The 57671-nt window shown below is 64.8% G+C and carries 41 protein-coding genes and 5 pseudogenes (2 of these 46 cut by a window edge); 20 read left to right on the top strand and 26 right to left on the bottom strand.

All coding sequences use genetic code 11. The features are described from left to right. A protein-coding gene (locus tag JX552_RS19200; protein ID WP_205873538.1) for a Na+/H+ antiporter crosses the window boundary here: on the bottom strand, positions 1-258 show its start. 1338 nt of this gene lie to the left of the window's left edge; only the first 258 of its 1596 coding nucleotides appear in the window; it begins with the start codon at positions 256-258; its stop codon lies beyond the left edge, outside the window. Between the two features lie 49 nt (positions 259-307). Beyond that, positions 308-1408, bottom strand: a complete 1101-nt coding sequence (locus JX552_RS19195; RefSeq protein WP_205873537.1) for a DUF5685 family protein — start codon at positions 1406-1408, stop codon at positions 308-310. Positions 1409-1561: 153 nt separating this feature from the next. Between JX552_RS19195 and JX552_RS19190 the strand changes: the two genes are divergently transcribed. From JX552_RS19190 to JX552_RS19180, 3 genes are read left to right on the top strand one after another with little or no spacing between them, the layout of a single operon-like run. After that, on the top strand, positions 1562-1981 hold the full coding sequence (locus tag JX552_RS19190; RefSeq protein WP_205873536.1) for a protease inhibitor I42 family protein: 420 nt from the start codon (positions 1562-1564) through the stop codon (positions 1979-1981). After that, positions 1981-2448 carry a hypothetical protein gene (locus JX552_RS19185; RefSeq protein WP_205873535.1) on the top strand — a complete coding sequence of 156 codons (468 nt, stop codon included), beginning with the start codon at positions 1981-1983 and terminating at the stop codon, positions 2446-2448. The genes JX552_RS19190 and JX552_RS19185 overlap by 1 nt, the downstream gene beginning before the upstream one ends. Before the next feature lie 22 nt (positions 2449-2470). Beyond that, positions 2471-3163: a mycothiol-dependent nitroreductase Rv2466c family protein gene (locus JX552_RS19180; protein WP_205873534.1), complete on the top strand. Its 693-nt coding sequence runs from the start codon at positions 2471-2473 to the stop codon at positions 3161-3163. 141 nt (positions 3164-3304) lie between these two features. Here JX552_RS19180 and JX552_RS19175 read toward each other — a convergent pair whose 3' ends face one another. Continuing rightward, entirely contained in the window at positions 3305-4450 is a 1146-nt protein-coding gene (locus JX552_RS19175) for an acyl-CoA dehydrogenase family protein (RefSeq protein WP_205873533.1), read from the bottom strand. Positions 4451-4475: 25 nt separating this feature from the next. Further along, positions 4476-5018: a TetR/AcrR family transcriptional regulator gene (locus JX552_RS19170; RefSeq protein ID WP_205873532.1), complete on the bottom strand. Its 543-nt coding sequence runs from the start codon at positions 5016-5018 to the stop codon at positions 4476-4478. 32 nt (positions 5019-5050) lie between these two features. On the opposite strand from JX552_RS19170, the gene JX552_RS19165 reads away from it, so the two are divergent. Continuing rightward, the gene (locus JX552_RS19165; protein WP_205873531.1) at positions 5051-6469 is read left to right on the top strand and encodes a serine/threonine-protein kinase; all 1419 of its coding nucleotides are present in this window, start codon (positions 5051-5053) and stop codon (positions 6467-6469) included. A 361-nt stretch (positions 6470-6830) separates the two neighbouring features. Here the strand turns inward: JX552_RS19165 and JX552_RS19160 are convergent, their stop codons facing one another. Beyond that, on the bottom strand, positions 6831-8207 hold the full coding sequence (locus JX552_RS19160) for an FAD-binding oxidoreductase (RefSeq protein WP_205873530.1): 1377 nt from the start codon (positions 8205-8207) through the stop codon (positions 6831-6833). Positions 8208-8294: 87 nt separating this feature from the next. On the opposite strand from JX552_RS19160, the gene JX552_RS19155 reads away from it, so the two are divergent. Beyond that, entirely contained in the window at positions 8295-9698 is a 1404-nt protein-coding gene (locus JX552_RS19155; protein ID WP_205873529.1) for a WS/DGAT/MGAT family O-acyltransferase, read from the top strand. Here the strand turns inward: JX552_RS19155 and JX552_RS19150 are convergent. Beyond that, entirely contained in the window at positions 9695-10942 is a 1248-nt protein-coding gene (locus JX552_RS19150; protein WP_205873528.1) for a cytochrome P450, read from the bottom strand. The two genes, JX552_RS19155 and JX552_RS19150, sit on opposite strands and share 4 nt — an antisense overlap. 68 nt (positions 10943-11010) lie before the next feature. Between JX552_RS19150 and JX552_RS19145 the strand changes: the two genes are divergently transcribed. From JX552_RS19145 to JX552_RS19125, 5 genes are all read left to right on the top strand, one after another. Then, a complete protein-coding gene (locus tag JX552_RS19145; RefSeq protein ID WP_346779283.1) occupies positions 11011-12255 on the top strand; it encodes a M24 family metallopeptidase in 1245 nt (414 codons plus the stop codon). Continuing rightward, positions 12252-13400 (top strand): M24 family metallopeptidase, encoded by a 1149-nt coding sequence (locus JX552_RS19140; RefSeq protein WP_205873527.1) that lies wholly within the window; start codon positions 12252-12254, stop codon positions 13398-13400. The genes JX552_RS19145 and JX552_RS19140 overlap by 4 nt, the downstream gene beginning before the upstream one ends. Next, the gene (locus JX552_RS19135) at positions 13400-13855 is read left to right on the top strand and encodes a VOC family protein (RefSeq protein ID WP_205873526.1); all 456 of its coding nucleotides are present in this window, start codon (positions 13400-13402) and stop codon (positions 13853-13855) included. Before JX552_RS19140 ends, JX552_RS19135 begins: the two co-directional genes overlap by 1 nt. 241 nt (positions 13856-14096) lie before the next feature. After that, positions 14097-14429, top strand: coding sequence for a hypothetical protein (locus JX552_RS19130; protein ID WP_241010624.1), 333 nt, complete (start codon positions 14097-14099; stop codon positions 14427-14429). Next, a complete protein-coding gene (locus JX552_RS19125) occupies positions 14426-14782 on the top strand; it encodes a hypothetical protein (protein ID WP_205873525.1) in 357 nt (118 codons plus the stop codon). The genes JX552_RS19130 and JX552_RS19125 overlap by 4 nt, the downstream gene beginning before the upstream one ends. A gap of 33 nt (positions 14783-14815) precedes the next feature. On the opposite strand, the gene JX552_RS19120 is transcribed toward JX552_RS19125, so the two are convergent. Both JX552_RS19120 and JX552_RS19115 read right to left on the bottom strand, forming a co-directional pair. Further along, on the bottom strand, positions 14816-15289 hold the full coding sequence (locus tag JX552_RS19120; RefSeq protein WP_205873524.1) for an ATP-binding domain-containing protein: 474 nt from the start codon (positions 15287-15289) through the stop codon (positions 14816-14818). 764 nt (positions 15290-16053) lie between these two features. Further along, entirely contained in the window at positions 16054-16494 is a 441-nt protein-coding gene (locus tag JX552_RS19115) for a hypothetical protein (RefSeq protein WP_205873523.1), read from the bottom strand. A gap of 652 nt (positions 16495-17146) precedes the next feature. Here JX552_RS19115 and JX552_RS19110 point away from each other — a divergent pair. After that, positions 17147-17890 carry an 8-oxoguanine DNA glycosylase OGG fold protein gene (locus JX552_RS19110; protein ID WP_205873522.1) on the top strand — a complete coding sequence of 248 codons (744 nt, stop codon included), beginning with the start codon at positions 17147-17149 and terminating at the stop codon, positions 17888-17890. Positions 17891-17986: 96 nt separating this feature from the next. Here the strand turns inward: JX552_RS19110 and proA are convergent, their stop codons facing one another. Continuing rightward, positions 17987-24391 carry an anti-phage protein ProA gene (proA, locus tag JX552_RS19105; protein WP_205873521.1) on the bottom strand — a complete coding sequence of 2135 codons (6405 nt, stop codon included), beginning with the start codon at positions 24389-24391 and terminating at the stop codon, positions 17987-17989. 204 nt (positions 24392-24595) lie between these two features. On the opposite strand from proA, the gene JX552_RS19100 reads away from it, so the two are divergent. Then, positions 24596-27037, top strand: coding sequence for an AAA family ATPase (locus JX552_RS19100; protein ID WP_205873520.1), 2442 nt, complete (start codon positions 24596-24598; stop codon positions 27035-27037). Further along, positions 27034-27405, top strand: a complete 372-nt coding sequence (locus tag JX552_RS19095) for a hypothetical protein (protein WP_205873519.1) — start codon at positions 27034-27036, stop codon at positions 27403-27405. The genes JX552_RS19100 and JX552_RS19095 overlap by 4 nt, the downstream gene beginning before the upstream one ends. 74 nt (positions 27406-27479) lie before the next feature. On the opposite strand, the gene JX552_RS19090 is transcribed toward JX552_RS19095, so the two are convergent. From JX552_RS19090 to JX552_RS19075, 4 genes are all read right to left on the bottom strand, one after another. Beyond that, a complete protein-coding gene (locus tag JX552_RS19090; protein WP_205873518.1) occupies positions 27480-28724 on the bottom strand; it encodes a hypothetical protein in 1245 nt (414 codons plus the stop codon). Positions 28725-28842: 118 nt separating this feature from the next. Next, entirely contained in the window at positions 28843-29502 is a 660-nt protein-coding gene (locus JX552_RS19085; RefSeq protein WP_205873517.1) for a DUF7002 family protein, read from the bottom strand. An 865-nt stretch (positions 29503-30367) separates the two neighbouring features. After that, the gene (locus tag JX552_RS19080) at positions 30368-30709 is read right to left on the bottom strand and encodes a DUF732 domain-containing protein (RefSeq protein WP_205873516.1); all 342 of its coding nucleotides are present in this window, start codon (positions 30707-30709) and stop codon (positions 30368-30370) included. Positions 30710-30838: 129 nt separating this feature from the next. Further along, on the bottom strand, positions 30839-31513 hold the full coding sequence (locus JX552_RS19075; RefSeq protein ID WP_241010623.1) for an ankyrin repeat domain-containing protein: 675 nt from the start codon (positions 31511-31513) through the stop codon (positions 30839-30841). A 549-nt stretch (positions 31514-32062) separates the two neighbouring features. On the opposite strand from JX552_RS19075, the gene JX552_RS19070 reads away from it, so the two are divergent. Beyond that, positions 32063-33736 (top strand): DEAD/DEAH box helicase, encoded by a 1674-nt coding sequence (locus tag JX552_RS19070; RefSeq protein ID WP_205873514.1) that lies wholly within the window; start codon positions 32063-32065, stop codon positions 33734-33736. A gap of 16 nt (positions 33737-33752) precedes the next feature. On the opposite strand, the gene JX552_RS19065 is transcribed toward JX552_RS19070, so the two are convergent. From JX552_RS19065 to JX552_RS19055, 3 genes are all read right to left on the bottom strand, one after another. Further along, a complete protein-coding gene (locus JX552_RS19065) occupies positions 33753-34250 on the bottom strand; it encodes a protein-tyrosine phosphatase family protein (protein ID WP_241010622.1) in 498 nt (165 codons plus the stop codon). A 38-nt stretch (positions 34251-34288) separates the two neighbouring features. Next, complete coding sequence (locus JX552_RS19060) at positions 34289-35311, bottom strand: hypothetical protein (protein WP_205873512.1); 1023 nt, start codon at positions 35309-35311, stop codon at positions 34289-34291. A gap of 65 nt (positions 35312-35376) precedes the next feature. Further along, on the bottom strand, positions 35377-36231 hold the full coding sequence (locus JX552_RS19055) for an ARPP-1 family domain-containing protein (protein ID WP_205873511.1): 855 nt from the start codon (positions 36229-36231) through the stop codon (positions 35377-35379). Between the two features lie 323 nt (positions 36232-36554). Between JX552_RS19055 and JX552_RS19050 the strand changes: the two genes are divergently transcribed. The 4 genes from JX552_RS19050 (at position 36555) to JX552_RS19035 (ending at position 42666) form a co-directional block, all read left to right on the top strand. Further along, positions 36555-37367 (top strand): NUDIX hydrolase, encoded by an 813-nt coding sequence (locus JX552_RS19050; RefSeq protein ID WP_205873510.1) that lies wholly within the window; start codon positions 36555-36557, stop codon positions 37365-37367. A 374-nt stretch (positions 37368-37741) separates the two neighbouring features. Beyond that, the gene (locus JX552_RS19045; protein WP_205873509.1) at positions 37742-39592 is read left to right on the top strand and encodes an AMP-dependent synthetase/ligase; all 1851 of its coding nucleotides are present in this window, start codon (positions 37742-37744) and stop codon (positions 39590-39592) included. After that, positions 39589-40974, top strand: coding sequence for a WS/DGAT/MGAT family O-acyltransferase (locus tag JX552_RS19040; RefSeq protein WP_205873508.1), 1386 nt, complete (start codon positions 39589-39591; stop codon positions 40972-40974). The genes JX552_RS19045 and JX552_RS19040 overlap by 4 nt, the downstream gene beginning before the upstream one ends. A gap of 9 nt (positions 40975-40983) precedes the next feature. Beyond that, positions 40984-42666 carry an amino acid permease gene (locus JX552_RS19035; protein ID WP_205873507.1) on the top strand — a complete coding sequence of 561 codons (1683 nt, stop codon included), beginning with the start codon at positions 40984-40986 and terminating at the stop codon, positions 42664-42666. On the opposite strand, the gene JX552_RS19030 is transcribed toward JX552_RS19035, so the two are convergent. The 10 genes and pseudogenes from JX552_RS19030 to JX552_RS19000 all read right to left on the bottom strand — a co-directional run bounded on the left by JX552_RS19030 (position 42599) and on the right by JX552_RS19000 (position 55293). Beyond that, positions 42599-43786, bottom strand: a complete 1188-nt coding sequence (locus JX552_RS19030) for an MFS transporter (protein ID WP_205878547.1) — start codon at positions 43784-43786, stop codon at positions 42599-42601. The two genes, JX552_RS19035 and JX552_RS19030, sit on opposite strands and share 68 nt — an antisense overlap. Positions 43787-43922: 136 nt before the next feature. After that, positions 43923-44696: an alpha/beta fold hydrolase gene (locus JX552_RS19025; protein WP_205873506.1), complete on the bottom strand. Its 774-nt coding sequence runs from the start codon at positions 44694-44696 to the stop codon at positions 43923-43925. Between the two features lie 937 nt (positions 44697-45633). Beyond that, entirely contained in the window at positions 45634-46098 is a 465-nt protein-coding gene (locus tag JX552_RS19020) for a hypothetical protein (RefSeq protein ID WP_241010621.1), read from the bottom strand. Then, positions 46082-46912 (bottom strand): annotated as a pseudogene (locus tag JX552_RS32500) (alkaline phosphatase family protein); the annotation flags it as partial. The gene JX552_RS19020 and the pseudogene JX552_RS32500, both read right to left, overlap by 17 nt. Before the next feature lie 1704 nt (positions 46913-48616). Then, positions 48617-48841 (bottom strand): annotated as a pseudogene (locus JX552_RS34165) (PGRS repeat-containing protein); the annotation flags it as partial. Positions 48842-49729: 888 nt separating this feature from the next. Next, a pseudogene (locus tag JX552_RS34160) lies at positions 49730-49831 on the bottom strand (hypothetical protein); the annotation flags it as partial. After that, positions 49828-50277: a PE family protein gene (locus JX552_RS34155; protein ID WP_431195869.1), complete on the bottom strand. Its 450-nt coding sequence runs from the start codon at positions 50275-50277 to the stop codon at positions 49828-49830. The pseudogene JX552_RS34160 and the gene JX552_RS34155, both read right to left, overlap by 4 nt. Before the next feature lie 303 nt (positions 50278-50580). Then, positions 50581-51411: pseudogene (locus JX552_RS33410) on the bottom strand (alkaline phosphatase family protein); the annotation flags it as partial. 951 nt (positions 51412-52362) lie between these two features. Continuing rightward, positions 52363-54738, bottom strand: a pseudogene (locus JX552_RS33405) (PE family protein); the annotation flags it as partial. Positions 54739-54981: 243 nt separating this feature from the next. After that, positions 54982-55293: a hypothetical protein gene (locus JX552_RS19000; RefSeq protein ID WP_205873504.1), complete on the bottom strand. Its 312-nt coding sequence runs from the start codon at positions 55291-55293 to the stop codon at positions 54982-54984. Positions 55294-55978: 685 nt separating this feature from the next. Between JX552_RS19000 and JX552_RS18995 the strand changes: the two genes are divergently transcribed. Then, on the top strand, positions 55979-57040 hold the full coding sequence (locus JX552_RS18995; protein WP_205873503.1) for a DUF429 domain-containing protein: 1062 nt from the start codon (positions 55979-55981) through the stop codon (positions 57038-57040). 540 nt (positions 57041-57580) lie between these two features. Then, positions 57581-57671, top strand: partial view of a hypothetical protein gene (locus JX552_RS18990; RefSeq protein WP_205873502.1) — the 5' end (the start) only. 470 nt of this gene lie beyond the right edge of the window; 91 of the gene's 561 nt are visible here — the first part of the coding sequence; its start codon is at positions 57581-57583; its stop codon lies beyond the right edge, outside the window.

The raw sequence follows: 57671 nt of genomic DNA, 5'->3' as shown, positions 1-57671 counted from the left end.
GGTCATCACGATGACCCGAATGTTGGCTTTGATCTCGCGGAAGCTGGTGTTCAGGCTCTCCCAGTACAGGATCGCCGGTAGGAACAGCAGCAGCACCAGCTCGCCCTCGATGTGCACATGGGCGAAGCGAGGAATCAGCCCGAGCAGGCCGCCGAGGAAGATGAGCAGGACCGGGGGGCCCACGCGGAACCGCCGACCCAGGAGCGTGCCCAGGACCACGGTGGTGACGAGCGCAACAATGAGAACAAGCGCAAACACCTGTCCCATCCTTGCGCATGGCTAGGCGGCGGGCATGCCTAGCGGTGTATCAGCTGCAGTCGCAGCAGTCTCCGCAGTCGCAGCAGCAGCTGTCGCCTTCGCAGCAGGTATCGCAGCAGCAGTCGCATTCGCACTCGCAGCAGCAGGCGTCGGTGCAGCTGTCCCAGCAGCTGCGTTTCGGCTGCGGCTGGGGTGGAATCTGGCCCGGCGGAATCTCGCCGGGAATGTTGGTGAAGGGCTGATCGCCGAAGTTGATGCCCTGTTGCTCGCCGTGCGGGCTGCCGCCGGGGTAGTTGGCCCTGGGGTCGAAAGTGCGCGAGACGGAGCGCCGCAGCTCTTTGGTCAGCAGTCGCTTGGGCAGCCGACCGTCGGTGAAGTCCACGTCAGCTAGGGCCAGTTGGATGCCGAGCACCGCGTCGTCGCACAGGGTGCGTGCCTCGGCGAGGGTTGTTTCGGTGGCGGCTAACGGATTCCACTTACCGTGTGCCACGTCGTCGTGGTAGTCCTCGACGGCGTCGAGCAGATGTGCCACCCGTCCGAACAGCTGCCCGATCTCGCGCAGCGGTGCTTCGTTGGCCGGGCGGCCGGCCAACACCGCGGTATGTGCGAAGGCGGCGGCGACGGCGGTCTCGGTGGGTTCGGTGACCGCGAGCAACGAGCTGCCCGGGCCGGCCGAGGCCTCCAGTTCGGTCTGGCGGTCCATTGCGGCCACCAGGACGCCGGCGTCGAAGCCCAGCTCGTGTCCCGTGTCGGTGCCGCGGCGCACCCAGCGCTCGGCGATGCGTCGCGCGGTGGGACGCACCGCGGCCACCCCGACCAGACCGTCGCGGTCGTCGACGTGGTCGCGGACCTTCGCCGCGGCCAGGGCCAACGACACCACTGCGGCCAGTCGCACGCATTCGCCGGTCGCCACATCCGCGCGCTTCATGCCGCGCAACGGGCACGGTCCGGCCGTGCGCCGCGTGGGCTGCGCCGCCGACTGCGCTTCGACCAACAGCGAGACGATCAGTCCGTCATAGTTGGTCGCAATCCGCGCGGCCTGGCCGTAGTCGTCGCGCAATGCCAGACAGAGGCCGCAGAGCTGGGCGCGCCACGCGGCGGTGAGTTCGCTGCCGAGGCGATGGCGGCAAGGCCGAATGATGCCAAACACGCATCGAAAGTACCGGAATGTTTGCTGGTACGTGGGTATATGGGGGTTGTTTCGAGAGTGCGTGTATGGCGGGGTTTCGATGAACTATTCGCCGCAGGCGCACACTCGAAGCTGTCAGCGCACACTCGATCCGCGGGGGACTATGGTGCATGGATGAAGGTCAAGCAGCTGGCCGTCCTCGCACTGTTTCTGATGCTCCTGGGCTGTTCGAGCCCGAGTAAGGCGGCGACCAAAACCATTGATGTCTCCATGGACGATGTGCTCAACCAGAGCGCGATCACCCGCGATGTCACGCTTGCCGTCGGTGACTCGCTGAAGGTTTCGCTGGGCTCCAACAAGAGCACCCCGTACCGCTGGACGTCCGATCCGAAAATCGGTGACGCCGCGCTGCTTAAGCAGGCCGGTCACGAGTATCTGCGCAGCACCACCGACCGGATGGGCGCCCCCGGCACCGAGGTGTGGACGTTCACGGCGTTGAAGTCCGGGACGACGACGATCGTCGCCAAGTACGGCAGCGTCGTCGGCGACGCCGCGCCTACCTGCACGTTCACCGCGAATGTCACGGTGCAGTAGTGCCGCGCTGGCCGGGGTTCTTTCGTGTGCCCAAGGAATTGCTGGCGGAACTCGACGCCGAGGGCACTATCTTTCTCGCTTCGCGGGTAGGGGTTCGACGCAGCTTCAGCGGCGATGTGCCGGGCGTCTACTCGGCTGCGGGCGTGTCGCGCAGCCGCGGCATGTTCGCGTTCAGCAAGCGGCGGATCGTCGCGACATTTCCCACCGGCGCCGATTCCCATCTGCGCGCCGTCGACTGCTCGTGGGACGCCGCGCCCGGTCCGGCTGTCGCGACGATCTCGGACCGTGGGCTGTCGATCGAAATCGATCTGGGCGAAGTGGACCACACCTTCAACGGAACCATGAAACTGGATTACCGACGGGAGGTTCCCGACGAGGTGCTGCAGCGGCTGCCGGCCGCGGCGGTGAAGTACCGACTCGAGCCGATGTTCGTGTACCGCGCGGCCGGGGTGCGTCCCCGCCACTAGAGGCACTAGAAAGGAGCCGGCGATGAGCGCCATTGATTTCCACTTCGATCCGATGTGTCCGTTCGCGTACCAGACCTCGGTGTGGATCCGCCATGTTCGCGAACAGCTGGGCATCACCATCGACTGGCGGTTCTTCAGTCTGGAGGAGATCAACCGCGTCGAGGGAAAGAAGCACCCCTGGGAGCGCGACTGGTCCTACGGCTGGTCGTTGATGAGGATCGGGGCCCTGTTGCGCCGGACCGACATGGCGTTGCTGGACCGTTGGTACGCCGCGATCGGTCACGAGCTGCACGATCTGGGCGGCAAGCCGCACGACCCCGCCGTCGCGCGGCGGCTGCTCGGTGAAATCGGTTGTGAAGCAGCGATTCTCGATGCCGCGCTGGCCGACCCTTCGACCCACGACGACGTCCGGGCCGAGCATCAGCGCGTGGTCGACGCCGGCGGGTACGGGGTGCCGACGTTGTTCCTGGACGGCCAGTGCCTGTTCGGGCCGGTGCTGGTTGACCCGCCCAGTGGCGCCGACGCGGTGAAGCTGTGGGATGTGGTCACCGGGATGGCCTCGCTCCCGCACGTGTACGAGCTGCAGCGACCCAAGTCGGCTGCCGACGCCGAGCTGATCGGCCGCAGCCTGCGCCCGTATCTGGACGGGCGGGACTGGGTGAGTATCAACCGGGGTGAAGTGGTGGATGTCGACAAGTTGGCGGGGCGGGCGTAGTCCGACACCATCGCGGCTGGCGGGACCTCGGTCGACTCGCCGATCACCAGCTACGACAAGGCAATTCGTCTCTTCCATCCTATGTGCATCCCTGCCGGTGGATTTTTCAACTCCGGCGACGGCAACGTCGGCATCAGCCTGTCACACCATGGCGATCGGCGAGATCTTCAAGCCAATTGCCAAGGCGCCGGCTAACTCTCGGCTGGTGTCGTAATCGAAGATCACGTGGCCGCTGATCACGTCGACGTCGCGCTTGGCCCGCTGCAGCGGGTTGTCCAGGAAATGCGCGCTGGCACCGGATGATTCGAGTAGGTCGGCGATCACATCGCGGGATTCCTTGACGATGTGCGCGGCGGCTAGGCGGGCGTCGGCGCGAACCGCTCTGGGCACCTTATTGCCGGTGGCCAGGATCTCGTCGATGCGTTCGGCGGCGTCGTGCAGCAGCCCGTGCAACGCGCGGAGCCTGACGCGGGCCTGACCCAAGCGGGCCTGGGCCGCGGGCTTGTCCTTCTGGCTGGTGCCTTCGTAGGCGATGACCCGCTCGCTGAGGCGCTGCGTGTAGATCTCTGCAACGCGTTCGGCGGCGCCGAGGGCCGGCATGGCGGCGGTCAGCGCGAGTGCGGGCACCAGGGGCCAGCGGTAGACGTCCGCGTCGTGCAGCCGGGCGCCCGGTGTGGTGCCGGCGTAGATGTCGGTGACCTTGACCAGGCGGTGCGCGGGGACGAAGACGTCGTCGGCGACGATGTCGTTGGAGCCGGTGGCGCACATGCCGTCGGTGTGCCAGACGTCGACGATGCTGAAGTCGTCGGCCGGGACGAGCGCGAGCGCCGGGTAGATCGCTTCGTCCGGCCCGCAGAGCGCGCCGACGATCGCCCAGTTGCCGTCCATCACGCCGGTGGCCCAGGACCAGCGTCCGCTCAGGGCTACTCCGCCGTCGGCCGGTGTGCCGCGACCGGTGGGGGCCAGCGGGGCGGAGGCGAGGAACGGCTGGGTCGCGAAGCCTTCGGCCTGGGCCTGCTCGTCGAACAGGGACAGCATCCACGTGTGCAGGGTGTAGAACGCCGCGGTCCAGGCCGTGGCGGCGCAGCCGTGGGCCATCCGGCGTACCGGGTCGAAAATTGCTGCGAAATCGGCTTGTTGGCCGCCATAGCCGCTGGGTTTGAGGAGCTCCGTGAAGCCGGATTGTTCGAGCTCCTTGACGGTGGCTTCGGGTAGCCGCCGGAGCTGTTCGGCTTCAATGGCGCGCCGGTGTAAGCGGTCGACGAAGTCGTCGGTGATGGCCGTCATGCCACCACCATACCTTTTGGTATGTTCAGGGGCGAAGCAAGAAGCTCAGGAACTTCTCGCGCTGCTGCCTTTTCGGTGTGCCAACGGACAGGTGCAGCAGACCGACGCCGGCGGCGAAGGTGGTGCTGGCGCGCAGATCGGCTTCTTCGGCGTCAAAGCCATAGTCGCGAAAGGCTTGTCGTACCTGCTTGAGGAGCCGGCGGTCGGCGGCGCGGAGGGCGGTGGCGATCTTCTCGTCGGATCGTGCCCATTCCCGCATGGCGCGTTCCAGGGTCCAGTGTCGCGGCTTGACGAGCAGCCCGATCATCTGGGACAGCCGCTCGCGTGGTTCGGTGTCGCCGAGTTGCTCGATCTCGCGAAGTTCGTCGTCTTTGAGCCGAGTCCAGGATTCGATCAACGCCTGGCGGTAGGCCGCCATGTCGGCGAAATGCCAGTAGAAACTGCCTTTGGTGACGTTTAGGCGGGAGCAGAGTCGGTCGAGCTTGAGGGCGTTGAGGCCTTCGTCGGCTACGGTCGTATAGCCGGCCTGCAGCCAATCGTCGACCGTGAGACGGCTGCTGGTCGCCATAAACCGCAGCCTACGTGTGCAAGGATCGAGTGATGACTTCGCCGCGTGGCGGGTCGCGTGTGGGGACCCGGTTCGGACCGTATGAACTGCGGTCCCTGCTGGGTACGGGCGGTATGGGGGAGGTGTACCGGGCCTTCGATACGAGTCGGGGGCGAATGGTGGCGCTGAAGCTGTTGCGGCCGGATCTGGCGGCCGACCCGCAGTATCAGGAACGCTTTCGCCGGGAGTCCCAGATCGCGGCCCGGTTGCAGGAACCGCACGTCATCCCGGTGCACGACTTCGGCGCCATCGGTGGTGTGCTGTTCATCGACATGCGCCTGGTGGACGGCGGCAGCCTTCGGGATCTGCTGCAGGCGCGCGGTCCGCTGGATCCGTCGGATGCGGTGGCGGTGGTCGCTCAGGTGGCGTCAGCGCTGGACGCCGCCCACGCCGGGGGCCTGGTGCATCGCGACGTCAAACCGGAGAACGTGTTGGTCACCGCGGACGGCTTCGCCTATCTCGTCGACTTCGGCATCGCCCGCAGTGGGGGCGATCCCAGTTTGACCGGCGCGGGTTTGCCCATCGGGTCGTATCTGTATATGGCTCCGGAACGGTTCAGGGGGGACCGGGTCAGCGCGGCGACCGATGTCTATTCGTTGGCCTGCCTGCATTACGAGTGTCTCACGGGCAGGCCGCCGTTCGACTTTCCGGAGCCGGCGGCAGTGATGAGCGCACATGTCTTCTCCGCTGCGCCGCGGCCAAGCATCATGCGCCGCGGGATTTCTCGGGCCTTCGACGGGGTGATCGCCAGAGGGATGGCCAAACAGCCTGCGGCACGGTTTGTTTCGGCCGGTGAGTTGGCGCGCTCGGCTGCGGCCGTGGTGCGTCCGCCGTCGGGGACCCGGCCGTTCACGACGTCGTACCCGAACCCGGAAGACACGGGTTACAGTCCGTATGCTCCGCCGGGTCCGCTTGCGGCGCCGGTCGGGGGTCGGCGCCGGATGCCGGTTGTCGTGGGCGGATTCGCGGCGTTGATGCTGGTGATCGCGGCTGTGCTGGCGGTGGTGTTGGCGTTCGGTGGCCGGTCGGGCCCGTCGAGGCCGACGGCGTTGCCTACGACTTCTGCGGCCCCGTCGTTGTCCAGGCAGGTGGATGGCGCGGACGCCTTGGGCTTCGTCGGGCATACGGCGCGATGTGACCCGGGCAGCCCGCCCGCGGCGATTCTGGCCACGGCGAAGTCTCTAGTGGTGGTGTGTAGGGCTGGGCCGCAAGACTTCTACTACCGAGGCGAACGGATCAGCGACGGCGCGCACATCGAATTGGGTGGTGCCGTGCCGACTTCCGGCGGATTCGACGTCGTGAATCCAGCCAACGGGGTGCGCTACCAGATTCGTCCGCAGATGCTGACCATTTTCAGTGGCAGCCATGTCGATTCAGCGGAACCGGCGTTAGGGTATGCGGCGAGTGGTTGATTGGTCGGCTGCCGTCACTTCCGTCACTTGCGTCTCTGGAAAAGTCGACTAGTTGAAAGCCCGCCTCCTAGCGACAAACGGCAGGGAAGCCCCCAGTGCAGCGGCAGTCCCTGCTGTTGTCGCTATGAGGTGGGCACACGCGCCGTCGTTCGGTCGAGAGACGCATGTGGCTGATGTGGGTATTTCTTCGGCAGGGCAAGGTGCAGTGGGGCGCTAATGGCGCCATGCCAAGCGGGCAGATCTCCTAGATACCGTTGTAGCACCGGCTGCTGTGCGGGGGTGGGTCCGCCCGATCATGGTCCGCCCGCCCGCCTCGAGTCTCGGGCGTCCGTTGTGAGACCGAGGCGCTCGCCGGCGGACCTTACTCCCCGAACACCACTCCGGGATTGAGAATGCCTGCTGGGTCGAAGCTTTCCTTGATGCGCCGCATCAGCGCCACCTTGGCGGGGTCTTCGAGCTTCAGGTAGTACGGCGTCTTGGCGCGCCCCAACCCGTGCTCACCGGAGATTGCCCCACCCAATTCCATTGCTAGCGCGAAGATGTCGGTCATTAGCTGTTTACGGGCCACCGGATCCTTCAGCAGGATCGCCAGGTGCACGTTGCCGTCGCCGGCATGCCCGCAGCCCGCCACAGCGCCACCGGCCGCCGAGGCCAAACCCCTTACCGTGCTGAGGAATTTCGGCATCGCCGAGCGCGGCACCACGGTGTCGATGATGTCGTCGGCGCCGATCGCCTTGGCCGTCCAGAACGCCTTCTCCCGCGCCTCGATCAACCGCCGTGCCGACCCGCCCTCCAGCACATAGGCGTCCACCGCACCCAATTCGGCCAGCAACTCGCCGGTCCGCTCGACGTCTTCGTCCAACCGGTCCGGCGTCCGATTCTCAAGTCCCACAACGAGATACGCCGCACAGCTGTCACGCACCCGGTCCGGGATGCCCAGCTCGAGGTTCTGGGTGTGGATGATCGCGGCCATCGTCAGGTTGTCGATGTATTCGAGGATGTAGGGGGCCAGCCCGGCCGCCAGCACGGCGGGCACCGCCGTCATCACCTGGTCGAAGTCGGCGAACGGCGCCACCACCGTGGCGCTGTGGTCCAGGCGCGGATACAGCTTGACGATCACCTCGGTGGCCAGCGCGAGGGTGCCTTCGGAGCCGACGATCAGTTGGGTCAGGTCATAGCCCGTCGACACCTTGGCGATCTTGCCGCCGGTGCGGATGATCTCGCCCGTCGGCAGCACGGCCTGCAGTCCGAGCACGTTGTGGCGGGACACCCCGTACTTGACCGCGCGCATCCCGCCGGCGTTGGTGCCGACGTTGCCGCCGACGCTGGCGGACAGCTCGCCCGGATACACCATGTAGCGCAGACCGTATGGGTCGGTGACGGCGTCGAGTTCGGTCAGCGTGATCCCGGGCTGGACGACGGCGACCTGGTTGGTGGTGTCGACCTCCAGCACCTTGTTCATCCGCTCGAACGAGATCAGCAGCCCGCCGGGCGCGGGGCGCGCCGCGCCGGACAGGCCGGACCCGGAGCCGCGGGCCGTCACCGGCACGCCCTGCGCGGAGGCGGCCTTGAGCAAGGCCGCCACCTCCTCGGCGGAGGCCGGCTTGGCGACGTAGGCCGGCTGCACCGGCGACTGTGTCAGCTCCTCGTCGTGGGCATAGTCCTCGGGGATCGCGTCACCGGATTGCAGATTCTCTCTGCCGACGATCTCGGCGAACTGCGCTGTCATGTCGCTCATCGGCATCAATCTATCCTTCGTTCGGCCCTGAAAGGTGAGGACTTCTGACCCTCACCAGCGCTCCCGTTGGGGCGGATAGTAACGGCCATGGAGCACCTGTCTGCCCTCGACGCGGCATTCCTGGAAGTCGAAGACTCCGACCCACATGTGAGTCTGGCGATCGGCGGGGTGTCCATCATCGAAGGGCCCCCGCCGACTCATGAGGAGTTCGTCGAAGCGTTCGCCGAACGCGTGCAATCGATTCCACGCTGCACGCAGGTGCTGAAGACCTACCCGCTCGACATCGGTCCGCCCGAATGGGTGGACGATCCGCACTTCGACATCTCGCGGCACCTGCACCGGCTGGCGGTGCCACAGCCGGGCGGCGACGCCGAACTGTTCGACATCGTGGCCGACGTGATGGAGCGCCGCCTGGACCGGGAGCGCCCGCTGTGGGAGTGCTTCATTATCGAGGGCCTGGACGATAATCGTTGGGCGGTGCTGACCAAACTGCATCACTGCATAGCCGACGGCATCGCGACGACACAGATGATGGCGAAGTTCAGCGACGAGGGCGGCGGCGAGTCCTTCGCCACGGAGATCCACGGATCCAAGGAGCCGGATCGGCGCTGGTGGGATGCGAAGTTGAGCATGAACCCGGTCAGCTGGGCCAGGGCTATCGCTCGAACGGCGTTTGGCGCTGCGTCCGCCGTCGAACACGCCGCGCTGGGGGCGGCCGAGCTGACGGCGAGCATGCTCACCGCGGCGCCGGACACGTCGTTGAGCGGGTCGGTCACCACCCGGCGGCGCTACCGGGCGGCCCGGGTGCGGTTGGCCGACCTGCACGAGGTCGGCGACGCGTTCGACGTGACGGTCAACGACGTGGCGCTGGCCGCGATCACCGCCAGCTACCGGCAGCTGCTGCTGGACCGCGGGGAGAAGCCCGGGCGCAACTCGCTGCGCACGCTGGTGCCGGTGTCGGTACGCGGGACCAACCACTTCAACATGACCGACAACGAGGTGTCGGCGATGCTGCCGCTGCTGCCCGTCGACGAGGACGATCCGGTGACCCAGCTGGAGTTGGTGCACAAGCGTCTGCAGCATGCCAAGGACAGCGGGCAGAGCGAGGGCGGCAGTGCGATGCTCTCGGCGGTCGGGAGTGCGCCATTCATGTTCTCGGCGTGGGCGGTTCGACTGCTCAGTCATCTGCCGCAGAAGGCCGTGGTGGCGTTGGCGACCAACGTCCCGGGCCCGCGTGCCGAACAACGGCTGCTGGGCCGGCGGGTGTTGGAGATCCTGCCGGTTCCACCGATCGCCTTGCAGCTGCGCACCGGTATCGCAATGGTCAGCTACGCCGAGCATTTCGTCTTCGGCATCACCGGCGACTACGACTCCGCACCCGACCTGGAGGCGCTCGCCTCCGGGATCGAGGACGGGGTGGCGCGACTGCTCGAACTCAGCCGCGCCCTGCGGGTCAAGCGTGGTCATAAGGCCCACAAGGCGTTGGCTTAGGCGACTTTCGGGGCGAAGGTGACCGGCAGGGTGCCCAGGCCGGTCATGGCGGGGTTGCCCAGGTAGACGTCGACGCCGGCTTCGTCGACGACGTAGTCGGGGATGCGGTCCAGGACGGCCTTGACCATCACCTCGGCCATGGTCCTGGCCAGGTGTGAGCCGATACAGCGGTGGGGTCCGAGGCCGAAGGCCAAATGGCGGTTGGGGTTACGGTCCAGCACGATCTCGTCGGGTCGGTCGAATTCGGTTTCGTCGTGGTTGGCGGCCAGCCAGCTGATGATGAGTTTGTCGTTGCGCTTGAGGTGTTGGCCATCGAGGGTGACGTCTCTGGTGACGGTGCGGCTGAGTTGCTGGTTGACCGAGAAGTAGCGCAGGAATTCGTCGGTGGCGGTGCGGTAGAGCTCCGGGGTTTGTCGTAGTTGGTCCCGCAGTTCCGGGTGGGTGCCCAGGTGCAGCAGGGTCAGGGCGGTCTGTGAGGTGGTGGTGTCGACGCCGCCGCCGATGAGGTTCCAGATGATGTTGAGCAGTTGTTCGTCGGTGAGTCTGTTTCCGTCGTACTCGAATTGGAGCAGGAAGCTGGTCAGGTCCTCCTTCGGGTCGCCTCTTCGCAGGGCGGCGTACTCGAGGACGCCCTGCATCATCTCCGGCACCGCGGCGATGGCTTTGAGGTATTCGGGGCTGTCCTGGGGCACGGCCATGACGGCGTGGAAGAGGTTCGCGTAGAGGTGCCAGTTGTCGTAGGGCAGGCCCATCAGCTTCATGGTGAGGATGGCCGGGACGGGGCTGGCGTAGTCGAGCACCAGATCCATGTGTCCTTCGGTGATGCGCCGGTTGAGGAACTCGTGGGCCTTCTCTTCCATGAACGGCCGCAGTTTGTCGACGGCGCCGGGGGAGAAGAACGGCGCGAGGGCGTGTCGTAGGGCCTGGTGGTAGGGGCCGTCGATCTCGCCGATGCCCAGGGCGGGCTGGCCTTCGGGACGCGGAACGCCCATCTCGCCCTGATAGTCGATGCCGTCTTCGGCGTTCGGCTCGTACTTGTGTGCGAAAGTGTCGCCGTCGCGGGCGGTTTCGCGAACGGCGTCGTAGCTGGTGAGAAACCAGAAGCCGCCGTAATTGGTGTTCCAGGCGACCGGGCATGTGCGTCTCAGCTCGGCGTTGATGGCGAGTTCGTTGAGGTTGAACTCGTCGGAGTGGTGGTCGAAATTCGTCTTTACTTCGGCGGGGATGTCGGGCCGTGCTGTCACTTGTTATGTGCCTCTCGGAGTGCGCAGCGGAGGGCGCGGCGCAGCGCCCGGCGCTTTTTACGCTATCTTTGCATTATTACGCCATAGGGAGGTGCGGGGCCATCGAGGACTGGGCTGGCGGGGCGACCATCGGCGGGCGGGTGATCCCGGCGCTGCCAGATCTGGCCCGCATGCGGCGGGAGCGTTTCGATCGGTTGCAGGCTGGTTTGGCTTCCGGCGGTTTGGACGGGTTGGTGTTGCTCGGGTCCAGTGCGGTGTCGTACGCGACGGGTGCGTTGACGCCGTCGATGGACGGTGACACAGCGGCGTTGTTCCGTGCGGTGGCGGTGGTGGTGGCGGGGGAGTCGGCGCCGCATCTGTTCACAATGTTCGCCGACGGGGCGCCTTCGGACGTCGTGGTTCATGGGCCGTTGTTTCCGGATCTTGACGACGGGGTGTTTGCGTCGGAGTTGGCTTCTCTGTTCGGTGCTGGGGCTCGGCTGGGGATTGACCACTTGTCGCACGCCATGTTTCGCGGTCTTCGCGGTTACGAGTGGGTGGACGCGTCGGGGGTGTTGGGTTCGGCGCGGGTGTTGAAGACGGTCGACGAGGTGGCGTGTATTCGGCACGCACAGTGGCTGAATGAGTTGGCGATGGAGGACGCATTGGCTGTGCTTCGGCCCGGTGTGCGCCAGGTCGACCTGAGTGCGGCGTTTCTGCGGCGGGTTTTCGAGCTGGGGGCGTCGGCGGGTGGGATCGACCCGATCTGGCAGGTGATGGCTCCATATCGTTCGGCGGGCCCGTGGACTGTGCATGGTGATCTGGCGTATCCGACGGTGACCTCGGACCGGTTTCTCCGGTACGGCGATGTGATCTGGGTGGACGCCGGGATCATGTACGAGGGTTATGCCTCGGACTACGGCCGGACGTGGGTGGTGGGGTCTGCGTTGAATGGGATGCAGCTTTCGCAATTTAGGCGGTGGCGGGGGGTGGTCGACGCGTGCCTGGACGTGTTGCGTCCTGGGGTTTCCGGTTTGGAGTTGTGCAAGGTGGCGGTGGCGGCCAATGACGGGGCGCGGCCGTGGATCGAGCACTTTTACCTGGCGCACGGGGTGGGGACCGACAGCGCGGAGATGCCGCTGATCGGGACGGACCTTGGTGAGGATTTCGACTCTCGTCTGGTGGTCGAGCCTGGGATGGTGATGGTGTTCGAGCCGGTGATCTGGGACGAGGGTTCCGCGGGGTATCGGGCGGAAGACATTGTGGCCGTGACGGATAACGGGTGGGTGAAGTTGAGCTGCTCGGACTATGCGCCGTATGGAGTTGTCGCATGAGCCCAGTGGCGCGTGATTCCGGTGTGCGCGTTGGGGTCATGGCTTTGGAGGACTCGTGTCGGGTTGACTTCGCTGCGTTGCGGGCTGAGCGCCGGGCGAAGGTGTTCTCCGGCATGGAATCTGCCGGCATTGACGCTTTGATTCTTGGCGGCGCCGGCAATGTGCACTACGTGTGTGGGGCGCGGTTGTTGGGCCGCGCCGGGGTTTTGCCGTTCGCGCCGGTGTGTGGGGTGGTGCGGTCGACCGGGCGGGTGCACCTGCTGTCGACGTGGGATGAGGGAGTGCCGCCGGAGATCGAGCGGGAGGATCTGTATCCGCTGAGCTGGAACCCGGTGAATCTGATGGCGTCGGTGGCGGCGATTCCGGGGTTGCGTGAGTCGCGAAGGATCGGGACCGATGGGTTGACTGCTACGTCCGGGGCGATGATCGCATTGTTGGCCTCCGGGGCGGAGGTGGTGGACGGTGGTGCCGTGCTTGAGGGGTGCCGGCGGGTGAAGACGGACGCGGAGATCACGTGTCTCGAAGTGGCGGCGGCGATTTCGGAATCGGCGTTGAGTGCTCTGGCTGCGGCATTGCGACCTGGGATTTCGGAGCGGGAGTTGCTCGGGGTGTACTCCGAGCATGTGGCGCGATTGGGGGCGCCGGTGCCGCCGTCGGAGAGTGTGTGCTTTGTTACCTCTGGGGCGGGGGCGCTTCGGCATGTGGCGTCGGATCGGGTGGTGGGGGACGGGGAGTTGGTGGTGTTGGCGCCGGGGGCGCTGTATGCGGGGTATGAGGCGGGGTTGGCGCGGACGGTGGTGGCTGGCTCGAGTGGCTCGGGATCGTTGGGGGAGCGTTGCGCTGCTGGGATGGACGCGTTGGTGGGGGCTTGCCGTGCAGGCGCGGTCGGCGCCGATCTCTACCAGGCGTGGGAAGGCGTTGGCTTAGGCCCGGCTTCGGTGGTGCTCGCCCACGGATTGGGGTTGGGGGCTGAGCCGCCGGTGATCGGGTTGGGGCGTGGGCGTGATGCGGTGTTGGAGGAGGGGATGGTCTTGAGCGTGCAGTCGTGGGTCGTTGAGGAAGGCGTCGGCGGGTGTCTTCAGCGTGAGACGGTGGTGATTGGCGCCGGTGGCCCTGTGGTTCTGACGCGGTATAGGCGATCGTAATGAGTTCGCAGCCGGTCGTTTTCAACCATGTCGGGTTGTGCGTGCGGGATCGCGTGGCGTCGCGACGGTTTTACGAAGGGATACTGGGGTTTCAGTTCTGGTGGGAGTTGGATGCTCCGGAGGAGGGGACGGCTGCGCTCTTGCAGCTTTCGGGGCCGGTGGGGTTGCATGCGACGTACCTGGTGCGAGATGGGTTGGTGCTGGAGTTACTCGATTACTCAGGGCGTGAAGTCTCGGCTGGCGACGGGCGGGTGATGGATCAGGCTGGGCTGACGCACATTTCGTTTTCTGTGTCGGATCTTCGTTCGGTGTTGGCGCGGGTAGGGGAGTTTGGGGGGACTGTTGTGGAGGGGACGGTTTCGGAGGGGGCGGCGATGGTGCGGGATCCGGATGGGCAGTTGTTGGAATTGCTTTCGGATGGCTGGCTAAGCGTCTTGCCGAAGCTGACGAAGTAGTTCTTGAGTGCGCATTGCGACCGACGCCAATCGTTCGGCCGGGTCACCTGAATTCGAGAACACTCCCGTCGGTGCGACTGAATATCATCAGAATGGCGACATGATCCTTAACCTTTACTCGGCCGAAACGACGTGGATTTTTGTATGAATTTCCTATGGGTTGCCAGGCCAACCTCGCTCGAACTTCGAGGTGAACATTAGGTTAATCACCACTTCGGGACCCCTGGGGAGGTGGTTTCGGGTGAATTTTGCATCGGGCGTATCGACGGTCCTCTGCGCCGCTTTGATGGTGAGCATGCTGAGCGCGGCGCCTCCCGCCTCCGCCGACCCGTCGTGGACGATGCCAAATCTCATCGGCAAAGATCTCCAGGGCGCTCAGGACGCAATACAGTCGTTGACCAACGGTCAGGTGTGGTATTCGGGCTCAAAGGACCTGACGGGCAAAGGCCGCAGCCAGATTGTGGATCGGAACTGGCAGGTATGCACCTCGACGCCTCCGCCAGGGGCAACGATCACGACAAGCACAAGCATCACTTTTGGCGTCGTACGCATCGATACTGAGAAGTGCCCGTGACGGGGTTTGCCGGCGCGAGGCGGCACGCTCAGACGTCGCTGATGCAAGTATTCACTGACGTGCCGCACCCGGATGCGGGCAACGGCGTGCTCACCATACTGAGGCTGCCAATCAGTCCTGAGCCCGACGCTGTCGCCGCAATGGCGAACCGGCTCAATCTCATTGAGGCTCTGGGGGTTTTCATGACCAACTTCCTCGGCGCGTGGTGTCCTGATCCAACCGAGCCAGTTCGTAGGACAGTCGCGTACTGCTCGTTCATCCCGAATTTTCTTTCTCGGTGGGTGCGCATCGAGAATTTTATTGTGAACGCGAGCGTTCACTCGAGAATGGCTGCGTCATATTTGAATCAGTAGTGCTCCTGACGGAAGTTCGAGCGCGGGAAGGGATCACCGGCGCTTGTGCGCCGATTTGGCCGATCGGCGGCGAGCCTTGCGGCCTCTTGGTTTCGAAGCTTTCGTTGCGGCCTTCTCGGAGGCCGCGCGCTTCGGCTCGGTTATCGTTCGGCGAACGCCGAGGGGTTTCTCGGGCTGCAGCTTATGCGGCCGATCTTTCGTATGCACGATGACCAGCTCATGGTTTGGCCTGGTCAACGCGGTGTAAAGCGGCCCGCGGCGGCGGCGGTCGAGGTGGGGAAGGTCAGTGGGTTCAACCACGACGACCGCGTCGAACGCTAGGCCACGCGCGTCGTTTCTTGTGAGCACATTAACCGTGGGCCGTGCTGGATCGCTGCGCAGCAGCGGGATGATGGCAGCTGGCATGTTGGTTATGACGGCGACCGTGCCTTGCGGGTACGTCGATTGCAGTCGCGCGACCTGTTGAACGACCGTTGCGGCCCAAGTGCTCCCGTACGGTCCCGACAATCTCCGGTAGTTTGCCTTCTCTCCGCAGAGCAGGCGGGGGGCGGTTGTCAGGTGGCAGCAATCTGTTGGCGAATTGCAGGATTCTCTCGGTCGACCGGTAGCCAAGTTTCAAGCGGATCGGGGTTGTGGCGGATGGGAGCCCGACGGCGTTCGAGATATCCGACCACGTCGTGAGCGTGTTGTCGGTGCGGCGCTGATTGAGGTCTCCGAGGATGGTCCATGCATCGGCGTCGTTCATCGCCCACAAATTCAACCATTCACCTGTTGCCACATCCTGTGCCTCGTCGACAATGATGTGCCCGATGCGAGACCGCGCTCCGTCCGGTCTTACGTAGTGCTCAATTAATGTAAGCAGCCACAAAAGACTCGGTTTCAAATGCGCCTGTTCGTAGCGGCGTCGGAGTTTGTCGAGACGCCTGCCAAGCGGGTTCCGTAGTGAGTAGACGCCGGTCTGAGCCGTTGCTGCGGAGGAGAAGATAGGTGACTTCCAGGCCATCTGAATTCCCGACGAGTTTCATTGTGTCCGTGCTGCCGGCACCATGTCGCGGTTGAAATCTTCGCGCTTCGGCCGATCCATTCGGGTATGCGGTGTGGCCTTGTGCGAACGCCGGCCGTCATCGGCTGCGAGACTACCGGACGTGTGGCGAGTCTCCGGGGACCTCGTTGATCACGTCGCGGACATGCGTGCTGTACCGGCTGGTGAGGCCGACCACCACGACATCGCCCTCGCACGTCGACGGAGTGCGCGGGTCGTCGCTGATGAATTAGGTGGCCCGGTGAGAGGCGATGGTGGATTTCCCGCTGCCGGGTTTACCCTCCATGATCATGCTTCGGGTCGCCGGGGCGGTGATGAGGCGGTATTGCTCGGGTTGCAGGGTGGACAACACGGGTGTCAGGCTTGCTTTTCGCGGTGCTCGCAGTCGGGCGCTCAGCAGCAGTTCGGCGCGCACAATGGGCCGGATGTCGGCCGCGTCGTTGCCCCGCCCGGTATGGCCAACGCGAGAGGAAGGTGCTTGCCTAACTGGTTTCTCACTCTTCTCGCGGTCAGTGTCGCCTGCAGGCCTGACGTACGCCTTTGAGGGTTGCTGCGCCACATCCGCGGTCGGCGGTTCGCTTGCCCGTGGACGGCCCGCCGGTTGGGCTCGGCCGAAAACCTGTTCTGGAGGTCGATCGCAGAACATGTCATCGACGAAGTCGTCGATCACATTGTCGGAATGCTGGAAGGTCCGGCGTGCGGCGACGTTCTCGGTTTCGGGTCTCCCGACACGGCACCGAAGAATGAGCGTGCAACCTTGAGGCGCCAGTTGAAAACTGCAACGCCGTCGATCCCTGCATGCCTGTAGCCCAAGTAGAACCCGAATCCGACAAGTTCGTCATCTGGCTCCGCCAATGCGATTCGACCTACGAGCCTGACGTGTGGGCTCGGTTCAGGTTGGCGGCCAACAGTTTTGGTGAACCGCCAGCTGGCGAGTCCATCGGGCTGGAGGAGGGGCCGGGAAGCGTTCTTGTCGAGGTAGTCGCGGTTTCGCCATGTTCCATGGCCCGCTCGTAGTCGACTTCTCGCTGTTTGTCGGACGAGTTCACCTTCGCAGAACGTCCTTCACATAGGGCGCGCGGAGTAATCCGCTATTGCCCGAAGCGATCACATCATCGCGCTGGCGGCCTTCCCATCTCGTTCCCGTCAGCATTGGGTGAGCGGAAGTAATCGGATTGTCAAATTCGGGCGGTCACGCGTTCAGGTCAGCTCTCACAAGCGATGTCTTCAGCGTTGCGTCCCCAAAAGACTTGACGTCGGCGATGACGTCAGTCGGCGTGCCAGGCGAGTGCTCTGTCCGACCCGTATGCGAAGGTGCAGTCATGAGTCCAGAGCGCTTTGCAGTTCCTCCCACATTGCCGGTCTTGGTCGAGCATTACGCGGAGGCGAGCCCAAGCCCGGTCCGATTCCGCACCCCGACATGGGAAGCGGCGCTCGACGACGTGCAGGGCAAGCCAACAGCTCTGTTGCGTGACCCGAAAATCACGACGGAATCGGCCAACGAGCGGTATCGCACGCTCGGTGATCGCGTCGTGACCTCCAATGCCATTGCCGATATCTGCTCGGGAATAGATCTCGCCGAGGACGAATCAGTGATTGCCGCCTTCGTGCTAGTCATGGCGTGGGGGTCGGGGACGACCAATAGTAGGTCACTCCGTAACACGCGCTCGGCCCTCGACAATATGAAGGGTGCTGTAGCGGTGTTGCGTGAGTCAGCCACGGCGCTCCGAGGCATCAATGAGATCGACAGCGCGGAGTTGGCAGTTGCCCATCGCAGCTTCGTGCTTGCCGGCGTGCGAGAGCCATTCTTTACGAAGTGGTTTTCGTTCGCGGGCGTCAAGCCGAAACGGCGCTGGCAGCCCTTAATTCTCGACAGCCGCGTACGGAACACCCTCCATAAAACGCTTGACGTGTGGCTGAACGACATCGCCCGCGAACGTAACGATCCCTGGCGCTATGTTGCTTACCTCGAAGCCCTGCATACCTGGGCTGATAAGCTCGGACACCCTACGACGGCATCACGACTTGAGTGGATTCTATTCCAGCACAACGGCAAGCCCATCTAGCCCGAGGAGTGCCGTCACTCGTCGACTCCAAGTGCCGCCGCGGTCGCCCAAGGCAAGCAAGCCAACCCTAGATGCAGCAGCCCGCAACTGCAGAAATTATTGTGGCGAATCGCACACGATCAACCCAGAACCGTTCTCCCGCAACACCCCTCGCTTAAGCGCCGTTGTCAACGCGTGCCCGAGCCGTGTCCCGACTACCTGCGTAATCCGCTTACTCCCAAACAGATTCAGTGCCTCGCGCTTCAGCTCGTCCGCGACGATACCGCCCGTCTGCTCAGCCACGACAACCATCGCGTTACCGATCTCGATCAGGCTGACGTGGTCCAGCTGTCGGCTGGTACCTTCCGGCGGTCGCCGCACGATCCGCCAATTCTCCGGCTCTACACCGGCAGGCCAATAGAAGCCCTCACCCGTTCGACGCCGATAGTCAGCGGGAACAAGTTGTTGGATCGATCGTTGTCGAGTCTCGTTGACCCTGTTCAGATCGAACGCAGCGGCGACCATCTTGGCGAGCCGCTGTGGGTGTATCGGCGCTTCCGCGTTCATGGCGCTCACAATTGCGTCGCGGACACGCCCCTTGGCGTAGTGATTGGACAGATCGTCGAGGACACTGACATCGCCGAGTCGACCTGGCTTCCACTCGCGATAGACCTGAATCATCGGATGCCGTTGCGGCGCAGAGCTTCTGTTGACAGGGACCGCCCGTTGAGGGGGAGGAGGTTGCCGCAGGTGGGCGGCACGCAACGCGGGCTCTGCCTGCTCCGGCACCGTGTCTCCGGCAAGCACTCGCTCCTTGGCCTGATCCACCGCCTTCTTCAGATCCGCGACGATGTGCTCCCGCCGTCTCAACCAGTCAGGCAACCACACCCGTTCCACCGCCGGCCAGCGCATCATCTCTCGCAGCACAGCCACGGGCAAGGCATCGCGGTCAGCCACCGTGCGTCGAGCATTCCAACCCTGGCCGTCGAGCAGCACGGCGACGAGTTGCCGATCGGGTGCTGCTGGGTCGGCGAGCACGAGGTCCACCCTGAAGTCGGAGAGGCCGAGGTCGGTCGTCACCACCAACCCTTCGGCGCGCAGCGCCTCGGCGATGTCGTCGCGATGCCGGTCGAACACGGGTACACGACGTCCACTGTCGGCTTCAACACCGCGCGCGGCCATCTCCAGGTATGCCTTTAGATGCTTGGTTCCGGTCTGGCTGGTTTCCTCTGCCCGTAGGTCTTCGGGATCGAAGCTCGCGTAGAGCACCACTTCACGCCGTGCTCGCGTGATCGCGACATTGAGTCGGCGCTCTCCACCAGGCTTCGATAATGGCCCGAAGTTCAGCGGCACCACGCCTTTGTCGTTGGCGCTGAAGGCGACAGAGAACAGGATGGTGTCGCGTTCGTCGCCCTGAACGTTCTCGAGGTTCTTGACGAACAGACCGTCGGGCTCATCGAGTGCGCGGGCGATGCGTTCGTCTGTGCTGTCGCGCAGCAGGTTGTCAATGAGATCGCGTTGCTGTGCGTTGAAGGTGATCACGCCGAGGGATGGCACAGCATCGGGTGAATTCCGGAACCGCGTCATGACGTCGGCGACTATCGCGTCGGCCTCGACGCGGTTGGTGCGCAGCGTCTTGCCCTTCCCCGCGCGCTCGAAGGTGCCGTTGACACGGATCAGCGAGATTCCTTGTCTACCAGCAAATAGACCCTCACGACGCGGAGCGGGGAAGGAAGCGAGTCGGCGGTTGTAGTAGTGCTGGTTGCTGAAGGCGATCAGGGCTTCGTCCTGGCTTCGGTAGTGCCACGACAGCCACTGCTGCGGTACCTGCGCGTGCACGCATTCGGTGAGGATGGATTCCTCGTCGAGGAAAGACTCCTGATCGGAGTTCTCGTCGTCGTCGATGTTGGCGTTGACCTCTGCAAAGCTTGTTGGCGGCATCTGCTTGCTGTCTCCGACGACGACCACCGAACGGCTGCGGCCCATTGCGCCGATGGCGTCAGCGACTCGTATCTGGGACGCCTCGTCGAAGACCACGATGTCGAAAAGGTCAGGCTTCGGCGGGAAGAAACGCGCGACGGAGTCAGGACTCATGAGTGTGCACGGCATGATCTGGGTGATCACATCCCCGAAGTGCTCGACTAGACCACGCACGCTCAAGCCGCCGCGCCGGCGGTCGAGTTGGCGCCGCAAATTGCCGATCTGACCGCTGGAAGCGTTGGCGTCGAACCGCCGTTTTTGCAGCAGCGACGCCGGTATGGCACGCGGCAGCTCGTCGCGGATGGAGCGCAAACTCTTCGTGTACCGCTCGATCATCTTGTCGTGAGCCGCGGCATTGAAACTGCCGAGTGCGGTGGCGTCTTGACGCTCAGCGACGGAGACCGCGGCCAGCCCACGCTGGAACGCCAAACTGGCGTCGTCGGAGTCGATCTCACCGTTGAGGATGGCAGTGCGTAGCCCACCCATCCCGGAATTGGTGAGTGGATCGACGAGGCGCAAAAGGTCCATCCAGTTTTCGATCGACGCGGTGTCGTTGAGGTGACGTGCCGCGCGTGACGCCCACCAACGGCTGATGAAGTTATCCGGCTGCGCCCATTCCTTTTGCTTCTCAGGCGCGGCCCCGGTGGCTATCGTCAGCGCGGCCCAGGCGGGCGCGATCCGGGCGAGCTGGGCGGCGCAGGCTCCCAGCGGCTGGTTGGCGTAGAAGGACCGCAGGTCTTCGACGTGTGCATCGTTGGTTTGGTTGGCCAAGGTTGCGGTCGTCCAGCGCAGCCATGCGAGTTCCTGCCGGATCAGGCCTGCGTGCTCCGGGACAAGGGGGTTCCACTGTTGGTCGATGATGCTCGCCGGCAGCCGCGCCACCCGGGTGCGCAGATCGGTTACCGCTGTGAACGAGTCATTGATGCTGGCGATCATCGGCGTAAGCGTTTTGAGGTCAACAGATTTCAGATCGACGATCAATACCGGAGAAAGCTGTTCCAGCACGGCGCGCCGGCGCTTCTTACGCCCGAAGAATCCTGACTCGTCGGCCGCCACTGCTGCTTGGTGGATCGCTGGTATGTCGAGGTTGACCGCGTCGGCAGAAAACGTTGTGCGCCACACAGGAGGGTTGTCGGTCAGCCACAGCAGGTTGTTGCCGAGGGATTCCAACTCCGCGGTCCAAGCTCCCTCGCGAAGTGTGTCGAGGGCAGCTAAAGGGTAACGAGGAGCTGCACACAATTTCTCCCACTTCTTGAAGTCCGCAGTTCCGTCGCACCGTGCCAGGCTTTCGATGGTGAGCCCGTTCGCGACGGCGTCGGCCAGAGCGGTGTCGAATTCGACTGCGCAGCGGTGGATTTCCGCGACGCTGGATCGCGGGCCCGGCAGGGAGTCGACGAAGCGCCACGGGTGATCGATTCGCGGCTGCGCCAAGTCGGTGGCTTGAGGCAGGTTGCGCAAGACCCCCTCGACGGCTTTCAAAGCCTCCGGCGAGCCGCCCGCTACCAGGTCTCGCGGCACATCGATCGGAGGAACGTCCTGGTCGGCGGCAAGTTCGGCGGTGCGCGCGGAATACAGCGACAAGCCGGCAGCGTTTGCCTCGTGCAGGCGGCGGGCGTACCGGGCGAGGGCATTGCGGCTGGATTCAGCAGCCTCGGTTTGGGTGCGCAGTGAATCGGTGTCGGCGCTCACCTGAAGGTCCAGTGCGGCACGGATCTGTGCGCGGACGGCCGCGGGGCGCGACGACTTGTCATGCAGGTCCAAGGAAAGATCACCCAAACCAACTGCCTCAAGACGCTTCTTGACGACGTCCAAGGCGGCACGTTTCTCGGCGACGAACAGCACCCGACGCCCGGCTGCCATCGCGTGCGCGAGCAGATTGGTGATCGTCTGGGACTTCCCGGTGCCTGGGGGCCCTTCCAAGACGAATGTCTTTCCGGCCGCGGCTTCGGCTATCGCCTGCAGCTGCGACGAGTCGGCCGGCACCGGCACTTCGTCGCCGAGTTGGTCAAGGTGGACGTCGCCCGTGTTGTTGACCGGATCAGTGAAAGGCTGGAAAGGCGAGTTGATCAGATGGCTGACCAAGCTGTTGTTCGCCAACGTTTTCCACGAGTCGTCGAGATCCTTCCACAGGGGAAACTTGGCGAACTGCAAGATCGCCAGGTGCACCGTGTCCTCGACCCGGAAATGTAGTCCGACTTTCGCTATTGCATGCCTCACGGCGTCGAGGGTGGCGGCCAGGTCGATGCCGGACGCATCTTGAGTCGGATTGCTGAGCTCGGGAATCTCCAAACCGAAAGTGACGCGGAGTTTCTCGATGAGGCAGTAGTTCGGGGTTGAGATGCCGGCCTCGTCAAGAACGAGAGTGTAGCGCTCACCGCGGTTGGCAGTGCTGATCGTGACTGGCACCAGAACCAATGGCGAGCGCAGTTCACGGTCATCGAGTCGCCAGTTAAGCATCCCGAAGGTGAGATAAAGGTTGTTGGATCCGGTCTCCTCGGTAATGGTCTTCGCTTTATATGCAATCGATCGCAGCCGTGTCTTATAGGCGGCATCGGTGATGTCGACGTAGACGCTGCGCTTGTCGGTTAGAAGCAGTTGGCGTTCCCGCTCGGGAAGGTCTCGTCCGTAACGGATTCCGCGTGCGACATCGATTTCCTTCACCGCGTCGGATGCCAGCAGCGTGATACGCACTCCGTCGTTGACTGCGTCTTCGAACTGGCTGAGTGCAGGTCCCGGCACCTCCAAGCGGTATCCCGCGCGTTCGGTGTAGTGAATGAGTCTGTTGCGCAAGCTCAGATCGAGCAGGGCGTTCTTCCATTTGGCGACGCGAGGTGGGACCGAGTCCTTTGGTGATTGGTTGACTGTGGCCGAGTCGGAACGTTGGTATGGGGCGACTACCGGTTCCGGGGCCGGGTTGTATTCGGTGACGATGACGTTGCCATCGGGGCTGATCGCGCGGCTTGGCAGTGGGTGGATCCGAGAGATGCGTGCTTGTCGAATATCGGTGATGCCGAGAATGTTCGACAAGTCGTCACCAAGGTGCGCGGTTCTGGGCGCGTGGACGGCATCGGCAAACGGAGCGGACTGGTCGCCCCCGGTCAGCATCGTCGTCTCGATGAGCCGGAGGTGGCCTAGGTCGACAAGGTTGGCGACGTCGATGACCTCGGTCGTGGAGATCGTCGGCAGCGCCGCATCGATGCGCCAATACCCCAGCAGGGCATGACCTTTGAGCACCCACAGCGTGGTATTGACGCCCGTCTGCTCGAGCGCGGCGGCCATGGTGATTGCGGTGTCCAGGCAGGTGCCTAGCCGACCTTCTAGGACTTCGGCCGGGGTGCGGATCTTCTGACCGTCGAGCCCCCAACTTGCCGGGGGTTCGGCATATCGGATGTCCCGCGCGCGCATGGCGTCGTAGACAGCCTGCGCGATAGCGTCAACCCGGTCGGGATTTTCGCTTTGGTAGCCGTCGATTGCGGACCTGCCGGTTGCGGCATTGAGTCGGTCGGAGACGTCGGGCAGGAGTGCGGTAACCGCTGACGCGTTTGGCTGGACATGTGCTGCCAGCATCTCCAACCCCAGCTGCAAGGGGGTGGCTTTCCACTGGTTGGCGGCCAGGATGTTGACGTCCTTCGATGCCTCGGCGACTAGCTGGCCGTTGGAATCGCGCAGGATCGCTCGGATGATGCCTGGTCGTTGATCCTCCACCGTCAGCATGGACGCTGGGGCCAGCGCTAGATTTATATCGCGCAGGATCGTCGGCTTCGTGGCTGCGACGTCGACATGCAGTTCGCGCGGGCCGCCGTGCGAGCCTGAGGCGCTCACGACGTCAACATGCAGCACTGCCCCGCGCAACTCTTCGGCGATGCCGTCGATGGTGATGTGGTCGATCACAGGTATCCGGCAGTGTGCCATCGGGTAGCTCAACTCGGAGATGGCGTGAATCTCGATGCGTGCGCCAGAGGAGGACGTAGTGGGCGGAGGCACCGCCGACGAGGGGGCGAAACGGGCGGTCGGCACGACGGGTGGATCAGCCGCCGCGGTCGGCGACGGTTCAGACCGATCAGCAGTAGGGGAGTGCGCGTCGGGATCGGGCTCACCAGGTTGTAGCGGGACGACCGTTGACTTCAGTCGGGCAGCGTCGCCGGCGGCTGAGGCCGCACCGATGGCGCGCAACAGCAACTCGACGGAGTCGATCGCCCGGTAGGCCTCCGCGGTCGTGAACGGCTCAGTGTGCGCCCACCGGTTGCGGACGTCGCGCAATTCGCTCGCGTAGTTCTGCACCGTTCGCGGCAGGTTTCGGGTGAATGGGAAACCGTATTCGCCGAGCCGTTCTGTCAATGCGCGCAACATCAATGACAAGTCACCGCTTCTATACATGCCCATTTGTCGGCCAGCGGCAGCGTCTTTGCGGCGCAACAGTTCGGTCCAGGACACACTCGGCGGGAACGCCTTCGCCGATACGTCTGCGATGAACGGGGTGAGACCATCGATCAGCATCGATAGCGCTTCGCCTACCACCGAGTGATAGTTGGTCTCGCTCACGACAGATCCCCTCAGGTGAGTTCAGCGCCCGCATTAGGGCACTCCGGGAGCCTAAGTCGTCCCACCGACAAGACCCGCGCTGGCCATGAAACCACGACGCGCCACGCATGCGCAGGCGTTCGCTATGAGGTCATAAATGTCTTGGCAAAATGCCTGTGAGTTGTCGCCTCCTGCTCTTAGTCTCGTTCACTAGGAGGAGAGACCGTGGGAACCGAAACGCTCAAGAATTACGTATTGGCGCTGGCAGATGCAGATGAGTCGCTGAGCGAGCCGGCACGACTCGCCGTACTGGCGGCACTCGAAGATCCTGGTGTGTTGTCCGAAGCTCTTGGGGGCGTCAGTGCTTCCTCGCAACTCGCGGTTTCGTTGGGCGCGGTAGATGAGCCAATTGACGAACCAGTTGGCGCCTACTTGGCATCCATCACCGTGTCCGGCTTTCGGGGCATCGGTCCAAAGATCAGCCTCCCGCTGCAACCGGGTCCGGGTCTGACCGTGATCGCCGGGCGCAACGGCTCAGGAAAGTCCACTCTCGCCGAGGCTTTGGAACTGGCGCTTACCGGGGTGAACTCCAGATGGAAAGATAAACCGCTGGTGTGGTCGCAGAATTGGCGCAACCTCCACGCGGGCAATCCAGCGCAGATCCGAGTCGACATCGCCGAAGAAGGCTCGGGCGCAACGACAATTGGTGTCGACTGGTCATCGGGTGACGACGTGCCCGTCGGGCAGATGCAGCAGTGGGTGCAGCGCAAAGGCCAGAAGCGCGAGGCCATCAGCGTGTTGGGGTGGGACGTGGCGCTGACCATGTATCGACCACTGCTGAGCTACGACGAGCTCAGCACCATTCTCGAAGGAAAGCCCAGCGAGTTCTACGACCAGCTCTACCGGCTGTTGGGGTTGGAGCAATTGACCACAGCCGTCGATGTTCTCGACGCTGAGCTCAAAAGGCTCAGGGTGCCCGCTGCCGAACTCAAGAAGGTCGCGGACGCGCTCAAACCCTTACTCGGCGCGCATGAGGACTCTCGTGCCGCGACCGCACTAGTGCAGGTCAAAAAGAGCAAGCCCGACCTCGGCGTCGTGCGGCCTTTGGTCACTGGCGCCGCAGCCGATATCCCGGCTGCTTGGGAGCAGGCGCGCCAGTTGGTCGTACCCACCGCTGAGGATGTCGAACTCAAACTCGCGGCGCTGAGGTCTGCCGCTCAGGCGGAACGACAGGAAGCGCTGCGCGCCGATACCGTTGCTGCCGACCGTGCGCGCCTGCTCGAGTCGAGCCTGGAATTCCACGAGCACCATGGTGATCAGAGTTGTCCGGTCTGTGGTCAGGGAAGTCTCGATGAAAACTGGGCTGTTGCCGCGCGTGCCGCCCTAGAGCGTGCCGAGAGCGCCGCGCGAGATCTGACTGCCGCCCGCGCAGAGAGTCGGCAGGCCCGATCGGCCGTGGTCACGATGGCGCGAAACGTGCTCCGGCCGCCGCTATCCGATGCCGAGCTGAGCGGACTAGACGCGGCGCGCTCGCTGTATGACGACTTCGCCGAGCTGCCAGTCGATGACGATCTCGCACTGGCCGAACATGTCATGACCACGTTGCCGCCGCTGCGGGCCGCGTACGCGGATCTTGCTCAGGAAGCCACAGCTCTGATCCAAGCGCGCGAAGACTTGTGGAGCCCGGTGGCGTTGAAATTGGCTGAGTGGCTGCAGAAAGCGGAGGCAGCCGCTGGGGTGGCTACGCAGTGCGCAATCGCTACTGAAGCGCTGAAGTGGTTGCAGGCCAACGCCGGTCAGCTGCGCAACGAACGGCTGGCACCTCTGACCGAGAAGTCTCGTCAGATCTGGGCGGCGCTACGACAAGAAAGCAATGTGGACCTGGGCGCGATCCGCCTCGAAGGGCAAAAGACCACCAGGCGTGTCGTACTTCGTGCAGCGGTCGACGGGTCTGAAACGGAGGCATTCGGGGTGATGAGTCAAGGCGAGCTGCAAGCGCTGGCCCTGGCCGTCTTCATTCCGCGGGCGACGTCGCCGGAAAGTCCCTTCCGATTCCTGGTTTTCGACGATCCGATCCAAGCGATGGATCCCTCGAAGATCGATGGGTTCCTCGACGTGTTGATTGGTCTGGCCAAGGATCGGCAGGTCATTGTCTTGACCCACGACAACCGCCTGCCGGCAGCCATCCGGAGTTCACGTGCGCCGGCGAGGATTCTGGAGGTCACGCGCACGATGAATTCCGCTATAAGCGTGGTGGATTCAACGAAGCCTGCTACGCGTCTACTCGACGACGCGTTCGCGATCGCAGCCGACGAAGCGGTGCCCGAGGACGTCAAGAGGTCGGCAATCCCAGCGTTGTGTCGAGAAGCATTGGAGGCCACCGCCTGGGAGGTCTATGCATGTAAGGCGTTTATGGAGGGGCGATCTCGCGAGGAGGTTGAGGCGGCTTGGGAAAACGCCAACAAGACGGCGAGAAGGCTGGCGCTGGCGTTGGCCGGCGATGCCGATGATCAGGCGGCGGTTGAGAAATGGAAGGCAGGCGGCCGCGCGCGACGAGACACTCTCAGTGTGGCGAATAAGGGTATCCACCAGGGGGTTACCGAATACAAAGCCGCCGTCAATGACGCTCGACTCGCCGTCGGCGACCTTGCCGGGGCCAGCGCATGATTGGGCGTACCAAGCTGCTCGCCTACGCAGATGAGATCCTGGACGGGCACATCGTGCTCGGGCCCCGTGCGGCGCGGACGGCGGCGTTACTGGCGAGGATGGCACTCGAGGATTGGCTGAACGATGAAAGTGCCGCGTGGTGTTCGGCCGGGCAGAAGTCACCGACGACGATCTCGAAACTCGTTGTGCTCGGGAGATATAAAGGAGCTGACGTGGGGGAGCGGGCCAGGCGGGTATGGCACTCGTTGAGTCGGGCGGTGCACCACCACGCGTATGAGTTGCAGCCGTCGCCGGCGGAGGTGCGGCATTTGGTAGGGCAGGTGCGGGAGCTGGCGGTGCAGTCGGCGCTAACGAGATCATTTAGGTGATCGAGCCTGTTAACGTTCTGGCTGGCGGCTTCAGAGCCCGCCATGCGAAGTTGCATACTTACCCGGAATCGTTGTCACGATCCATGTCTCGGTCCTTCTTTTTTCTGCGAGGGTTCTTTCAGCTGAGCGCTGAACCGAAGGAGTTTTTGGCCGGCGGCCTCCAACACATGACCGGCGGTGGATTTCGCGCTTTCGATCGTCGCCGTTGCCGCATCCAGCAGGCTTGGTATGTGGAAGTCCTCCCATGCCTCGATCTGGTGGCGGCGGGCTTTGGCAAAGCGGTCAAGTTCCTCGCGAAGTGTGGCGCGATGAGCGGCCAGCTGGCGAACTGCCAGGAATCGGAAGCCTTCGACAGCATCCGGTTTGGCGAACCCGTCGAGCACTTCCGTTGCGCGCCGGTAGATGTCGGCGTCTTCACGGAGGTGGTGCGCGATCAGCTCGCGGGCCTCGTCGATCGCTCGCAGCAGATGCTCTGGCTCGGTCGACTCGACTCGTGCCAGATGCAGACGTTGCCACTTATAGAGGGATTCCTCGGCAACAACTAGCAGGCTTAACGTCTCGCCAAGACGATCGTCATCGATTGCATTGCGCAACTTCTTACTTCGCTCTTGAACGGCTAGATTACGATCGAACGACGCCAGGACACGCCGCACATGGTCGCGTAGCTGCTCGACGGTCACATTAAGCGCCGGTCCGAGAGTCGCGACGGAATCCCAGTAGGCGTTGGGCAACGAACCATATCGCTCCAAAGAGTCAACCATTCGCGAAATGGTGAGGTTGCTTCCAAGGACATCGCCGGCTCGGGTCGCCTTGGCAAGTTCCAGGACAGATACAACCTTGCCTTCAACACGACGAACGGCTTCTTCCACATCTGCGATCGCCGACTTCAACGCCACCTGCACAGCAATCATCTGCGCAGACACCATGACGTCCGGGCCGAGCTTTGCCGGCCTCCACTGAAGCTGGGTGAGGAACTGGCCATCATCGGAGCGGGTCATCATCCGGAAGAAGCCATCGGTTCCCGGAATGAGGTTGCCGTTCTTCAACGCGTTCAGACTGTCAGGATGCAGCTGAACGTACTTCCCTGAGTTTCCGAGTACCGAGGCGGCTCCAGCGAGCAGGCCCGTCACATTGCCCAGCGAGGCGCTGTCTATCCCAGCGACCTGGGCGGCTCGACCGGCGGTCTCCTTCAACCGACTCAGGTATGACTCGACAACTGCGGGATCGCCGCCTATCAGCAGTCCCTCGTCGTGATAGGACACCACGACCTCGCCACGATCTACCGGTGCCGGCAGGTTCGGCACTTCGTCATTGGTCACTTCGCCCCCCCGCGATCTTTCGGAAGTGTATGCAAGGCCACCGACAATCGCACCCACACCCACCTGTTGCGGCGTTGGATTATTGGTCCTCACCGGAGTGTTTGGACCACGCCGCTACTCACTCGACCTTCACAGTCTCACCAGTGTTATCCCTAAGCTCAGCTCGTTGGATGAACGCGATCACGTCGGGAACTGAGTAGCGAACTGTCAGTTCTACAACGTGTTCACCTTTTCGGCCACGCTTAACGCGCCAAAATGCGAACGGATAATCCGAGAGCGAAGTGAAAACGCCGGGTCCCCGATTGGGCGCGTTCGGTACATGCGCACTCCCGGTGTTGTAGGGAGCGAGTTCGATCTCGGTCGCATACTTGGCGAGCAGCGCACGGGTATCAATGGACAGGATGAGGTGACGGCGGCCCCGGTATGCCTTGGCGTTTAGTAGTCGCTGCAGCCGCTGCTCTGTCAGCCAAAAGAAAACCCGTCCGTTGAGGGCGTCGAGGAAATCCTGCCTCGAGACGCCCTCTTGCAGACATGCGTCGAGAAATTTCAGTGGCAACTGATCCCGGATTGTCACTTCGTCGAGCCCGTCGCGGCGAAGCGTGATTGACGAGTCTCTAACCTGGGACAGGACGGCATCCCGAACGCCTGGACTTGGGTCGAACAGATCGACAATCGCCGCCGTGCTGAGAAGACCGTGCCGCTGAATCGACGGCCAAGCTGCTTGTTCGGCCATGTGGTACAGCGTCGGATAGCGATCGACGAATTCGTCGGGATCCACCTGAATCAAGGTACGCGAAACGGTGAGAATCTGAGGGTTAGTGTGCTGATCATCTACCTGTTGAGCGCCGACGTGGCGGTGCGTAGCAATCGTGCAACCTCGCGACCTGTTGCGACCAGAACGTCAACTTGTCCTCCTTCGTCGGTGATGGCGGAAGCAAGCCGAGGTGCGTTGCAAGCTTGAAGAATCCAGGACCTGGGTCGGTGCCGTCGATGTAAGTAACAATCGCCGAAAGCATTCCACCGTTCTCGGCGCGAGTCTGTTCCACCACCTGACCCAGGAGTCTGCCCATCGCGGTCCGGTCTCGTTCGAGCGAGAAGTCGAACGCCGGGTGACCGGTCCGACGCACTAGCTCAGTGTCTAGCTTGCTATAGGACGTCATTCCCCGTCGTCCAGCCTCCTCCTTCAAGACTGTTATTGCGTTGTCCAGCAGTAAGTCCCATTCGTCGTCGCTACGTCCGAACACTTGTATCCCCCTATTTGACCCGGCCTCTGCATTGAATTCTATTTGGCCTCAAGGTATAGCCATCGCGCCACGCTCTGAGCCCACGCTGTCGATCTCAGCGCGCAATACAGCAGGGGCCCCAGCAGTTCCTGGTCGATGAGCGCCCCAGCCGGTGTGTTGCACGACCAGAAGACGGCTGCGCTGTTCCACGTCGTCCTCGTGGCTGCCAACTGGCCGTCGCGGAACTCCGCTGAAGGTCCCAGAGCCCGCCGCCGGACCGCCATGCGTCGAAGCCATTGGTCAAGTCGTACAACCCTTCCAAGCGAAGTCTGATGGACGTAGCGAGCGGGGTTGACAGGTTCGATGAATCCGCGCGCATTGTTACGGCGGCTCGCCGGCTAGTTTGGCTTGTCCACACCCTCACACCGGACCGGTATAGCCATTCCCACGTGCCCAGGCGACAACCAAGGACTTGGTGTCCGGACACAAGTTATTCACTGCCGCGGTCAGGATGATCGCCGCCTCGGTCGGCGCGAAACCCGTCCTGCGTAGCTTGCCGAGCACCAACGAAGGCGACACCTCGTTTCGGAGGTCGTGGCAGAGCTCCTTGCCGATACTGATCATGTCGGTGATCGACGCGTAGCTCACCCCCGAGTTGTCCAGCTCGGAGATAAAGTCGTACTGGTCGGCCCGAGCCGGACCCGACAACGCCAATGCCCCGCATGTCGCGAGCACTACCGCAATAACCGCATGTCCGCGCATATTTCCCCCTCGCATCGCGCCGAGGAGCAAAGAATACGATTGGCCACCGACAAGCAAATCCCGACAGCGAAATGCGCAAGGGCCGGCGTACGTGGAAGTCGAACACCTGTGCAGGGGTTTGCTGCCGGACTACACGAATCCTTGATCGACCAGAATGGCGCCTTGCGTCGTGACCACATGTGCCTGTCCCGAACCGCCGACAACGCGGCACCAACTCTTCACATCGAGATGGTCTTGCGCCAACGTGATGTCGAAGCCCCCGTACATCCCGGGCACGGGGAACCATATGCGCTGGCCCGGCACCTCATGCAAGATCTCCACGGGAGGGTATCGCAGGACACGTTGGGGATCGCGGCCGTCATAGAGCACGCCGCAAATGCGGCTGTCGATGACTTCGGCGAGGTGCCACTCGAGCGCGCGGATTTCGTATTCCGCCAGGGGGGAAGGCGGTGGCTTGAGATAGCGCGTGCGCAGAATAAGTGATTTGCGCTGTTGTGCGGCAATGTCTTTGGGGTGAACCGCTTTGAGATCCCGTTCGCACCGGATGTCGTGGGCGGTGCGTCCCCGTGCGTCGGTGAGTGACTTCAAGGCGCCACGTCGGATGAGTTCGGCGGCGACTTCGTTGGGTGCGCCCTGCCAGGCCGCTTGGTGCAAGACGGTGAACCAGGTGGTCCCGCCGGGCCGCCACCCATTGATGTCTACGTGTAGTTCGTCGTCGTCGAGCAGTTCGAATACTGTTGCCCAGTCTCCTACTTTGGCCGCATCGGCACATTCATGACTCGCCGATACGTCGTCGTCGAACAACAGGTCAGGGTCGAGTATCCCGCGCCAGACGAAGGGTTCGTCGGTCGGTGCGTTCTCTGGCCCAATCATGACGTTCCCTCCTTCCGCGAAGTCATCAAGTATCTGCGAGGCTAGGCCAATTCAAGGACCGGGCAGCCCTGCCCCGCCGAGGAATACCGTCGGTGCAAATCGTCCCGCCCGTTATGCACCCGCCATGCATAAGCTCTTTGTCCGCCGGGGGCGGCAGCGTATGGGCCATGCTGCGCATTTCGGTGTCACCCGATTCTTCACGGCCGCGTGATGGGCGGAAGTCATCGGCGAAAGCGGATGAACTGCATGCTTGCCAGCTGTTGCGGCGCGACCATTACGAACCTTGGTAGGGCGTGTCCACGAACGAAAGAACACGTCCGTCAGCCTCGCCGCCGCAGTCAGTTCAGCAAAAAGACCTGACAGCTTCCGCCGCGGATGGCGATTCATCAAAGTCGGTGAGCCAACTGAGTCAGTGAGTTGCTACGACGGTGCTAGTGCGAATCTTGACTACATGTCACCGCCGCGTTGTTCAATCGTGTAATGGCGGAGACTGAGTCGACGCAGTTGCGTCGCGTAACCCCGCGCCTGCTCAACGGCGCCGAACGATGCGTCTATCACGCGCTGACCGACCAACTGCAGCCGAACGACGTGGTGATCCCGAACCAGCGCGTCACCGACCATCTCAAGGACCATGAGGTCGACTTCGTCGTCGGCATCGAGGGTGCCGGCATCGTCTGCCTGGAGGTCAAGGGCGGTGAAGTCTGGCATGACGGTGAAGGCTGGTGCCAGATCCGCGGCGGCAAACTAGTGAACATCGAGCCGGTCCGCCAAGCGCGCGAAGCGTGCTACGCGTTACGGAGCTACGTCGAAGGAGACCCACGCTGGACACAAGCCCGAATGCGCTGGGACCACGTCGTCGTTCTGCCCAATGTCGAACTACCGGAGGATTTTTCACTACCGGAATGCCCCCGCTGGAAAATCGTCGACCGCACCGACCTCCCCGCGCTGGCGCACAAACTGCGCAGCATCCTCATCCGTCAGGAACTGGACCGACCGCTGCTCACCGAGGACGGAATCAGCCAACTCCGCATCGTGTTGAGCGGCAGAGGATTACCGCAACGTGATGTGGTCGCCCGCGCCTTAGCCAACGAGGACACCGCCGATACCCTCACCGGACACCAGTCCGTCATCCTCGACGCCATCCGCCTCATCAACCGGGTTGAAGTGCGCGGCGGCGCCGGCAGCGGCAAGACCTTCCTGGCCATCGAACAAGCGCGCCGGCTCGCGCAGCAAGGTCAACGGGTGGCGCTCGTGTGTTACTCCCACGGCCTGGCGTCCTACCTTGAGCGCGTCAGCGCAGCCTGGCCGCGACGCCAGAAGCCCGCTTACGTCGGCGAGTTCCACGCCTTGGGGGTTCTGTGGGGCGCACCACAAGGGCCGGACGAATCCCTGCGCACCGAGCAGACGGTGCAGTTCTGGGAGCATGATCTTCCGCAGCAGATGGCAGAGCTGGCAGCACAATTGGCGCCTGGCCATCGCTATGACTCGATCGTGGTCGACGAAGCGCAGGACTTCGCCGATGCCTGGTGGGACCCATTGCTCGCAGCGCTGAAAGATGAGGAATCAGGCGGACTCTACGTCTTCAGTGACGAGGGGCAGCGGGTGTTCAGCCGGCATGGGTCCCCGCCAGTTCCGCTGGTGCCGCTGATCCTCGACCACAACGTCCGCAACACCAAGCAGATCGCCAACGCTTTTCAGCCGCTGGTCGACCACACGATGCGTTTCCTCGGCGGAGACGGCCCCGCCGTCAAGTTCGTTGCCTGCTCGCGCGAGGACGCGATGGGTGTCGGCGACGACGAGATCGAGTCGCTTCTCGATGAAGGATGGCGCCCAGAAGACGTCGCTCTGTTGACCACCGGCAGCCGGCACCCCGAGCAGAAGGAGCGACAAGCCGCGGGCAACGCTGCCTATTGGGACAGCTTCTGGGATGCAGAGCAGGTGTTCTACGGACATGTGCTGGGCTTCAAGGGACTTGAGCGACGCGCGATCGTGCTAGTCGTCAACGAGCAGGCGGCGTTCGAGCGCTCGCGGGAACGACTCTACGTCGGACTATCCCGGGCTCGGGATCAGCTTGTGGTGTGTGGGGATCCAGCTTTCATCCGAGAAGTTGGCGGGCCGGATCTCGCTCGACGGCTGCAGCTGCGTGCGGTTTAGAGTTCCGGCACCGCCGTCACATGGTCGGGCTGTTTGCGTCGGCGCGCCGCCGCAGGACCTCGTGTTGTGAACGGGACTCAGGGACGGAAACGTGCGACTTCTTGGTGTTGCATCGCAACTCCTTGAGTCGGGCGATTGTCGCGTCGTAATCGAGTCCCTGCTCGATGAGCCAGCACCCGACCACGGTTGACGTGCGGCCGCGCCCTCCCCAGCAGTGAACGTAAACAGTTCTGCCCGAACCGATTTCGTCGTTGATCCGCGCCAGGATGTCGTCATAGCCGGCGTCGTCGATGACGTGGTTGTCGGGGATGGGGTGGTGGTAGCGCCGGATTGATCGGCCGCTGCCGGCGGTGATTTCGTCGAGCAGGTGCGAATACGGCTCAAGACCGTCGACGTCCTCGGTGAGGTCGATGATCGTGTCGACGCCCGCTTCTTCGAGCATGCGGAGTTTCGCCGTCGCCTTGGCGCGTGTCAGCGCGCCCGGGTACTCGCCCGCCAGCAGCTGGTCGGGCATTACCCACCAGGCGTGGAAAGTCTCATCGTGGGGCCACGTCATGTGGGCTCCTTCCCGTTCCATTGATCGACAATCGCGCGGACCGAAGCATTGGGCTGGCCGTAGCTCACGATCCGGACATCGAGAGCGGCGTGCTCGACTATTCGCAAGGCGCGCATCATGGCGTCATCAATCCAGGCGTCGTCGTTTCCGAACGATCCGCCACCGAGTCGAGTCAGTAGCACTGTGTCGGACCCCCCGGTTGATGCTTGTTCGGATGCTGCCAACAACGTTGCTTCGTAGGCACTTTCGAGTACCAAGCGGGCGAACGCTGCCCAGTCGCCGTTGGATCGGTAGTAGCCGACTGGCAACGCGGAGCAGTATGCCTGCGACACGAACTGGTCCTTTGACTTCACATCGGTGACTTCGACGTTGCGGTGAAGTCCGATGGCGAGGGTTCCGCGCAGGGCGTCACGCTGCTCGGCGGTCGCGCCGTCGAGCAGGTTGGTGATGGCGCGCAGCCCGGCCTCGGTGCATGCCGCGTAGCCGTTGTGCATCGTCCACAGCTCCGATACCGGAGCGGCGAGGGCGGCGGAAAGGGCGTAACCCATGTGTGCCAATGCATCCACCTGATGCGTCGCGGTTTGACCGATCTGGCCTCCAACAGCCACGCCGTAGTTGCGGTAGATCGTTGCGGCGCCGGCGGCGATCGCACAGGCCGGTCCTTGGGTGTGGTCGCCGGCGTACCGGGTTACCCCGTCCTCTGGCGTCACCGTTGGGCAAGTCATCTCGAGCAGGTTACATTGCGATGCCACCTGAAACAGCGCCCCCCGCAACGCTGGATCGGCGTGATGTCTGCGTACGTCGCCAACGATTGACGTGACGGTGGTCCGTGGTCCGGATGGATTGGGTGCGCTGGTCCGCAATTCGGCCAGCGTTGGAAGTGACAGGTGCCCAATGCCGTAACTCTTGCCGTTGACAGTCGACGTGAGGGTGTCGCCCTCGACGACAAGTCGGCGTTGGGTGGTGAGGTAGTCCGACTCGCTGAACCCCGTCAGTTGCTCAAACCAGTTTGAAGTCATGAGTGCGCTCGCTTCCTACAGGCGAAAGATACTGTGCAGCAATGTAAAACTGAGATAGATACCGCCTACGAGGCACGGATCAGTTCGTGTCGCGGGTTGAGCACACTGGTGTGTACATCGCGGCCCCGCCAACGCAACAGCGAGATCGAGGCGTCGTCGTTCGCTCCGGCGACGGTGCTGCCGGCACCGGCTCGCGCGGTGCGGTGCACGTGAACATTCGCGGCTCCGGCGATGAAGCGCCGAACCCGCCGCGACGGTGTGACCTCACCAGGGCGCTCGACCGCGTCCATCGCGGCCGCCGCGACGATCGCCGAAAACTGTTCGGCCAGCGTCAGGGGAGAGCCGAACAGCTCAGCGGACACCGGATAGCCGCCGACCGCGATCACTACGCCTATCTGTCCGGGGAATGGTCGCAGTCCCTCGACGAGCGGGCTTACGCGCTCAGCGGCTCGATTGGCGTGCTCGACGAACGAGGACGTGTCATTGCGTCCGTAGCGGGCGTCGTACTCGGAGACCCGCTTCCAGACTTCGCTCTGTCGATCGCCGCCGGCGCGCAGGCCGGCTTGCACCCGGGTGGCCGCTCGCCGGTGCGAGTCCGCATGCTGACGCAGGCCGTTCCAGCGTCCGGCCTCAACGCACACGACGCCGACGGCAGTTTCGTCGTTCGGTGCCACGATTAGCGACCGGGCGATCATCCGGTTCTGCCATCCACTTTCGAGCACCTGTCCCTCCAGGAGTAGCAGGGGGCGATCTGCGGCATTGGCCACCATCAGGGTCGCGACATCCGGCTGGGCCTTCTCGATGACCCGTGCGTCCGAGAGGGCGGTGCTGTAGTCACGTGCTATGTCGACCTCTCCCCATACCGGGAACACTCCCAGTGCGCCGCGTGCCGTGCCGCGTCCTACGTGGACATTTTCCATGAAGACCTCCCCGGTTGTCGCAGAAACGAGACTACCTAGAGTCGTCGCAATTGTCGAACAACCGGTTATCGCACGTGTCGAATATGCTGTGTAGGTGACGGCGATGGGTGGGCGTGACGGGTGCGTGTCTCAACCCGCCAGGTACGGGACGCGGGTTCGGACGTCCGCTTACCTGTTGCTGAAACAAACCACGCTGGACGGGGAAGGGTCGCTTCGCGAATGCTCAGCGGCACAGGGCGTGTCAAGCAGCGCCCGCAATTGCTCAAGAACAGGAGGAACGGGGGACGGGGTCAGCATCGCGGACGCCGCGCCCGTGGTTGCCAATGGCTGAATTCGATGATTACCGCGGCCCTAACGTGGCCGTGGATATTGCGGTGCTCACTCTTGATCAGGGCCGCTTGGCTGTGCTGGTACAGGACCGCAGCAAGGCTCCGCGCGGCAAGGTCTTGCCGGGCCGCTTCCTGCGCGAGGGTGAGACGGTCGGCGACGGCCTCCGTGCTGCGCTGATGAAGGTCCGCCTGGATCTTGGACCGATCGATGCGGCCCTGCACGGCGTTGCCGGCGAATCTGTTCCGATCGGCACGCCGAGAGCGCACCTCGTAGGGGTGTTCGACAAGCCGGGACGCGACAAACGCAGCAGCTGGTCGATGTCGCTCGCGCATTATCTTGTTCAGCCGCGGGATCAGTTGGAACGCGCGGAGGGTGAATTCGTACCGATTAGACCCGACGGTTCGATCGAACCCGAGTTGCTCTTTGACCATGACGCCATCGTGAAGAGGGCTGCAGCCGAACTGCGTGAAGAATACGAATTGTTCCCAGATCCGGAGAACCTCAGTGGCACAGACGAGCTCACGCTTCCACAACTCCAAGAAATCCATCAATGGGTCCTCGGTGAAGGGGTGCGGACCGACACCTTCCGCCGCCGCATGGAAGCGATGCTGACAAAGGTTCCCGACCCGGATGATCCAACCGGAGCCCGACAGAAGACTTGTCCCAGCGGGGAGAAAGGCGGGCCCCCAACGCGCGTCTGGAAACGAATCCCCTCGAAGGATGGAGCGCCTCGAGAGTCGCATCGACTTCTCCAATTGCCGCGAGACCCTAGTCCAAGGCGCAGGGCGACTGGTCTTCCGCGGTAACTGCACTCGGCCGAACAATGCCGATTGAGGCGAGAACTTGATCCGGCCTGGTCTGCTCGCATCGGGCAGGCTCTCACGTGATGTCAAGTTCAACAGCTCGGCGCTAGAACAGTTGTCTTCATATGGCCCACGACGACCAACAATCCTTGATTGGCGTCGCATGCATGTCATCGGTTGCAGGGTCACGCCCGGCGGCGTCATCGATCTCGTGCGCGCACTGAACTGGCGCATGGACGGGGACGGCTACCTCTGAGCTTGATGACTTTCCCGACCCCCCAACAAGGGACCTTGTCCTCTGGCCGCACCCACACCCCACCGCACACGCTGAAGTCCAGAGAAAGATTTCCGCTCACTGACCAAAGGAGCAGGAAGGAATGACCGAAGCCGATCCCACCGTGGTCCGGCACCCAAGCGGAGCACTGGTCTCCACGCTGCCGCAGGCATTCCAAGAGACGGCGGCCGTAGCGCCGGACTCGGTGGCCATCCGGACGGTCGTCGACGAGGTGGTCATCACCTGGCGTCAGTACGCCGACCGCGTCCGCAACATCGCCGCGGGGCTTGCCGCCCTGGGAGTCGGACACGTTGACACGGTCGGGATCATGCTGCGCAACCGTCCGGAGTTCCACTTGGTGGACACCGCCGCCATGCATCTGGGTGCGATCCCGTTCTCCATCTACAACACCTCGGCACCGGACCAGATCCGTTACCTATTTGGCAATGCCGAGAACAGGGTCGTGTTCACCCAGCAGGAGTTCCTGCCCGCGGTGGAGGCGGCCGGGGGTCAACTCGATCACGTGATCGTCGTCGACGGCGACCCCCACGGCTTCAAAAGCCTCGAACAACTCGAATCCCTCGGCGCCCAAAGCGATTTCGATCTAGAACAGGCTTGGCGCGCGGTCCGGCCCGACGACGTCGCAACGATCATCTACACCTCGGGGACCACCGGCCCGCCCAAGGGTGTCGAGCTCACCCACGCCAACGTCATGGCCGAATTCTCGGCGATCATCGAGCTTATCGAATTGCAACCGACCGATCGGATCACCTCGTACCTACCGCATGCGCACATCGCTGACCGGGTCACCGGGCACTACGCCAACATGGTTCTGGGAGTCCAGGTTACCGATGTCGCCGACATCCACGCGATCGCGCAGGCGCTGCAGGACGCCCGCCCCACGGTGTGGCTGGGGGTGCCGCGAGTGTGGCAGAAGATCAAAGCCGGGATCGAAACGAAACTCGAGACGGAGGCGACCGGACTCAAGCGCCGATTGGCGTTGTGGGCCATCGGCACCGGCAAACAGGCAGCCCGCCGAACCCTGGCCGGCAAGTCCTTGCCCGTGTCTCTTGCCGTCCGCCGCCAGATCGCCGATCGCCTTGTGCTGGCCAAGGTGCGCGAGGCGCTCGGCATGGACCGGCTGCGTTGGGGAGTGACCGGTGCGGCCGCCATACCGGTAGAAACAATCGAATTCTTCTGGGGACTGGGCATTCCGGTGTACGAAGTGTGGGGGGAGTCGGAGTGCGTGGGCGGTGCGACCTCCAACCGGCCCGGGATGAACAAGGTCGGTTCGGTCGGGCCGGCGCTGAACGGCGTGGAGGTCTCGGTCGCCGACGACGGCGAACTGCTGATCCGCGGGCCGATCGTGATGCGAGGCTACCGTCATCAGCCGGAGCAGACGGCGGAAGCGGTCGATGCCGAAGGCTGGCTGCACACCGGTGACATCGGCACGATAGAAGCAGGTTTCGTGACGATCGTCGATCGCAAGAAGGAGTTGCTGGTCAACGAATCCGGCAAGAATCTCTCCCCGACGAACATCGAGATGGCGATCCGGGCCGCCTCTCCGCTGGTCGACCAGGTCGTGGCATTCGGCGACGCCCGACCCTACGTGACGGCGCTCATCGTCCTCGATCCCGAAGCCGCCGCCGCGCAGGCCGCGGCGCTCGGCATGGCTGACGAATCACTGGCCGCCTTCGCCCAGCATCCTGATGCGCGCGAAATGCTCACCGCCGCTGTCATCGAGGGCAATTCGAAGCTGTCCCGCGTCGAGCAGATCAAACGCTTCCTCATCGTGGGCACCTCGTGGGAGCCGGGCGGCGACGAACTCACCCCGACGATGAAGCTCAAACGCAAGCCGATCGCTGCGAAGTATTCCGCCGAGATCGACAAGCTCTACTCCGCGACGCCCGGCCCCGACGTCATCAACCTCTCGAAGGCCGCCGAGAGACCATGAAGCGGCTGTCGAGCCTCGATGCGACGTTCTGGTTCGCCGATACTCACGATTGCCCCCTACATGTCGGGGGACTGATCATTTGCGATCCCGCCGCGGTGCCGAACTTCGGCTTCGATACCGTGAAAGACCTTCTCGTAAAGCGCCTTCCGGAGCTCCCCGTGCTGCGCCACCGGGTGAAGGGCGCGCCTTTTGGTCTGGACAGGCCGTGGCTGGTCGAGGACACCGACCTCGACATCCACTATCACATCCGCCAGATCGCGGTGCCCGCACCGGGAGGACGCCGCGAGCTCGACGAGCTGGTCGGCCGCCTGATGTCCTACCCGCTCGACCGGGACCGGCCACCGTGGGAGATGTGGTTAATCGAGGGGGTCGAGAACGGGCGGGTCGCGACCTTGACCAAAGTGCACCACGCCCTGATCGACGGAGTGTCCGGCGCCGGGCTGACTGAGATCATGCTCGACGCAAGGCCCGAACCGCGACCAACCGCCGTCGCCGCCGACCGGGCATGGACTTCCGGCATGCCCGGATTCGAGCGGCGCATGCTCGGCGCGATCGTCAACGTCGCGGTCAAGACGCCGTACCGCGTGCTGCGAATCGCCCAGCAAACGCTGTCTCAACAATGGGCGGTGCGCGGGCTGGCCAACAAACCTCCGCACTTCTTCGAAGCACCCACGACGCGTTTCAACACCGACCTCACGCCCGAGCGGCGAGTCGCCACGTGCAGTCTGCCGCTGGATCGGCTCAAAGCGGTGAAACGAGCCCACGAGGTGAAGCTCAACGACGTTGTCCTCGCACTGGTTTCGGGGGCGATGCGCCATTACCTGGAAGAACGCGGAGAGCTCCCCGAACGGGCGCTGGTAGCCCAGGTTCCGATCTCCACACACCACGACAGCACCGACGTCGGCAACCAGATCACCTCAACGACAATCAGCTTGGCCACCGACGTCGCCGAGCCGGCCGAGCGGCTGAAGACCATCTACGCCAACTCCCGGGGCGCCAAAGAGATGACCAGAACTCTGACAGCTCACCAAAGTCTGGGGCTCACCGACACGACACCACCCGCTTTGGTCGGGCTGGCGATCCGCGCATACACCGCAACCCATCTCGGCGGACACCTCGCTCCGATCAACCTGGTGATCTCCAACGTTCCCGGACCCGACCACCCGATGTATTTGGCGGGCGCGGTCGTCGAGCGGCTGGTTCCGGTAGGACCGCTGATGCTGGGCGTGGGATTGAACATCAGCTGTTTCAGCTACCACCGATGGATCAATTTCGGATTTGTCACAACACCGGAGATCGCCGACGACATCGACAAACTCGCCGACGCCATGGAACCGGCGCTGCAGGAGCTGGAAGTGGCCACGGGCCTTCGGGCACCCTGATCAACCACGATGAGCCACGGTGAGGAGGCGGCGGCCGTCGAGAGTAAAGGCTTGCGGGGCGGCGCACTCGGCCTGCTCTCCGGTGTGGTGGTCGGCTTGGCCTCCACGGCGCCGGCGTACAGTCTCGCCGCAACGTTGGGTCTGATCGTGGCCAGTGGCGGGGTGCAGCTCGCCGGCGTCAAAGCCCCAGGCGTCGTTCTCATCTCGTTCGTCCCGATGTACTTGATCGCGATGGCCTACCAGGAACTCAACAAGGGCGAACCGGACTGTGGCACCACGCTCGCGTGGGCTTCACGGGCATTCGGCCCCGTCGTCGGATGGCTTGGCGGCTGGGCAATGATAGTCGCGGAAGTGATTGTGATGGCCAACCTGGTCGAGATCACCGGGACGTACTCGTTCAGGTTCGTCGGCGTCCTGGGCTGGCATTCGGTTGCGGACCTGGCCGACAACAGGTTCTGGTCGACGGTCGCGGGCGTCTGCTGGATTGTCGTCATGACTTACGTCTGCTACCGGGGCATCGAGGTCTCGGCCAGGTTGTTCTACGCTCTGCTGTCCATCCAAATCCTGATGCTGATGGTGTTTTCGGTGGTGGCGCTGGTCAGGGTGTATGTGCATAGTGCCCAGGCGAATTCACTGCATCCGTCGCTGTCCTGGTTCTGGCCGGACGGACTTGATGTCGGCACGAGTCTCGCCCCGGCAGTCCTCCTGGCCATCTTCATGTACTGGGGCTGGGACACCGCTGTGGCTTTAAGCGAGGAGTCCGCCGACCCCGCCCGCACGCCGGGTCGCGCCGGCGTCATCTCGACGTTCCTGCTGCTGGCGACCTATGCCCTGGTGACCGTGTCGGCCGTCGCGTTCGCCGGTGTCGGGACGTCGGGCATCGGGTTGGGCAACCTGCACAACTCCAAAGACGTCTTCGCATCCATCGGTCCGGAATTGTTCGGCAACAGCGTCCTCGGGAAGATTGCACTGCTGTTGCTGGCGGCGTCGATCCTGACGTCTGCCGCCGCCTCGACGCAGGCGACGATCTTGCAGACCGCGCGGACCACTCTGTCGATGGCGGCTTACCAGGCGCTGCCTGACTCGTTCGCGAAGATCCACCAGCGCTACTTCACACCGACCACATCCACCATCGCGATCGGCCTGGTGTCCACCCCTTGCTACGTCCTGTTCACGCTCATCAGCGAGAACCTGCTGGCCGCGCTGATCGGATCGGTCGGGTTGCTGATCGCGTTCTACTACGGGCTCACCGGGTTTGCGTGTGCGTGGTACTACCGCAAGACCCTCTTTAGTTCGTCGCGGGACTTCGTGATACGCGGCGTCTTCCCATTGCTGGGCGGCTCGGCCTTGCTGGTCGTCTTCGGTTACGGGCTCGTCCAGTTCGCGCGGCCAGGCTGGTTGACCGACGACGGCGGACACAACGTCACCATCCTCGGGTTCGGCGCGGTCGCGGCGGTGGGTATCGGAGCGCTGCTGCTCGGAGCGATCCTGATGGTCATCTGGTGGGTGATGGCCCCCGGCTTCTTCCGCGGCCGCCCATCCAGCGACGATGCCGTGTCGGCGCGAGCAGACGCAAACTCGCCCCATTTCGGCCCGAAAGGGGTGAGTTTGCGTCTGCTCGCCGCTATCGGCGCCCGACACCGCGGACCAGCTGCCCCCCGAGCAGCACGACCGCGAACGCACCGCCGATGACTCCCGAAATAAGCAGTGGCAGTTGGCCGTTCGCCCCCCACAGGAAGCCCGCCCACAAACCTGCTACCAGTATGCCCAGGCCGGTGCCACCCTGGAACACGCCCTGCGCGCTGGCCTGAAACTCCTGGTTGACGAGACCGGAGATCCAGGCCTTGCCGACGCCGTCGGTGCACCCGGTGAACAACCCGTAAGCGCCGATCAGCAGCCATGCCGTCACGGTGTCGGTAGTCAGCCCCAGCCCGACATACCCGATGGCGAAGAACGTCAGACCGAAGCCGAACAGAGCCGGTCTGCCGAGGCGGTCGGCCAGTGCTCCGGCCGGGTAGCTGGCCAGCGCATACACCAGGTTGTAGCCGACATAGGCCAGGATCACCTGCACCACCGAGAAGCCGATCTCGTTGAGCCGCAACAACAGCAGGGCGTCGGGAAAGTTCACCACACTGAACCCGATGAGCAGTGCGGTCACCCGCCAGTACGGCCCCGGCAATGCGCGCACACCGTCCACCATGGATCGCCGCTGCGCCGGCGGCAGCGGACGGCTGCGCTCCCGTACCAGGAACACCAGTGCCACACTCAGGACGGCGGGCACGATCGCGACATACAGCAGGGGCTTGATCTGGTGGTCGAGCAGTTCGTAGCACGCCAGGCCCAGCAGCGGGCCGACGACTGCGCCCAAGGTGTCCATCGTGCGGTGGAATCCGAATACCCTGCCGCGCAACGCCTCATCCACCAGGTCGACCAGCAGCGCGTCCCGCGGCGCGCCGCGGATACCCTTGCCGAGGCGATCGACTACGCGACCTGCGAGCACACCCGGCCATGCCCCGGCCACCGCGATGATCACCTTGCCGAGCGCCGCCATCCCGTAACCGGTGGTGATCAGCGGGCGTCGCGCGAACTTGTCGCCCAGCGGACCGGCTGCGAGTTTTGTCAGTGAGGCCGCACCCTCGGCCACGCCCTCGACGGCCCCCACCACGGACGGCGGAGCACCCAGCACAGCTGTGAGATAGATCGGCAGCAGTGGATAGAGCAGCTCACTGGCGCTGTCCTGCAGGAACGACACCGCGGAGAGCACCCGCACGTTGGGCGTCAGCCAGGCGGGTCCCGAACGTGCCGGTCGCATCAGTTCTTCGCTGTCCACGGGGTCAGCGTAGGCAACGCCGTGATCATGGTTGGCCGCACCAGGCGCGTCGGTTGTTAACAGGCGGCGAGCCGGCTGATGGGTAGTCGCCCGCCGAGGGCGGAGCCGTGACGGCGGGTCACACCGTCGTCTGCGCGGCGACGAATTCGATGACTGCTGCCACGACATCCCGGTGTGCGGTCTCGTTAAGGATGTCGTGGCGTCCACCGGGAAATGCCCTGAGCTGCAGGGGCTCTATTCGTTCGGCGTAGGCACGTACCGGTTCGATGGGTGCAATTGGATCGTCCTCACCGTGCAGGGCCAACGTCGGCACCGCCAGGCTCACCAGCTCAGATCCGAACCGGTTCCAAGCGTTGCCGAGTTCGCTGAACAGTACCGATCCGCTAGCGCCGACGAAGGCCAGCGGGTCGTGCTGCAGCGAGTCGAGGTAGAACGGATCGGTCGACAGCCACGTCGGATCGAGGTCGAATGACTCTGCTGCATCGGACAGTTCGGATATCGGCGCGATTGGCACCCCAGAGACGATGCCGGCCCGATAGCGCCCGGGCGCATCCAGCAGGCGCCACAAGGTCACCACAGAGCCGAACGAATGCCCCTGTGCGAGCAACGGCAAATCGGGCCGATGGCTTGCGGCGAGATCGGTGATGGCATCCGCCAAGTCGCAGGAGGCCTCGATCGAAACGATGTCGCCGCGTTCCCCGCCGGTGAGCCCGTGGCCGAACTGGTCGACGGCCCATAGGTCGATGCCGGCGGCATTGAGCGCAAAGGCGTACCGGTGGTAGAGCCCGGTGTGTTCACCGAAGCCGTGCAGGAAGATGACGGCGGCGCGGGGATCTGCCGACGGCCAGTGTCGGTAGTAGGCCTGGCCGCTGTCATGTTCGAGCATGGGCATGAACGTGAGGTTAGCCCCTTGTAACGACAATGCGAGGATCGCGTCGGAGTAGTGTGAACGAAAGCCGACTGCACAGCGCGAAAGGTGTTGACCAGTAGCGTTTTCCCGCCCGCCACATCTTCTCTCTCGGATATGTGGTGAAGGGACGCGCAGCAGAATCCGAACACTGCATTGGTGGCCGCGCGCTGGGACCATAGCCAGCTGTCGCCGCCGCACTGTTCAATCATGGAATTGCGCTGAGCGAGTCGCCGCGGCTGCGCGGCACAAGGCCTGGAACCGTGTTACACGCTGCGTGGCTACGTCGAGAGCGACCCGCGCTGGACGCTGGGACGACTGCGTTGGGACCACGTCGTGGTGCTCCCCAATGTCGAACTCCCGCAGGAGTTTTCCCTACCGGAATGCCCCCGCTGGAAGATCATCGACCGCACCGACCTCCCCACGCTGGTGCACAAACTGCGCAGCATCCTCATCCGTCAGCATCCTCATCCGTCAGGATCTCGACCGGCCGCTGCTCACCTAGGACGGAATCAGCCAACTTGCAACGTGTTGAGTGGCAGGGGATTGTCGCAACACGACGTCGTGGCCCCGGTCATCCTCGACGCCCTCGCCGTCGAACAAGCGCGCCGACTCGCACAGCAAGCGCATCGCAGATGGTGCCGATGTGAGCGCGGTCGAGCCCGTGGGTACTGGCGACAAGGGCGGCAGCAAGACGTTGGGTGGCCAGTTGTCGCGGCGTACGCTGCCGGGGCGGACGCACTGCACGGGTTTGAATCCCTTCCCTGAATTTCGGTGTGCGGGCTCGCTTGCGCGCCCGCTTGGTGAGTAACTCTCTACGGGAGAAGAACAACTAACACCGCCTAGCGGCGGTAGGTGGAAATCGTGCACAGATTCATGCACAGGAAGCCGCCTGACCGGACTCCGTGAATTGGTCAATGGATCAACGAATCGGGGTCAGGCCAGCGTGGTTGTCGCGTCTGGTGGAGGCGGTGACGTACTTGTGAGAGTGCGTGGTGGCGCTGTATTGGGCGCGCTCGCGCAGCACTCGACGGATCTCCTGTTGGGCGGCGACGATCCGCGCTCGCGACGCATCGGTAAGCGCCACCGGGCGAGGCGTCTGGTCGAGGCTGACGGCGGCGCAGCCGCCGGCCTTTGGTGTTGACGGCTCGGGAGGTGACCAGTTCAGCCGTCGTAATCGGCTGGACAGGAACGCTCCGGGGTTAGCGATGTGGTCGGGCCAGGTCGCACCGCGAGCGCGTATGTCGGCGTTGAGGGCGTCGGTGATGGCGCGGGCGGTCCACGCCGTGGGGTTGATGCGAGCGGCGGTCAGGTCATCGGGTGTTGAAACCCGACCACCGCTGCGACTCGATCGTGGTCGACGAAAGCCCCTACGCCCAAAAATCATTCATCGGTGTCGCATACATGTCATTAAACGTCAACGGCGCCAAAGGAACTCCCGCCATCGGCCCCAACGCGTACTCAATGGTCGACATCAGGCTGTACTGGTCGTAGTACGAATTGGTGATGAACTGACCAGATCGCATCCCGCCCAACGTCACAGCATCCTGGTTGGGGATGACGATCATCGGAACGTGGTTGCCCTGGTTGCCGATTCCCAGTCCGAGATTGTTGAAATCCTCGTCCCAGGTGATGATGATCGCGTCCTTCTGACCCGCCGTGTTCCATGCCGCGGAGTTCTGAATCAGGGAGACCTGTTGTTGCAGGAACTGGTCGCCGGCGGCGATGTTGTACTGGTGGTTGGTGAGCTGGCTGCCGAGGAAGCTGAGAACGCCTAGGGGTGATTCAACCGGCCCTTCCATGTCATTGGCGTTGTTGGCGACGATCCAGCTGAACCGCGGCGTGGTGCTCGCGTTCTGGAGATCGATGCTCAACTGTGTCAGCGGCAGCAGGTGCTGCTGCTGGTAGGCGACCGTGTTGTTGAAGACGTAACTGTACTGAGCAGCGGGTATCTGGAACGTGCTGTAGTCACCCGAGGACACCAACGCGCCAGGGTACGGCATGCCCTGCGCGTAGTTGGCCCACGAAATGTTCGCGCCGTCCATCTCTTGCATGAGGCTGGGTGCGTTGATGGACGGCGGGTTGGGGTTGTAGGTGAGACCGAAGTCCGAGCCACCGAGGATCCGGAAATAGTTGGGGGCACTCGGGTGGCTGTTGGCGAAATAGTTGTTCGCCGATCCGTACGTGCTGAGCAGGCTGTTGATGTAGGGCGCGTTGACACTGCCGACGACGTCGTTGAAGCCGTGATTCTCCATGTAGATCAGGAACACGTGATCGAGTTGGCCGACGTTGGAGGCCGGCACGGTCAGCGGTGCCGGGGTCAGGCCGGGGGCGCCGACGGTAAACGACAAATTGTCGGCGTAGGCGTTGTTGTAGTGGTTGGTGACGGGGTTGGCGTCGTTGAACGTGGCGGTGACGACGGCGGAGGTGGTACCGACCGGGATGGTTCCGGAGACCGATCGCGGCTCAAGTCCGGTGATTCCCAAGCGATCCAGCGCCGAAACCGATGTGGTTGAGCCAGTGCCCAATACGGCCCCGCTCGAGTTGAGGAAGGTGACCTGCAGGGCGGTCGAGGACGGGTCGATGAGGGCGCCGCCGAGTAGTCCGCTGAGCGTGTAGGGCGTGGTGCCGGTGTTGATCTTGGCAGACGCGGCGGAGAGGTTGACGGTTTGGCTGATGCTGGAGGTGGCCACGGGCCCGCCGCCGGCGAAGTTGGCGCCCGCACCCGGAGGCGAGGTTTGAGGGAAGCCCAAGAAGCTCGGCAGGTCGGGGAACGGGAAGGAAACTCCCAACACATAGCTGACGCGCTGCGTGCCGTACGCGATGATGGTCGGGGTGCCGCTCACCGACCAGCCTGGGTAGGTGACCGAGCTGGTGCCCGACGGTGACGGGGTGGCAATCTCGAAGCTCCCGTTGACCAACAGGTTCGGACTCATCGGTAATCCGGGAATTCCGTTGAGCCCTAACAGCTTTCCGCCGGTGCCGATGGTGCCGGGGCCGCCTAACAAGGCGAGCGTCGCCGCGTTGCCCGCGTTGCCGCCGTTGCCGCCGTTGCCGATCAACCTGGCACTGCCCCCCAGACCGCCGTTCCCGCTACCGAAGCCGGGCGCACCTTCTGCACCGGTCCCCCCGGGACCGCCGTCACCCAGCAGCGCACCGCCAACCGCGCCTTGGCCGCCGGTCCCGCCGATGCCCGAAGCGGAGAAGCCGCCGATTCCACCAGCTCCGCCGGATCCGACCAGGGTCGCGTTGCCGCCGAGGCCACCCTGACCGCCGGGCGCTTGCAGCAGGAGCGACGCTCCCGCGGTGCCGCCGGTACCGCCGGAACCGCCTGATCCCAGCAAGCCGGCGGTGCCTCCGCCTCCACCAACACCACCACCAAGGCTGCCGAGTACGGGCTGCAGCACCGATCCGCCGGCCCCACCGGAGCCGCCAGCACCGGCGAATTGTCCACCCGCGCCGCCATTTCCACCCGGCCCGCCGGTGCCGTTCAGGCTGGCGCCGCCATCGCCGCCGACCCCGCCGGCACCGACCACAGAGCCGCCGATGGTGCCGGCTCCGCCGCCGAACAGCGAACCGGCGATGCCGGCGGCTCCACCAGCCCCGCCCGCCCCGCCGATGTCCCCGGCTCCGCCGACCCCTCCGGTGCCGCCGCCCGCGCCGACCAGCCCGCTCAACGCGCCACCGGCCCCGCCAGACCCGCCCGCCCCGCCCAAGACACCGGGAATCGCCAGATCGGCCATGGCGCCCGTGCCGCCGACCCCGCCGGAACCGAAGATCCCACCGGTTCCGCCGGCTCCGCCCCCGCCGCCATTGCCGTCCGCGCCGACAGCACCGGCGCCGCCCGCCCCGCCGTTGCCGAAGAACAACCCGCCGTTGCCACCTTGGCCGCCCGACCGGCCGACACCAGAAGCGCCGAACCCGCCCGCCCCACCGCTACCGCCGCTACCCAACAACCCCGCCGCGCCGCCGGGCCCACCGGGTATGCCGTTGGCGCCGGATCCGCCGGCCCCGCCGTCGCCGAGCAGCCACCCGCCCAGGCCTCCGGCGGCCCCACTGCCGGCCGCGCCCGCGGCGCCGTTACCGATCAGCGGACGTCCGGTCAAGGCCAGACTGGGCGCGTTGACCACGTTGAGGGCCGCCGCCGGCAACAAAAGCCCGTTGGCGCCGCTTACGCCGTTGGCGCCCGGCGCAGTGCCGAGTCCGCCGATCCCGCCGTTCCCGCCGAGGCCGAGCAGCGTGGCCTTGCCGCCGCCACCACCAGCTCCGCCGGCGAAGGTCGGCGCGCCCTGGGCGCCGGCTCCGCCGGCGCCGCCGTTGCCGAACAGCAGGGCTCCGGCGCCGCCGTTGCCGCCGGCCCCGCCGATCCCGGCCGAGGCGAACCCGCCGACTCCGCCGGTGCCGCCGAAACCGATCAGACCTGCGTCGCCGCCGGCCCCGCCGTGGCCGCCGGTGCCCGCCCCGAAGTTGCTGCCGCCGACCCCGCCTGCGCCGCCCGAGCCCAGCAGCCAACCGGCGTGCCCGCCGCTGCCGCCGGCCCCGCCGTCACCGCCGAAGCTGGCACCGCCGGTTCCGCCGATTCCGCCGTTGCCGAACAGCGGACCGGCCGCACCTCCGGCCCCTCCGGTACCGCCACCGCCAGCACCGCCCAGTCCACCGGTGCCGCCGCTGCCACCGGCACCGAACAGCAGGCCGCCGGCCCCGCCGGCTCCGCCCCTACCTCCGATGTCCCCGACACCGCCGGCTCCGCCGACTCCGCCTCCGGCGCCGACCAACCCGCTGAGCAGACCTCCGGTGCCGCCGGCCCCGCCGACGCCGCCCGCCCCGTCCGCCGCGAATCCGCCGGGCCCGCCGGCGCCGCCGCCACCCAACAACCCGCCGGCCCCGCCGGCTCCGCCTGCCCCGGCGGTCCCGGTGGCTGCGTATCCGCCGGCCCCACCGGTCCCGCCGGTGCCCAACAGCCACCCGCCTCGTCCGCCCACACCCCCGGCCCCGCCGGTGCCTCCCGCCCCGCCGGCCCCACCGGTGCCGATCAGTCCCGCATCCCCGCCTGCTCCGCCGCCGTAACCGAACGGCGGGCCAGCCTGACCCGACCCGCCGGCCCCGCCGTCACCGATCAACCATCCACCGGGTGCACCCTTGGCGCCGCTGCCGGGGCTGCGTTGGCGCCGTTGCCGATCAGCGGGCGGCCGGTCAACGCCAGAACCGGCGCGTTCACCGCATCCACCGCTTCCAGCAGCGCCTGCCCCACGGTCTGCTCGAAGGCTTGCAGCGACAATCCGTTCGCGGCTTCGGCGGCCGCATAGGCGCTCGCCCCCGTGGTCAATGCCTGCTGAAACTGCCTCTGGTACAGCGCAACCTGAGTACCTACCGACTGATATGACTGGGCGTAGCCGCCAAACAGCCGGGCAATCGCCGCGGACACCTCATCAGCGGCCGCGGCCGCGATCCCCGTGGTCGACGGCGCCGCCGACGCCGTAGCCTGCCTGATCGCCTCCGCGATCTCGCTCAGGTCCGCTGACGCCGCGGCCAAAGCCTCTGGTGCTGCAATCAGTGAGGTCGACATCTGCGGCTCCCATCCCTGAGCGGGGCGATTCGATCGACTTACTGTATTCACGAGGACCGCAAATGTGAACATGCGCGTCGCGCTTTCGTCGCGTGTCTAGCTCGACGGTAACGCCTTCTGCGACTTTGCATTTAAGTCCCCGGCTGACAACGTCCCATGAATTTGCCGGCCAACCGACTACCCAACTCGAATTGGTCGCCGACCCCTTGCCTCCCGCGTGGCAGACCATGCTGCAGCTTCAGAGTTAAATCACCCGGATGGCAGAGCTTTACACGGCTGCCGGGTGAGGGTCCGCCGGGGCCGTCACGACCAGAAGTCGTTCATGGGTGTGGCGTACCTGTCGTTGTTGGTGAGGGTGATCAGCGGAGTTCCCGGGTTGGGGCTCAGAGCGTATTCAATCGTCGACATCAGGCTGTAGTGGTTGAAATAGCTGTTGGTCACGAAGTGCCCGGACAGCATCCCGCCGGAGCTCACCGCGGCCTGGTTCGGGATGACGACCATCGGAATGTGGTTGCCCTGGTTGCCGATTCCCGTTGACAGGTTGTTGTAGTCTTCGTCGAAGGTGATGATGATGACGTCCTTGTAGCCGCTGTTCCACGTCGGCGAGTTCATGATGGTGGACACGTTCTGCTGCAGATACTGATCGCCCGCCGCGACGTTGTATTGGTGATTGGTGATTTGGCTCGCAAGCCATCTGGCTATGTCGGTGGGAGAGCTGACGGGGCCTTCCATGTTGGTTTCCTCCGAGCCGCAGAGCCAGGCGAATCTCGGTGCGGTGGCCGGGTTTTGCAGATCCGCGCCTAACTGAGATATCGGCAGCAGGTGCTGGGCACGGTAGGCGGGGCTGGCGTTGTAGACATCGGTCAAACGGGGGAAGGGCAGTTGGTCGACGTTGTAGTCGCCGGATGACACGATCGCACCCGGGTAGGGCATGTTCGGCGTGTAGCCGGCCCACGATATGTTCGCGCTATCCAGAGCTTGCACAAGATTGGGCGCGGTGACGGTGTTCGCGGTCGGGTTGTAGTCGATCCCCAAGTCGGTTCCGAGCAGGATGCGCAGGTAGTTGGGTTCGCTGGGGTGGCCTAGGGCGTAGTAGTTGTTGGCGTAGCCGTAGGAGTTGATCAGGCTGTTGAGGTAGGGGGCGTTGACGCTGCCGAGGATGTCGGCGGCGCCCTTGTTCTCCATATAGAAGAGGAAGATGTGGTCGAGTTGGCCGACGTTGGACGTCGGGACGGTGAGTACCGGCGCGACCAGGGAGGGGTCGCCGACGGTGAAGGACAGGTTGTCGGCGAAGGCACCGTTGTAGTTACCAAGGACGGGGTTGCGGTCGGTGAAGGTCGCGGTCACGACCGCGGAGGTGGTGCCGACCGGGATGGTGCCGGAGATGTCGCGGGCCTGGAATCCGGTCATGCCCAGGCGATCGAGGGTGGAGACCGGTCCGATGGATCCAGAGCCGAGAGCGACCCCGTTGGCGTTGAGGAAGGTGACCTGTACGGCGGTGGATGACGGGTCAAGGAGGTAGCCGCCGAGCAGTCCGCTCAGGGTGTAGGGGGTGGTGCCGGTGTTGATCCTGGCGGCCGCGGCGGCGAGGTCGACGGTTTGGCTGATGCTGGAGGTGGCTACGGGTCCGCCGCCGGCGAAGTTGTCGCCCGCGCCCGGGGGTGCGGTGTCGGGGAAGCCCAAGATTGGCGGCATATCCGGGAACGGGAACGAGAACGGCGAGGGGTAACCGCGTGGGGTGCCATAGGAAATGATGGTCGGGGTGCCGGTGACGGTCCAGCCTGGAATCGTCACCGAGCTGAAACCCGAGGGGGAGGGGGTGGCGGTCTCGAAGCTGCCGTTGACGAGCAGGTTGGGGCTCATGGGTAGGCCGGGGATGCCGTTGTGGCCTAGGAGTGATCCGCCGGTGCCGATGGTGCCGGGTCCGCCGAGTAGGAGGGGGGTGGTGGCGTGGCCGCCGTTGCCGCCGTTGCCGCCGTTGCCGATGAGCGTCGAGGCGCCGCCGATGCCGCCGTTGCCGCCGGTGCTGGTGGGGTTGGTCGCGGGTGCGCCGGCTCCGCCGGGGCCGCCGTTGCCTAGTAGGGAGCCGCCTGCTCCGCCGTGGCCGCCGGCGCCGCCGGTGCCGCCGGGGGCGGTGGCCGATAGTCCGCCGGCGCCGCCGGCGCCGCCGGTGCCGATCAGGGCGGCGTTGCCGCCGAGTCCGCCGGTGCCGCCGAACTTTCCGGCGCCTCCGACGCCGCCGGCGCCGCCGGAGCCCAGTGCGCCGGCGTTGCCGCCGGGCCCGCCCAGGCCGCTGGTGCCGTCTTGGCTGGTGCCGCCGGCGCCGCCGGAGCCGCCGGTGCCCAGCAGTTGCGCGCCGGTCCCGCCGGCCCCGCCGGGGCCGGCGCTGGAAAAGCCGGCGCCGCCGTCGCCGCCGATGCCGCCGGCGCCGATGAGCGAGCCGCCCAGGGTGCCGGCGCCGCCGCCGAAGATCGAGCCGCTGATCCCGGCGGGCCCGCCGGTTCCGCCCGGGCCGCCGAGGTCACCGATACCGCCGCCCCCGCCGGCGCCGCCGCCGGCGCCGAGCAGTCCGCTGAGTGCTCCGCTGGCCCCGCCGGCCCCGCCGCCGCCCCCGCGTAGTCCGCCGGCCAGTTGACTGGCCATCCCGCCGGTGCCGCCGCCCCCGCCGGCGCCGAAGATCCCGCCGGCACCGCCCGCGCCGCCGCCCCCACCGTTGGCGTCGACCCCGGCGGGGGCGCCCACGCCGCCGGCCCCGCCGGCGCCGCCGGTGCCGAAGAACAGGCCGCCGGTGCCGCCCTGGCCGCCGGCGCGCCCGGCCCCGCTGGCCCCGAACCCGCCGGCCCCGCCGGTGCCGCCGGCACCCAGCAGTCCAGCGGCGCCGCCGGGCCCGCCGGGGATGTTGTTGGCGCCCGACCCGCCGGCCCCGCCGTCACCGAGCAGCCAGCCGCCCGGGCCGCCGGGCGCGCCGCTGCCCGCCGCGCCCGGGGCGCCGTTGCCGATCAGCGGGCGCCCGGTCAACGCCACACTCGGGGCGTTGATCACGTTCAGTGCCGCCGCCGGCAGCAGTAGCCCGTTGGCTCCGGTAGCGCCGGTGGCCCCGGCGACCACACCCAGGCCGCCGACTCCGCCGGCCCCGCCCAGGCCTAGCAGCACGGCCTTCCCGCCGGACCCGCCGGCCCCTCCGGCCAACAGCGGGGCGCCCTGGGCGCCGGCCCCACCGGCCCCGCCGCTACCGAACAGCAACGCCCCGGCCCCACCGGCCCCGCCGGCCCCGCCGGCCCCGGCCACCGCGAACCCGCCGAGCCCACCCACACCGCCGAAGCCGACCAGACCCCCCGCCCCGCCGGCCCCGCCATGACCACCGGCGCCGATACCGGCACTGGACCCCCCCACACCGCCGGCACCGCCTGACCCCAGCGCACCGGCCTGCCCACCAGCCCCGCCGACCCCGCCGTCACCACCAAAACTGCTGCCCCCGCTGCCCCCGGCGCCGCCGTTGCCGAACAACGGCCCCCCCGCACCCCCAGCCCCGCCAGCCCCGCCCAGCCCGGTCAACCCCAACCCGCCGCTGCCCCCAACACCCCCGGCACCCACCAGCGGACCCCCGACCCCACCAGCACCGCCACCACCCCCGACATCCCCGCCACCGCCGGCCCCACCCACACCACCACCGGCCCCCACCAGCCCACCGAACACCCCGCCCGCCCCACCGCTGCCCCCGGCCCCGCCGGTGCCGTTGCCCGCCAACCCCCCGGCACCGCCGGCACCACCCGCCCCGAACAACCCCCCGGCCCCACCGGCCCCACCGACCCCACCGACCCCGTTAGCGATGAACCCGCCCGTACCCCCGGCCCCACCGGTACCCAACAACCACCCCCCGGCGCCACCGCCACCACCTGCCCCACCACCACTACCGCCGGCACCCCCAGCCCCACCAGTGCCGATCAACCCCGCCGCCCCACCGGCCCCACCAGCCAAACCCGCCGCCCCCGAACCCCCGGCCCCACCATCACCGAGCAACCACCCACCCGCCGCCCCGGCAGCCCCGGTCCCCGGAGCACCATTGGCGCCATTACCAATCAACGGACGCCCAGTCAACGCCACCACCGGCCCATTGATCGGACCCAACAACGCCTCACCCAACGCATGCAGATCCCCACCCTGCAACACCGACAAGCTCACCGCCTCCGCGCCGCCATAGGCACCCGCACTGGCGCTCAACGCCGCCACCAACCCCCGCTCAAAGGCCGCCGCCTGCGCATCCAACACCACAAACGTCTGCCCATAACTGCCGAACAACCCCGCAATCGCCGCCGACACCTCATCGGCGGCCGCCGCCGCAATCCCCGTCGTCGACGGCGCCCACCACGCCGTCGCCCGACGAAGCGCCTCCCCGATCCCACTCACCTCCACCGACGCCGCGACCAAAACCTCCGGCGCTGCAACCACAAACGTCGACATCAGCGGCTCCCATCATTGGGGCGAATCGAACGGCTAAATGTATTTCAGAAACGCGGGGATGTGAACCACCGTTGGTGGAAGAGTTCGCCAATTCTCGGCGCCTGTAATTCGGTACTTTTGGCGCTGAGACGACTGCAGTGTCGGCGGTGCATGTGCCCGAACCCGCATGCATGGTCTGTCGGAAGGGCGCGCGTCCGCTCCCGCGCGCGCCTAACCGAAAACTCTCAACTAGAGGTTTACCCTTCAGTCCGTGATGGTCGGGGAGTGCCTACTGCTGCCGGAGTTCGATGTCCTGTCGGCGCTGGATTTCGATACCGAGATCCCATGCATCTGCCGGAAGTTCTGCGACGAGGCGGACCATGCCGCGGACTGGTGGATCACCCTGTCGTGCGGCTGCCGATACCCGTTCTGCAGCAAGGCATTACGGATGTCGAAGCTGCGCTTGAGGATCCGGCCGCTGACGTGCCGACTCTGTTCGAGCCATGACATCGTGATCAGCCGGGTGAAGCGCATGTAGCTCTGACCGAGCGGGCTGCCGCTTCCCTCGGTGCCCAACGTCGGACCCCGTGAATTCTGATAGCGGCGTTGATGCGATCCGGACGTCGTTGCCCCGGTCGGAGCTGACCGCGCAATGCAGTCCGGGATCAACAATCCGGCCGTCCCTAGGCTGCCATCGGCGAGCCTCGCAGGTCCTTCCAAGCACCAATCGAGCGAGTCGATCGTTGCCTTCCATGGATTCACCCAGTTCCGATGGGGGCCAACCGCGAAGCACAATTCGAGGGCCACTGCACCCTCGTCGCGTTCGGACACCTTCCCCTCGAGGTGTGAGGAAATCTGTTTCGTGAAGACGGTCGTCGACGTGGATGCCGTTTTACGCACGCTCAGCCACCGGCCTTCCTCGATGATTTGGCTGGGAAGCGGTTCTGCCCCTCGAGCTGCTCAAGAGCGAAGATTCAGCGTGCCGCTTCGTGCACCCCGACGGTGCTGAATCGCCGAGGCCGATCTTCGCGAGGTGACTGACGAGCGGATACGCGTAATTGGCCAGATCATGCTGGTTCAGCAAGTCGACGGTATCTGGAAGTCCCACATCCAGGGACAGGGCGCGGTAGTCGGCTGCGCAAGCGGTGCAAAGGACGGGCTGATCCCGAGATGTGACAACAACGCACGTCGTTGTTGACGCCAAGGAAATCCTGCACGACGCGAGATTGTGTTGCGTCCGCTCGTCAGGCACTCTCGATGAGTGTTCTTCCTCGGACTCGATCTAGCTTGGGTTTCTAGAAATACGACCGGTTTTGCGGTCATCGACGCAGCCGGCGTACTGCGAGACATCGGCGCAGCGTTGAGTGACGACGACATAGAGGAGAAGCTTTCTCCCTATCTGGCCGGTGATTGCGTGGTGGGGATCGACGCTCCGCTGCGGGTCGCCAACGAAACCGGTTCACGTCCAGCCGAAAAGGCTCTCTACCGTGACTTCGGCGCCTTCCAGGCCGGGGCGCGGCCAGCCTTTCGGATGCAGGCGTTGGGACTGTTCGACCCGCCACGCGGCGAAGTGCTCGCAGAAAAATTGGGCCTCGATATCGACCCGCAATCTACTCAACCACGACGTGCGATCGAGGTGTACCCGCATCCCGCGACGATCTCACTATTCGGACTCACATGTACGTTGAAGTACAAGCGCGGACTCGGTGATTCGCCTCGAGAGCGGACGTCTCATCGCAAAGCGGAGATGCTCAGACTGCTCGGCTTGATCGAAGGGCTGGATGAGGCTTCGCTGCCGCTCCAAGTCAAGGCCCACCCCGGCTGGCAACGAGTGCGGCGTGATGTCGAGCACGCATCTCGACCTTTCCAGTTGAATCTAGTGGAGGACTCGGTTGACGCGGTGCTATGTGCCTATGTCGCAATGATGTTCGCGCATCGACGCGCCGAGATCACAATCTATGGAGACTATCCCGCCAATGGCTACATCGCTACGCCCACGCTCCCGTCGCAGCTAGTGCCAGTTCGAACGACATCGACTCAGGTGCCTACCGGGCCGCCGGATCCGGCATCCTTCGGCGGCATTTCGGGCGGTGCGTCGTCGTCTGGTGGCGGCCCTGGCGGCCACCTATCCGACGAGATCGACAGGTGCCGCAGCCAGTTGTCTGCCTGTCGCGAGACCTGGTCGATCATGGAGGGCGTGCTGGATGCAGGGTTCAGCTCACCCCGTATATCAAGTGATGCAATGAGTTTCGGTTGCGTTGCGGACCGGCTGGCAGAGGCGCATCTGGAGTTGAGCAACCTTGTGGCTCGGCTTGGAAACTGAGATTTCCGCGATCGTCGCCCAATAATTGGCTCGGAGAACGTCGACCAGTCGCCCGACCACAACAGCTTGGCGTTGTACAACGTGCGCAACTGAAGGTGCTCCTGCAGCGTCGTCGCGTTGTCCCACACCACGCCGTTGTCGGGGATGCCGGGGCGCTTGGAACTGAGCTGCGCAACCCATTTGTCGGCGGCGTCCGTCGCGACAACGGAGCTGTCGAGGTTGCCGAAGGTTTCACCGATCAGTGACTTCACGGCAATGCTGCCTCAAATCCCTGTCGGCAGCATGCGACGGGGGTCCGACGCCCGGCAGGCGTTTGCCGGAACGCGTCGGTCGGATGTCTGACCCGGTGGCGGCGCGTCCGGATGCGAAGCTGCCGGGCACCAAGCGAATCCGAGTCGAGCCGAGGCTGATTGCCCGACAAACTTTCCGCCAGAAACGATTCGGGGGCCCCCAAGTGTTTCAAACCACCCAAACCGTGAATCCCGAGTTAAGCGGGGCGCGCGTCCATCGCGACGACCTCCACCCAATGGAAGGACATACATGTCTTCACGCAACACAGTGATTCGTTCGCTCCACGACCTCGGTGCTGCCGCCTGGTTCGGCGGTTCGGTCATGGGAGCTGTCGGACTGA

Origin of the sequence: Mycobacterium gordonae (genome assembly GCF_017086405.1) — a bacterium.
In the GTDB taxonomy this organism is placed as follows: domain Bacteria; phylum Actinomycetota; class Actinomycetes; order Mycobacteriales; family Mycobacteriaceae; genus Mycobacterium; species Mycobacterium gordonae_D.
This window is presented reverse-complemented; position numbering and strand designations above follow the sequence as displayed.

Coding starts and splice junctions, on each gene's coding strand:
- JX552_RS19035 (WP_205873507.1), top strand. CDS start 40,984: ATGAGCCACGGTGAGGAGGCGGCGGCCGTCGAGAGTAAAGGCTTGCGG.
- JX552_RS19190 (WP_205873536.1), top strand. CDS start 1,562: ATGAAGGTCAAGCAGCTGGCCGTCCTCGCACTGTTTCTGATGCTCCTG.
- JX552_RS19040 (WP_205873508.1), top strand. CDS start 39,589: ATGAAGCGGCTGTCGAGCCTCGATGCGACGTTCTGGTTCGCCGATACT.
- JX552_RS19110 (WP_205873522.1), top strand. CDS start 17,147: ATGAGTCCAGAGCGCTTTGCAGTTCCTCCCACATTGCCGGTCTTGGTC.
- JX552_RS19180 (WP_205873534.1), top strand. CDS start 2,471: ATGAGCGCCATTGATTTCCACTTCGATCCGATGTGTCCGTTCGCGTAC.
- JX552_RS19160 (WP_205873530.1), bottom strand. CDS start 8,207: ATGAGCGACATGACAGCGCAGTTCGCCGAGATCGTCGGCAGAGAGAAT.
- JX552_RS19030 (WP_205878547.1), bottom strand. CDS start 43,786: ATGCGACCGGCACGTTCGGGACCCGCCTGGCTGACGCCCAACGTGCGG.
- JX552_RS19065 (WP_241010622.1), bottom strand. CDS start 34,250: ATGCCCGACCAGCTGCTGGCGGGCGAGTACCCGGGCGCGCTGACACGC.
- JX552_RS34155 (WP_431195869.1), bottom strand. CDS start 50,277: ATGTCGACCTCACTGATTGCAGCACCAGAGGCTTTGGCCGCGGCGTCA.
- JX552_RS19155 (WP_205873529.1), top strand. CDS start 8,295: ATGGAGCACCTGTCTGCCCTCGACGCGGCATTCCTGGAAGTCGAAGAC.
- JX552_RS19170 (WP_205873532.1), bottom strand. CDS start 5,018: ATGGCGACCAGCAGCCGTCTCACGGTCGACGATTGGCTGCAGGCCGGC.
- JX552_RS19080 (WP_205873516.1), bottom strand. CDS start 30,709: ATGCGCGGACATGCGGTTATTGCGGTAGTGCTCGCGACATGCGGGGCA.
- JX552_RS19095 (WP_205873519.1), top strand. CDS start 27,034: ATGATTGGGCGTACCAAGCTGCTCGCCTACGCAGATGAGATCCTGGAC.
- JX552_RS19050 (WP_205873510.1), top strand. CDS start 36,555: ATGGCTGAATTCGATGATTACCGCGGCCCTAACGTGGCCGTGGATATT.
- JX552_RS19025 (WP_205873506.1), bottom strand. CDS start 44,696: ATGCCCATGCTCGAACATGACAGCGGCCAGGCCTACTACCGACACTGG.
- JX552_RS19045 (WP_205873509.1), top strand. CDS start 37,742: ATGACCGAAGCCGATCCCACCGTGGTCCGGCACCCAAGCGGAGCACTG.
- JX552_RS19070 (WP_205873514.1), top strand. CDS start 32,063: ATGGCGGAGACTGAGTCGACGCAGTTGCGTCGCGTAACCCCGCGCCTG.
- JX552_RS19055 (WP_205873511.1), bottom strand. CDS start 36,231: ATGGAAAATGTCCACGTAGGACGCGGCACGGCACGCGGCGCACTGGGA.
- JX552_RS19135 (WP_205873526.1), top strand. CDS start 13,400: ATGAGTTCGCAGCCGGTCGTTTTCAACCATGTCGGGTTGTGCGTGCGG.
- JX552_RS19020 (WP_241010621.1), bottom strand. CDS start 46,098: ATGATTTTTGGGCGTAGGGGCTTTCGTCGACCACGATCGAGTCGCAGC.
- JX552_RS19175 (WP_205873533.1), bottom strand. CDS start 4,450: ATGACGGCCATCACCGACGACTTCGTCGACCGCTTACACCGGCGCGCC.
- JX552_RS19140 (WP_205873527.1), top strand. CDS start 12,252: ATGAGCCCAGTGGCGCGTGATTCCGGTGTGCGCGTTGGGGTCATGGCT.
- JX552_RS19060 (WP_205873512.1), bottom strand. CDS start 35,311: ATGACTTCAAACTGGTTTGAGCAACTGACGGGGTTCAGCGAGTCGGAC.
- JX552_RS19165 (WP_205873531.1), top strand. CDS start 5,051: ATGACTTCGCCGCGTGGCGGGTCGCGTGTGGGGACCCGGTTCGGACCG.